The sequence below is a fragment of the Flavobacterium pectinovorum genome (assembly GCF_022802975.1).
Classification (GTDB): Bacteria; Bacteroidota; Bacteroidia; order Flavobacteriales; family Flavobacteriaceae; genus Flavobacterium; species Flavobacterium pectinovorum_B.
In genome coordinates this window covers 115344-173014 of record NZ_JAFEVZ010000002.1, presented here as the reverse complement: position 1 = coordinate 173014, position 57671 = coordinate 115344, and the positions used below count along the sequence as shown (strand labels likewise).

Annotated in this window: 60 protein-coding genes and 1 tRNA gene (2 of these 61 cut by a window edge); 37 read left to right on the top strand and 24 right to left on the bottom strand. The window is 33.4% G+C overall.

Going from position 1 to position 57671, the window contains the following annotated elements:
* Positions 1-638 carry the 5' portion of a tetratricopeptide repeat protein gene (locus FLV_RS03290; protein WP_243230721.1) on the bottom strand. 49 nt of this gene lie to the left of the window's left edge, so 638 of the gene's 687 nt are visible here — the first part of the coding sequence; its start codon is at positions 636-638; its stop codon lies off the left edge, out of view.
* A gap of 129 nt (positions 639-767) precedes the next feature.
* Between FLV_RS03290 and FLV_RS03285 the strand changes: the two genes are divergently transcribed.
* The 4 genes from FLV_RS03285 (at position 768) to FLV_RS03270 (ending at position 9103) form a co-directional block, all read left to right on the top strand.
* Positions 768-7238: an alpha-2-macroglobulin family protein gene (locus tag FLV_RS03285; RefSeq protein WP_243230720.1), complete on the top strand. Its 6471-nt coding sequence runs from the start codon at positions 768-770 to the stop codon at positions 7236-7238.
* Positions 7239-7315: 77 nt separating this feature from the next.
* A complete protein-coding gene (locus tag FLV_RS03280; protein ID WP_243230718.1) occupies positions 7316-8194 on the top strand; it encodes an ATP-binding protein in 879 nt (292 codons plus the stop codon).
* Positions 8195-8223: 29 nt separating this feature from the next.
* Positions 8224-8571: an STAS-like domain-containing protein gene (locus tag FLV_RS03275; RefSeq protein WP_243230717.1), complete on the top strand. Its 348-nt coding sequence runs from the start codon at positions 8224-8226 to the stop codon at positions 8569-8571.
* Positions 8558-9103, top strand: a complete 546-nt coding sequence (locus FLV_RS03270; protein WP_243230715.1) for a type II toxin-antitoxin system VapC family toxin — start codon at positions 8558-8560, stop codon at positions 9101-9103. Before FLV_RS03275 ends, FLV_RS03270 begins: the two co-directional genes overlap by 14 nt.
* A gap of 70 nt (positions 9104-9173) precedes the next feature.
* Here FLV_RS03270 and FLV_RS03265 read toward each other — a convergent pair whose 3' ends face one another.
* From FLV_RS03265 to hpt, 7 genes are all read right to left on the bottom strand, one after another.
* Positions 9174-11318, bottom strand: a complete 2145-nt coding sequence (locus FLV_RS03265) for a S46 family peptidase (protein ID WP_243230713.1) — start codon at positions 11316-11318, stop codon at positions 9174-9176.
* 174 nt (positions 11319-11492) lie between these two features.
* Complete coding sequence (gene obgE / locus FLV_RS03260; RefSeq protein WP_243231381.1) at positions 11493-12494, bottom strand: GTPase ObgE; 1002 nt, start codon at positions 12492-12494, stop codon at positions 11493-11495.
* A gap of 104 nt (positions 12495-12598) precedes the next feature.
* Positions 12599-13873 (bottom strand): hemolysin family protein, encoded by a 1275-nt coding sequence (locus FLV_RS03255; RefSeq protein ID WP_262916395.1) that lies wholly within the window; start codon positions 13871-13873, stop codon positions 12599-12601.
* A gap of 15 nt (positions 13874-13888) precedes the next feature.
* Positions 13889-14287, bottom strand: a complete 399-nt coding sequence (locus FLV_RS03250) for a type II toxin-antitoxin system VapC family toxin (protein WP_243230710.1) — start codon at positions 14285-14287, stop codon at positions 13889-13891.
* Positions 14269-14508 (bottom strand): hypothetical protein, encoded by a 240-nt coding sequence (locus FLV_RS03245; RefSeq protein WP_243230709.1) that lies wholly within the window; start codon positions 14506-14508, stop codon positions 14269-14271. Before FLV_RS03245 ends, FLV_RS03250 begins: the two co-directional genes overlap by 19 nt.
* A 46-nt stretch (positions 14509-14554) precedes the next feature.
* A complete protein-coding gene (locus FLV_RS03240) occupies positions 14555-15127 on the bottom strand; it encodes an adenylate kinase (RefSeq protein ID WP_243230708.1) in 573 nt (190 codons plus the stop codon).
* 73 nt (positions 15128-15200) lie between these two features.
* The gene (hpt, locus tag FLV_RS03235) at positions 15201-15731 is read right to left on the bottom strand and encodes a hypoxanthine phosphoribosyltransferase (RefSeq protein ID WP_243230707.1); all 531 of its coding nucleotides are present in this window, start codon (positions 15729-15731) and stop codon (positions 15201-15203) included.
* 97 nt (positions 15732-15828) lie between these two features.
* Between hpt and FLV_RS03230 the strand changes: the two genes are divergently transcribed.
* The 9 genes from FLV_RS03230 (at position 15829) to FLV_RS03190 (ending at position 22417) form a co-directional block, all read left to right on the top strand.
* Positions 15829-16380 carry a hypothetical protein gene (locus FLV_RS03230; protein WP_243230706.1) on the top strand — a complete coding sequence of 184 codons (552 nt, stop codon included), beginning with the start codon at positions 15829-15831 and terminating at the stop codon, positions 16378-16380.
* Positions 16381-16500: 120 nt separating this feature from the next.
* A complete protein-coding gene (locus tag FLV_RS03225; protein ID WP_243230705.1) occupies positions 16501-16749 on the top strand; it encodes a DUF6364 family protein in 249 nt (82 codons plus the stop codon).
* Entirely contained in the window at positions 16746-17159 is a 414-nt protein-coding gene (locus FLV_RS03220) for a type II toxin-antitoxin system VapC family toxin (protein WP_243230704.1), read from the top strand. Before FLV_RS03225 ends, FLV_RS03220 begins: the two co-directional genes overlap by 4 nt.
* A 5-nt stretch (positions 17160-17164) precedes the next feature.
* Positions 17165-18313, top strand: a complete 1149-nt coding sequence (locus tag FLV_RS03215) for a 5-(carboxyamino)imidazole ribonucleotide synthase (protein ID WP_243230702.1) — start codon at positions 17165-17167, stop codon at positions 18311-18313.
* 94 nt (positions 18314-18407) lie between these two features.
* Positions 18408-18893 (top strand): 5-(carboxyamino)imidazole ribonucleotide mutase, encoded by a 486-nt coding sequence (gene purE / locus FLV_RS03210; RefSeq protein ID WP_243230700.1) that lies wholly within the window; start codon positions 18408-18410, stop codon positions 18891-18893.
* Positions 18894-19057: 164 nt separating this feature from the next.
* Positions 19058-19285, top strand: coding sequence for a hypothetical protein (locus FLV_RS03205; protein WP_243230698.1), 228 nt, complete (start codon positions 19058-19060; stop codon positions 19283-19285).
* Entirely contained in the window at positions 19285-19572 is a 288-nt protein-coding gene (locus FLV_RS03200; protein ID WP_243230697.1) for a type II toxin-antitoxin system RelE/ParE family toxin, read from the top strand. Before FLV_RS03205 ends, FLV_RS03200 begins: the two co-directional genes overlap by 1 nt.
* A gap of 29 nt (positions 19573-19601) precedes the next feature.
* Positions 19602-21629 carry a M3 family metallopeptidase gene (locus FLV_RS03195; protein ID WP_243230696.1) on the top strand — a complete coding sequence of 676 codons (2028 nt, stop codon included), beginning with the start codon at positions 19602-19604 and terminating at the stop codon, positions 21627-21629.
* A 128-nt stretch (positions 21630-21757) separates the two neighbouring features.
* Positions 21758-22417, top strand: a complete 660-nt coding sequence (locus FLV_RS03190; protein ID WP_243230695.1) for a vancomycin high temperature exclusion protein — start codon at positions 21758-21760, stop codon at positions 22415-22417.
* Positions 22418-22511: 94 nt separating this feature from the next.
* Here the strand turns inward: FLV_RS03190 and FLV_RS03185 are convergent, their stop codons facing one another.
* Positions 22512-23774, bottom strand: coding sequence for a cation:proton antiporter (locus FLV_RS03185; RefSeq protein WP_243230693.1), 1263 nt, complete (start codon positions 23772-23774; stop codon positions 22512-22514).
* Positions 23775-23972: 198 nt separating this feature from the next.
* Here FLV_RS03185 and FLV_RS03180 point away from each other — a divergent pair, with 198 nt between their 5' ends.
* The 9 genes from FLV_RS03180 (at position 23973) to FLV_RS19995 (ending at position 29075) form a co-directional block, all read left to right on the top strand.
* Entirely contained in the window at positions 23973-24476 is a 504-nt protein-coding gene (locus FLV_RS03180; protein ID WP_243230692.1) for a GbsR/MarR family transcriptional regulator, read from the top strand.
* A 420-nt stretch (positions 24477-24896) separates the two neighbouring features.
* Entirely contained in the window at positions 24897-25232 is a 336-nt protein-coding gene (locus FLV_RS03175; protein ID WP_243230690.1) for a hypothetical protein, read from the top strand.
* Positions 25229-25972, top strand: a complete 744-nt coding sequence (locus tag FLV_RS03170) for a YqjF family protein (protein WP_243230688.1) — start codon at positions 25229-25231, stop codon at positions 25970-25972. The genes FLV_RS03175 and FLV_RS03170 overlap by 4 nt, the downstream gene beginning before the upstream one ends.
* A 7-nt stretch (positions 25973-25979) precedes the next feature.
* Positions 25980-26327, top strand: coding sequence for a hypothetical protein (locus FLV_RS03165; RefSeq protein ID WP_243230684.1), 348 nt, complete (start codon positions 25980-25982; stop codon positions 26325-26327).
* Between the two features lie 18 nt (positions 26328-26345).
* Positions 26346-26732: a hypothetical protein gene (locus tag FLV_RS03160; protein WP_243230683.1), complete on the top strand. Its 387-nt coding sequence runs from the start codon at positions 26346-26348 to the stop codon at positions 26730-26732.
* Between the two features lie 11 nt (positions 26733-26743).
* The gene (locus FLV_RS03155; RefSeq protein ID WP_243230682.1) at positions 26744-27565 is read left to right on the top strand and encodes a hypothetical protein; all 822 of its coding nucleotides are present in this window, start codon (positions 26744-26746) and stop codon (positions 27563-27565) included.
* A gap of 2 nt (positions 27566-27567) precedes the next feature.
* Positions 27568-28476 carry a TIGR01777 family oxidoreductase gene (locus FLV_RS03150; RefSeq protein ID WP_243230681.1) on the top strand — a complete coding sequence of 303 codons (909 nt, stop codon included), beginning with the start codon at positions 27568-27570 and terminating at the stop codon, positions 28474-28476.
* 147 nt (positions 28477-28623) lie between these two features.
* Entirely contained in the window at positions 28624-28749 is a 126-nt protein-coding gene (locus tag FLV_RS20000) for a hypothetical protein (protein WP_317235664.1), read from the top strand.
* A gap of 89 nt (positions 28750-28838) precedes the next feature.
* A complete protein-coding gene (locus tag FLV_RS19995; RefSeq protein WP_317235663.1) occupies positions 28839-29075 on the top strand; it encodes a hypothetical protein in 237 nt (78 codons plus the stop codon).
* 79 nt (positions 29076-29154) lie between these two features.
* Here FLV_RS19995 and FLV_RS03140 read toward each other — a convergent pair whose 3' ends face one another.
* The 5 genes from FLV_RS03140 to FLV_RS03120 form a co-directional block, all read right to left on the bottom strand.
* Positions 29155-30612, bottom strand: coding sequence for a hypothetical protein (locus FLV_RS03140; protein WP_243230680.1), 1458 nt, complete (start codon positions 30610-30612; stop codon positions 29155-29157).
* Positions 30613-30742: 130 nt separating this feature from the next.
* Positions 30743-31156 carry a DUF1842 domain-containing protein gene (locus tag FLV_RS03135; RefSeq protein WP_243230679.1) on the bottom strand — a complete coding sequence of 138 codons (414 nt, stop codon included), beginning with the start codon at positions 31154-31156 and terminating at the stop codon, positions 30743-30745.
* Between the two features lie 381 nt (positions 31157-31537).
* Entirely contained in the window at positions 31538-32080 is a 543-nt protein-coding gene (locus tag FLV_RS03130) for an AidA/PixA family protein (protein ID WP_243230677.1), read from the bottom strand.
* A gap of 77 nt (positions 32081-32157) precedes the next feature.
* Positions 32158-32709, bottom strand: coding sequence for an inclusion body family protein (locus FLV_RS03125; protein WP_243230674.1), 552 nt, complete (start codon positions 32707-32709; stop codon positions 32158-32160).
* Between the two features lie 384 nt (positions 32710-33093).
* Entirely contained in the window at positions 33094-33906 is an 813-nt protein-coding gene (locus FLV_RS03120) for a hypothetical protein (RefSeq protein ID WP_243230671.1), read from the bottom strand.
* 218 nt (positions 33907-34124) lie between these two features.
* Here FLV_RS03120 and gcvP point away from each other — a divergent pair, with 218 nt between their 5' ends.
* The 6 genes from gcvP (at position 34125) to FLV_RS03090 (ending at position 41712) form a co-directional block, all read left to right on the top strand.
* Positions 34125-36974, top strand: coding sequence for an aminomethyl-transferring glycine dehydrogenase (gene gcvP, locus FLV_RS03115; protein ID WP_243230669.1), 2850 nt, complete (start codon positions 34125-34127; stop codon positions 36972-36974).
* Between the two features lie 322 nt (positions 36975-37296).
* Complete coding sequence (locus FLV_RS03110) at positions 37297-38355, top strand: 3-oxoacyl-ACP synthase III family protein (RefSeq protein WP_243230668.1); 1059 nt, start codon at positions 37297-37299, stop codon at positions 38353-38355.
* A gap of 269 nt (positions 38356-38624) precedes the next feature.
* Positions 38625-39149: a methyltransferase gene (locus FLV_RS03105; RefSeq protein WP_243230667.1), complete on the top strand. Its 525-nt coding sequence runs from the start codon at positions 38625-38627 to the stop codon at positions 39147-39149.
* A 125-nt stretch (positions 39150-39274) separates the two neighbouring features.
* Positions 39275-40123 carry a glycosyltransferase gene (locus FLV_RS03100; protein ID WP_243230666.1) on the top strand — a complete coding sequence of 283 codons (849 nt, stop codon included), beginning with the start codon at positions 39275-39277 and terminating at the stop codon, positions 40121-40123.
* 81 nt (positions 40124-40204) lie between these two features.
* Positions 40205-40951, top strand: a complete 747-nt coding sequence (locus tag FLV_RS03095) for an MlaE family ABC transporter permease (protein ID WP_243230664.1) — start codon at positions 40205-40207, stop codon at positions 40949-40951.
* Positions 40951-41712, top strand: coding sequence for an ABC transporter ATP-binding protein (locus FLV_RS03090; RefSeq protein ID WP_243230663.1), 762 nt, complete (start codon positions 40951-40953; stop codon positions 41710-41712). The genes FLV_RS03095 and FLV_RS03090 overlap by 1 nt, the downstream gene beginning before the upstream one ends.
* 79 nt (positions 41713-41791) lie before the next feature.
* On the opposite strand, the gene FLV_RS03085 is transcribed toward FLV_RS03090, so the two are convergent.
* The 6 genes from FLV_RS03085 to FLV_RS03060 all read right to left on the bottom strand — a co-directional run bounded on the left by FLV_RS03085 (position 41792) and on the right by FLV_RS03060 (position 47461).
* Complete coding sequence (locus FLV_RS03085; RefSeq protein ID WP_243230662.1) at positions 41792-42397, bottom strand: hypothetical protein; 606 nt, start codon at positions 42395-42397, stop codon at positions 41792-41794.
* A 134-nt stretch (positions 42398-42531) separates the two neighbouring features.
* On the bottom strand, positions 42532-43134 hold the full coding sequence (locus FLV_RS03080; protein WP_243230661.1) for a SprT-like domain-containing protein: 603 nt from the start codon (positions 43132-43134) through the stop codon (positions 42532-42534).
* A gap of 40 nt (positions 43135-43174) precedes the next feature.
* Positions 43175-44455 (bottom strand): hypothetical protein, encoded by a 1281-nt coding sequence (locus FLV_RS03075; RefSeq protein WP_243230660.1) that lies wholly within the window; start codon positions 44453-44455, stop codon positions 43175-43177.
* A 41-nt stretch (positions 44456-44496) separates the two neighbouring features.
* Entirely contained in the window at positions 44497-45174 is a 678-nt protein-coding gene (locus FLV_RS03070) for an SDR family NAD(P)-dependent oxidoreductase (protein ID WP_243230659.1), read from the bottom strand.
* A 35-nt stretch (positions 45175-45209) separates the two neighbouring features.
* The gene (locus FLV_RS03065) at positions 45210-46187 is read right to left on the bottom strand and encodes a M20/M25/M40 family metallo-hydrolase (protein WP_243230658.1); all 978 of its coding nucleotides are present in this window, start codon (positions 46185-46187) and stop codon (positions 45210-45212) included.
* A gap of 131 nt (positions 46188-46318) precedes the next feature.
* Positions 46319-47461: an acyl-CoA dehydrogenase gene (locus FLV_RS03060; RefSeq protein WP_243230657.1), complete on the bottom strand. Its 1143-nt coding sequence runs from the start codon at positions 47459-47461 to the stop codon at positions 46319-46321.
* Between the two features lie 447 nt (positions 47462-47908).
* Here FLV_RS03060 and FLV_RS03055 point away from each other — a divergent pair, with 447 nt between their 5' ends.
* From FLV_RS03055 to FLV_RS03045, 3 genes are all read left to right on the top strand, one after another.
* Positions 47909-48481, top strand: a complete 573-nt coding sequence (locus FLV_RS03055; RefSeq protein ID WP_243230656.1) for a chalcone isomerase family protein — start codon at positions 47909-47911, stop codon at positions 48479-48481.
* A gap of 140 nt (positions 48482-48621) precedes the next feature.
* Positions 48622-49848: a Glu/Leu/Phe/Val dehydrogenase dimerization domain-containing protein gene (locus FLV_RS03050; RefSeq protein ID WP_243230655.1), complete on the top strand. Its 1227-nt coding sequence runs from the start codon at positions 48622-48624 to the stop codon at positions 49846-49848.
* Between the two features lie 283 nt (positions 49849-50131).
* Positions 50132-51034: an energy transducer TonB gene (locus FLV_RS03045; protein ID WP_243230653.1), complete on the top strand. Its 903-nt coding sequence runs from the start codon at positions 50132-50134 to the stop codon at positions 51032-51034.
* Between the two features lie 428 nt (positions 51035-51462).
* On the opposite strand, the gene FLV_RS03040 is transcribed toward FLV_RS03045, so the two are convergent.
* Positions 51463-51858 carry an ExbD/TolR family protein gene (locus FLV_RS03040; RefSeq protein WP_243230652.1) on the bottom strand — a complete coding sequence of 132 codons (396 nt, stop codon included), beginning with the start codon at positions 51856-51858 and terminating at the stop codon, positions 51463-51465.
* 3 nt (positions 51859-51861) lie between these two features.
* Positions 51862-52557, bottom strand: coding sequence for a MotA/TolQ/ExbB proton channel family protein (locus tag FLV_RS03035; protein ID WP_243230650.1), 696 nt, complete (start codon positions 52555-52557; stop codon positions 51862-51864).
* Positions 52558-52685: 128 nt separating this feature from the next.
* Here FLV_RS03035 and FLV_RS03030 point away from each other — a divergent pair, with 128 nt between their 5' ends.
* The 6 genes from FLV_RS03030 (at position 52686) to FLV_RS03005 (ending at position 56865) form a co-directional block, all read left to right on the top strand.
* On the top strand, positions 52686-53912 hold the full coding sequence (locus tag FLV_RS03030; RefSeq protein ID WP_243230648.1) for a bifunctional folylpolyglutamate synthase/dihydrofolate synthase: 1227 nt from the start codon (positions 52686-52688) through the stop codon (positions 53910-53912).
* Between the two features lie 179 nt (positions 53913-54091).
* Positions 54092-54169, top strand: a tRNA-Val gene (locus FLV_RS03025).
* A gap of 139 nt (positions 54170-54308) precedes the next feature.
* Complete coding sequence (locus tag FLV_RS03020) at positions 54309-55073, top strand: helix-turn-helix domain-containing protein (protein ID WP_243230646.1); 765 nt, start codon at positions 54309-54311, stop codon at positions 55071-55073.
* Between the two features lie 174 nt (positions 55074-55247).
* Positions 55248-55640 carry a DUF1398 domain-containing protein gene (locus FLV_RS03015; RefSeq protein ID WP_243230645.1) on the top strand — a complete coding sequence of 131 codons (393 nt, stop codon included), beginning with the start codon at positions 55248-55250 and terminating at the stop codon, positions 55638-55640.
* A gap of 401 nt (positions 55641-56041) precedes the next feature.
* Positions 56042-56323, top strand: a complete 282-nt coding sequence (locus FLV_RS03010) for an antibiotic biosynthesis monooxygenase (RefSeq protein WP_243230644.1) — start codon at positions 56042-56044, stop codon at positions 56321-56323.
* Positions 56324-56463: 140 nt separating this feature from the next.
* A complete protein-coding gene (locus tag FLV_RS03005) occupies positions 56464-56865 on the top strand; it encodes a DoxX family protein (RefSeq protein WP_243230643.1) in 402 nt (133 codons plus the stop codon).
* A gap of 118 nt (positions 56866-56983) precedes the next feature.
* On the opposite strand, the gene FLV_RS03000 is transcribed toward FLV_RS03005, so the two are convergent.
* Together FLV_RS03000 and FLV_RS02995 are read right to left on the bottom strand one after the other, a co-directional pair.
* On the bottom strand, positions 56984-57352 hold the full coding sequence (locus FLV_RS03000; RefSeq protein WP_243230642.1) for a hypothetical protein: 369 nt from the start codon (positions 57350-57352) through the stop codon (positions 56984-56986).
* 136 nt (positions 57353-57488) lie between these two features.
* Positions 57489-57671 carry the 3' portion of a hypothetical protein gene (locus FLV_RS02995; RefSeq protein ID WP_243230641.1) on the bottom strand. The gene runs 201 nt beyond the window's last position, so only the last 183 of its 384 coding nucleotides appear in the window; its start codon lies off the right edge, out of view — the gene reads right to left on this strand; it ends in the stop codon at positions 57489-57491.

The window sequence follows — 57671 nt, the reverse complement described above, 5'->3', positions numbered from 1 at the left end:
AATTTGTTCAAATATAAATTATATAATTTTTGAAATGTAACTTTTGATTTGCCAATTTCATTTGCTTTCAAATAATTTTTTTCTGCCAACGCATACCTTTTAAAATATTCGTCTATTCTGCCTTTTGACAAAAAACCATCGACAGGTGAAATCTTTGCTAACTCATTTGAATATGAAATTGCTTTTGATTCGCTGCCGCCAACAATTCCGGGCAATTGCAAATACAATTCTATCAGAGCCCATCGGGCAGGAATATGTTTTTGATTGAGACTAATCGCTTTTTCAAAAGCTTCTCTCATATCATCTACCAGTCCTAAAGCTTTTAACTTATTAACTTCGTTGGCTCTCATTGCCAGACAGCCTCCATATTTATAAAAGTAATCTGCTTCGTTTGGTTTTATTTCTTTGAGTTTCTTATAATATTCTGCCCCTTTTAGCCATGCTTTTTCATAAGCAGCGATTTCTCCCAAATACTCAAGAGTCTTTATATCTAAAGGCCTGACTTTTAAAACTCCTTCAAAAAGAGATTGGGATTCTTCGTACTTTTTAGCATGAAATAACTTTTCGGCTTTTTCAAAATTCGATTGTGACCAAATCAAAATTGGTGTAAGCAAAAAAAGAAGCAGAAGTTTTTTCATAACTCAAAAATAAGGAAATATAAAATGCATATTTACTTTTAGAGATAAATTAGTAATTTGTACGAAAATTATTTAATGCCTTCCCAACCTTTTTTCAAAAACTACTCTCTATACAATAAAACTCTTTTTATGAAAAATATAGTATTTGTTTTCTTATTGCTTTCTTCTACATTGTTAGCGCAACAGAATGATAAAAAGTGGGAAAGAATAATTGCTTTTGAAAATGAAGGCAAAATTAAATCGGCCAGCAAAATCGTAGACCAAATCTACAAGAAAGCCGTTTCAGACAAAGACGAAGTGCAAATGATAAAATGTTTTTTTTATCAGTCTAAATATTTACAAATATTTGAGGAAAATGCACAGACCAAAATTTTGAACAATTTAAAAACAGATATTGACCGGGTTTCACTTCCTTCAAAAGCAATTTTGAATTTAGTTTATGCAAAATGCCTCGATGACTATTACAACATAAATAGTTATAAAATTCAACAAAGAACCAATACAACCTTTCTTGACGAAGATTTTTTGACCTGGACAGATACGCTGTTTAAAAGCAAAATTGAAATTACTTTACAGCATACATTATCTAATGAAAAAAAACTAAAAGCTACTCTATTGTCGCAATACGAACCCATTTTTGATTATTTAAAGCTGGAAAATTTCAAAAATGAAAATCTATTTGATTATTTATTAAATGAAAACATCAAATTTTATGCTCCGAAAATACAACATTGGCAAATTCAAAAAAATAATTTTGAAGCTATTAAAGAGCAACTTTTAGGAAAATCCAAAGATTTTACAAAATTGAATTTCGATTTTGTAACTGACAGCAATCTTAAAAAAACATTACTATTGTTTCAGAAACAGGAAACAGAAAATCCAACACCGGAAAACCAGTTTGAACGCCTTCAATTTTGCCATACTAATTTAACGACACCCGAAGAAGTTGTTTTTCTGAAATCCCTGAACAGACTTCAGGAAAAATCCAATGACATAAACCTGATTCAGAAAATTCAACTGGAGAAAGCACTAACTTTAAAAAAACTAGCTTCAAAACAAACGCATCCTGATTATAACAGTAAAGCAATTGCATTACTTGACAGCGTTATAGCAATTAATAATCGTTCGAATGCCTATAAACTGGCAATCCAAAACAAACAAAATTTAGTTTTTAAATCATTAAACATACAGCTTCAAAAACAAAGCTATTCAGATGAAAATACCCGGGCTTTTGTTCAATATAAAAACATAAACCGGTTCGCTGTTTCATTTTACAAAATCAGTCAGCAAGAGGTTCAGCACTTTAGAAATTCTTCATCCCCAAAAGACAGTCTGGCAGAAGCCATTATTGAAAACAGAAAACCTATAGTTTCTGAAAATTACAATCTTTTGAACAAAAATGATTATTTTGAATATACTACAGAAGTACTTTTACCTCAGCTTAAAACCGGCAATTATTTGGTGTATTCAGAAAGTGATTCAGATTTAAAAACCGGAAAAGCATTCGCCTTTGAAACCATTTCTGTTTCTAACTTAGCTGTTCTGGCAACTCAAAAGAAAGACACACAAATTTTTCTGGTTACGGACAGAAAAACAGGCAAACCTTTAGAAAACATTTCGGTAAACTTACTTAATCAAGCGATTAAAACGGATAAAAATGGTTTGGCTTCCTTTGTAAAAGAAAATAATTATTACTATCAGGAACCTATTACATTATTTGGTGTAAATGATACACTTTCACTAACGAAAAGCTATCTCGGTACAAATAATGATTACTCAGCAAACGAAAAAGAAGAAAACAAAGGTAATATCGAATTTTATTTAGACCGGGCTATTTATCGCCCCGGGCAAACGGTATATTATAAAGGTATTGTTATTCAGAAGAATAAAAACAATGCGAGTGTTGTGAGCAATACCTGGGTAAAAATTACTATTCTGGATGCTAACTACAAATCCTTTAAAGAATTTGAAGTAACGACCAATGAATTTGGCTCTTTTTCGGGAGAATTTATATTGCCAAAAACAGGTTTAACGGGTACATTTACCATAGATGCAAGTGCTCCAAAAGTTTCGCTAAAAATGGCTTCCGATTTTTGGAACACAACTAATTTTGGAAACGCTATCACCAGATTTAAAGTTGAAGAATACAAACGTCCAAAGTTTGAAGTACGCTTTGAACCTAAAAAAGACAGCTACCGCATTAATCAAAATATTGAAGTAAACGGAATCGCAAAAGCATTTGCAGGAAGTAACATTTCAGATGCAAAAGTTAGCTATACCGTTTCAAGATATACCAGCTACCTCAGACATTATTATTATGACGAAAAAAAGGAAACCCTGGCAACTGGAGAAACCCAAACGGATGCTACCGGAAAATTTGTAGTCAATTTTAATGCGCAGCCTTCTAAAAATGCTGTGCAAAAAGAATTCCCTGTTTTTAATTATCAAATAGATGTAACGGTTACCGACATAAATGGAGAAACACACACGGCTGCAACAAATGTAAAAGTTGGTTACCATGATTTAATACTTGGTACAACTATTGAAAATGAAATTGTAACAAAAAACAAAAATGAAATTACACTAACAAGCACTAATTTAAACGGAGAATTTCAAACTGTCAAAGGAGAATTAAAACTATACTTTGTGAGTCCTTTTTCGAATAAATTCAAAACCCGTGTTTTTCCGCAGCCCGAGATTCAACAAATTACTGATTCTGAATTCGAAAATCTGTTTCCTTTCGAGAAGAACATCAGAACAAATTCATCAAAAGCAGATGAAACTTTACTTTTTTCTAAAAAAATTGATACTTCAACTGATAAAAAATTAGCTTTAGATTTTATTGCCAATTACAAATCGGGTAATTATAAAATTGTTTTTTCTGCAAAAGACAGCTTTGACAACCCAATTGAAACGACCGCTAATTTTCGACTGATACAAAGCAAAGACAAATTTAATCCGAGCAAATTATTTACTGCAGAACAAATCAATACTAACCCTAAAAAAGATGGTTTTGTGTTACTAAAACTGGCTTCGGTAATACCTGAACTTTACATTACTGCAACCGGAAATTACAAAAGTCAAATTTTTTTCAGCAATATGTTTCATTTAGAAAACAATGAACTTATCGCAAAAATTCCTTTAGATGAATATTTTGAAGAAAAAATAAATATCAGTTTTGAAAGTATTTTTGAAAATGAAGTCTTTAACGATCAGATACAAATTCTTCTAAAAAAAGAAGAACCCAAATTAGAAATTGAGGTAACCAGTTTCAGAAATAAAATAGAACCTGGCAGCAAAGAGAATTGGTCTTTTCAATTAAAATCAGCCAATACCATAAATGAAGCTGAAATTTTAGCCTCTATGTATGACAGTTCTTTAGACCAGTTTACCATAAAAGATTGGAATGCATTAGCTTTTACAGATTACAATTACAATAGTGCAAATTTTAAAACCCGTTTGGGTTTTGATAAAATTTCAAACTCATTAAGAAACTTAAATCCTGTTTCATACGGAATTAGCCTCAATGATGAAACCTCCAAATTAATCTGGTTTGGATTTAACTTTAACGACTCCTTCAATCAATACCAGCAAAATCTATATTTAAAACAAGTTTATAAAAAACTAAAAAAACCAGATAATACAAAACTTATTTACGGAGTTGTTTCTGAAAAATCTGGTTTGATACTTCCCGGAGTTACTGTAAATATAAAAGGAACACAAAGAGCAACAGTCTCTGATTTTGATGGTTATTATCAAATTGAGGCTACAGAAAATGAAGAAATAATATTCTCCTATATTGGATTTGAAAACCAAACAGTTTTAGTAGGAAACAACAAAATCATTAACATCTCATTGATTGGCGACCCTGATGTTTTAAATGAAGTAGTGGTGGTCGGCTATGGAACAATGAAAAAGAAAGATGTTACCGGAGCAATAACACAGATTAAACATATTGGTTCAGAAACCATACAAGAAGACAATAGTGTTTATAATACCGCCGGAATAAGCGAAGCATTAGCAGGGAGAGCTCCGGGTCTGAAAATTAGAGGTGCTGCTGATAACAACGGAATACCTCCTTTATATGTAGTTGATGGAGAAATTACAACTGATATAAACAACATAAATCCGGCAGATATTTTATCGATGGATATTTTAAAAGATAACAAAGCAACTGCGCTCTACGGAAGCAAAGGAGCAAACGGAGTTATCATACTTACAACTAAAAAAGCCGTAGAAGCCTTAGCAAAAGTAAAAGCCAGAAAAAACCTTTCTGAAACCGCTTTCTTTTTACCAAATTTAAGAACGGATGCAGCCGGAAAAGTGAGTTTCAATTTTACCTCTCCCGAAGCTTTGACGTCCTGGAAACTACGTTTATTGGCACACAATAAAAAGGCTGTTTCCGGTTATTTGGAAAAAAGTGTGATTACACAAAAAGAATTGATGGTTTTACCGAATTTCCCACGTTTCTTCAGAGAAAAAGACACGATTGTTATTAGTGCCAAAATTTCGAATGTTACTGCTGAAGCTAAAAACGGAATCGCAAGCTTACAGTTTTTTGATGCCGCAACCATGCAGCCAATTGATGCGAAAATGCTGAACGCTAAAAACATTAAAAATTTTACAATTCCGGCTTTTGGCAATACAACAGTCAACTGGAAAATTACAATTCCGGAAGGTTTACAAGGCGTTCAATATAGAATTGCAGCAAAATCAGGTAATTTCTCTGATGGGGAAGAAAACATACTTCCGGTTTTAACTAACAATATGCTGGTTACCGAAAGTATTCCGGTTTGGGTTCGTGAAAATTCAACGAAAGAATACACCTTTGAGAATTTAAAAAACAATAATTCAACCACTTTAAGAAACCATCAGTTTACTTTAGAATACACTTCAAACCCGACTTGGCTGGCAATTCAGTCCCTTCCCTATTTGATGGAATACGAACACGAATGTGCCGAACAAACTTTTGCCCGCTTTTATGCAAATGCTTTGGCTTCTGAAATTATTTCGAGTAATCCTAAAATCGCAACTGTTTTTGAAGACTGGAGAAAAAATGGGAAATTGGATTCGAAACTGGAAGAAAATGAAGAATTAAAATCGATAATTCTGGCTGAAACTCCATGGCTGAATGATGCTGCACAAAGCGAAGAAGAAAAGAAAAAAAATCTGGCTCTTTTATTTGATTTGGAGAAAATGAAAACATCACAGGAAGCCACTTTTGAAAAACTAAAAAAGAAACAAAACAACTCCGGAGGATTTTCATGGTTTGACGGCGGTTATGAAAATGAATATATTACCAGACATATTTTAGCAGGTTTAGGGCATTTATCGAAATTGAGTAACGATGAAAACAGCGCTTCAAAAACTAATGAAATTGCCAAAACCGGAATTCCATTTCTGGACAATAAATTTTTAGAATATCATAAAACCAGAACCCATAATTTAAAAAAAGGAGATAAACTATTATGGTTCAATCCTTATTCTGATTTGCATTACCTCTATACCCGAAGTTTTTACTTGGAGAAATACCCTCTTTCTGATACTTTAAAAAAAGCAACGAAATTATATCTGGAAACTGCTAAAAAAGAGTGGTTGAATTATTCCCTTTACGAAAAAGGATTGACTGCTTTGACTTTAAATCGCTTTGGTGAAAAAGATTCTGCCAAAAAAATCATCGAAAGTTTAAAAGAAACGGCATCAAGTAATGAAGATTGGGGAATGTATTGGATTGCCAATAAATCAGGCTGGTATTGGTATCAGGCGCCAATTGAAACTCAGGCATTGTTGATTGAGGCTTTCGCCGAAGTAAATAACGACACAAAATCTGTTGATGCCATGAAAGTCTGGTTATTAAAAAACAAACAAACCAAAAACTGGCCAACGACAAAATCAACTACCGAAGCGATTTATGCTTTATTGATGCAGGGAACCGACTGGCTTTCTGTAAAAGACAATACTGTTATTAAAATTGGTGATGAAAAAATAATAACCAAAAAATTAGTCGAAAACGAAAAAGAAGCGGCGACAGGTTATATCAAAATGAACTGGAAAGCAGACGAAGTTAAAAAAGAAATGGCTTCTATAAAAATTGAAAACAAATCTAAAGTTCCAGGATTTGGTGGCGTTTATTGGCAATATTTTGAAGATTTGGATAAAATCAAAAACAATTTAGGAGCAGTTTTATCAGTTTCTAAAGAATTGTATCTGAAGAAAAATACTTTAAAAGGAAATGAATTAGAAAGAATCACAACTAAAAATCCTTTGAAAATTGGTGATTTAGTAACCGTGAGATTAGTCATTACTGCCAAAGAAGATACCGAATATATTCATTTGAAAGATATGAGAGCTTCTTGTTTTGAACCTGTAAATGTACTTTCAGAATACCAATACAAAGACCAATTAAGCTATTATATGAGTACCAAAGATGCAGCAACTCATTTCTTTTTTGACAGAATTAACAAAGGAACTTATGTTCTTGAATATGATATTCGGGTAAATAACAGTGGTGAATTTTCCAACGGAATTACTACCATCCAAAGTATGTATGCTCCTGAATTTGCAAGTCATACAAAAGGAATTCGGGTTAAAGTGAAATAATAAAAAACTTTTAGCAAATTCACTATATAAACATAAGAATAATCGCTTATTTTTAGCGAATTATAAAAACAATCGTAATGTTTGAAATGAAAATTGATTTTCCTAAAAAAATAACCTCAGAAGTTTCCGGTTACGAAACATTAATACATTTTTATGAAAAAATGTCAACCATTCGTGACAGTAAAATAGAAATAGATTTTAGATATAATAATTGGTTTGAAGCAAACTTATGTGCCATTTTTGGTGCAATGATTGAAGAATTAGAAAATAAAGGAAATGAAATTTCTCTAATAAACATCAAAAACCCTAAAGATATTTTATCTAGGAATGGTTTTTTAACAAAATTTGGAATTCACAAACCGTTCGAAACTTATAATACCGAGCTCGATTATAAGACATTTAGTCATAAACAAGGTAAATCATTTTCATCATACATTGATAATGAAATATTAAAAAAGCAAGGCTTTCCAAAACTTTCAAAACTCTTAAGTAAAAAGATTAATGAAAGTATTTTTGAATTATATGAAAATGCAAGAACACATGGTGAATGCAAAAACATACACACATGTGGTCAATATTTTCCAAGTAAAAAAATGTTAGATATAACTATTGTTGACATGGGACAGACCATTAAAAACAACGTAAATAATTATATGAAAACTAATTGGTCTGGGAGCGAATGCATAGAATGGGCAACACAAGATAAAAACACCACAAAAACAGGTACAATTTCTGGAGGATTAGGATTAGCCATAATTTTTGATTTTATAAAATTAAACAATGGTAAAATTCAGATAATTTCTTCAGATGGCTATTGGGAATTGAGAAAAGGAACAGTATTTAAACAAAATTTAAATTTTACTTTTCATGGTACAATAGCTAATCTAGAATTTAATTTATCAGATACAAATGAATATATTCTTAAAGAAGAGATAGATTTGGATAATATTTTTTAACTTTGCAAACTTTATTTATGGTAATTACAATGGGAAATATAAAAATTAACGAAGTTATCGGTGGAAACTTTGCTGTTACAACTGATGATGGAAATTTAGTTTTTAATCTTTTAGACAAAAACCTTGAGGAACATAAAAAAACTAAACTAGATTTTTCTGAGATTATCGTTTTAACTACTGCTTTTTTAAACGCTGCCATAGGTCAACTATACAGTAAATATAAAAGTGAAGAAATATCTCCATATCTGAAATTAATTAATGTTGCTGATGAGGATAAAATTCTGTTTAAAAAAGTAACAGAAAGAGCCAAAGAATATTTTGCAAACAAAGAAAGTTTTGAAAAAAACTCTAATGATGCTATAAATGGCAACGATTAATATAGAAACTTACAAAATTGGCTATACTGACCAATTTTTTTTTGACACAAATGTTTGGTTATTATTATTTGGAAATCTTGCTAATTTCAAACCAAAAGATCAAAAAGAATATTCAAAATTATTTAAGGAAACTTTACAGCGAGAAATCCCGATTTATATTTCTTCAATGATTTTATCTGAATTTGCAAATGTTCTATTAAGAATAGACTTTAAGCAATGGAAAAGTAAAAACAAGTTCAGTGAAGTCAAAGATTTTAAAAAGGATTTTGGAGCTACAGAAGAATATAAAAAAAGTGTCCAAAACGTAAAAGAATTACTAAAATCAATTTTAGAACTTCCAAACATCCATTTAATTTCAGATTATTTTAATGGTATTAATAAAGAAAACATTTTAAAAGATTTTGATACTGTCGACTTTAATGATGCCTATTTGGCAGAACTAATTCGAAACAACAATTATAAAGTTGTAACAAATGATAAAGACTTTCAAAAATTAGAATCAAAGATTGATATCATCACTAATCAAATTTAATCAAAGTAAAATTAACAAAAAACCCGACAGATTTAAAATCTATCGGGTTTCGTTTTATAATAAATTGAGATTATTTTGCAATCGTCAATTCATCAATAATATTTTTAGCTCCAGCGTATTTGTCAATAATCCAAAGTACATAACGAATATCTACGTTGATGGTTCTTTGCAATTTAGAGTCGAAAATTACGTCCCCGGCCATAGCTTCGATGTTTCCGTCAAAAGCGATTCCGATTAATTCTCCTTTTCCGTTAAGAACCGGTGAACCTGAGTTTCCTCCTGTAATATCATTATCAGTTAAGAAATTTACCGGCATATATCCTGCTTTATCAGCATATTGACCGTAATCTTTTGCTTTGTTTAATTCTAACAATCTTGACGGTAAATCAAATTCCTGATCTCCTGCTTTATACTTTTTTACCATACTTTCCATGGTAGTATAATTGTTGATTTTAGCATCGTTGCGAGGATCTGCAGGCAAAGCACGAACTTTTCCGTAAGACAATCTTAAAGTAGAGTTTGCATCCGGATATTTCACTGCGTTTAATTTTGATTCTCTTAAACCTTCAACTAATACACGGTAAGCAGTTGCAAATCCATCATCAGCTTTTGCCTGATCTGGTGATTTAGCACGGTATTTTGTCAACAAATCGGTAGAAATAATATACAAAGGATCTAGTGGAAGCGCAGCCGGTTTTGGACTTGCTAAGTATTCTAGAATTTTTTCTTTAGATGCAAAAAAACTGGTTTCAGTTGCTTTTGCAATATCAGCAGTAAAGTCACCGTTGTTAGCCGCTTTCATTTTAGCAATTTGTGGAGCTAAACCATATTCAGCAGCTTTTGAAGCGTACAAATTTAATTGTGCCGTTAATACATCTTTTTCTAATGGAGCATAAAATTCGCTGTAAATATCTTCAACCATTGCGTTGATTTTAGGCAGCATTTCTGCTTTTTTAGCGTCATTTTCTTTAGAGTATGCAATTAATGCATTTCCTAAATTGGCAGGTCCTGTTGCAAGAGCTGAAGTACGTAAAAGCTGGATCAAATAATTATCGTGAGTCGCTTTTAAATTCGTTTCTCTGTAATAATCATTAATTGTAGGAATTACATTTTCGTACTTTTCTTTGTTTGCCGGTTTACTTGCCCATTCGTAGAATTTATCTTCCTGAGCCGCTTTTACATCTACTGTTCCCGCTTTTGTTAAGGCATCAATCATACCCTGACGGTTTTTCCAGTAATTGGCAGTCGAAGCATATTTTGAAGCATACTGCAAACGAACAGTAGCATCCTGATCCATATACTTTTTCATTTGATCCATTCCGGTTTTGGCACCTTCAACCCATGCAGGATAAGCATATTTAATATTTTGCTCAATTCCGCCAGCCGGCATCCAGCGGTTTGTTCTTCCCGGATACCCTAAAATCATGGCAAAATCATTTTCTTTTACTCCTTTAATACTTACAGGTAAATAATGTTTTGGCTGTAATGGCACATTGTTTTTAGAATATTCTGCAGGATTTCCGTCTTTATCAGCATATACTCTGAACATTGAAAAATCTCCTGTTTGACGAGGCCACTCCCAGTTGTCTGTGTCTCCACCAAATTTACCAACACTCTCCGGAGGTGTTCCAACTAAACGAACATCAGTATAATCCTGATAAACAAAATAATAATATTCATTTCCTTGAAAGAAAGGACGAACAGAAACCGTATATTTTCCGCCTTCGTTGTTTTCTTTTTCAATCAAAGCAATTTCCTGCTGAATGATTTTGTTTCTTTCCGTTTCTGTCATTGTATTATTTACTTTTGACAAAATTCTTTTTGAAACATCGTCCATACGTACAAAGAAACGAACGTATAACGATTTTGGCTTCATCTCGGCACTTTTTTCTTTTGCCCAAAAACCATCTTTCAAATAGTTTTGCTCAGCAGTTGAAAGTTCTGCAATAGCATCGTACCCACAGTGATGATTGGTTAAAACCAAACCACTTTTAGAAACGATTTCTGCTGTACACCCTCCGTTAAACTGTACAATAGCATCTTTTAAACTGTGATGATTAATACTGTAAATTTCTTCGGCTGTCAATTGCAAGCCCATTTTCTGCATGTCTCTATGGTTCAGTCTTTCAATAAACATTAAGAACCACATTCCTTCATCAGCTCTTACGGGAAAAGCCATAAGACACATCGTCAAGAATAAAATTATTTTTTTCATGTTATTTTGTTTAAGTCATGCGAATATAACTCATTTTCACAATCATAACACTTAATTCACATTGAAAATTAAATTTGAAAGCCATTTTTTATTATTTTTTTACGAATTTAACATTCTTAAAAACAAAAAAGGTGTTCTGAAAACAGAACACCTTTTAAAAAATTAGCTTTTTTTTTATTCGTTAAGCATTTTCCAAAGTTTATCTTTTAAGTCGGTCAGACCTTGCTGTGCAACAGATGAAATAAACATATAAGGAACATCCTTGAAAGTTACGTCTAATTCGGCTTTCAATTCGACTTTAAGTTCATCATCCAGCATATCACATTTTGAGATTACCAAAAGACGTTCTTTATCCAGCATTTCAGGATTGTATTTGGTCAATTCGTTAACCAGAATATCATATTCTGCTCTAATATCCGGCGTATCAACCGGAACTAAAAACAATAAAGTTGAGTTACGTTCAATATGACGCAGGAAATAATGTCCAAGACCTTTTCCTTCGGCAGCACCTTCAATAATTCCGGGAATATCGGCAATCACAAAAGACTGAAAATCTCTGTAAGCGACAATCCCAAGATTTGGTTTTAAAGTCGTAAAAGGATAATCGGCTATTTTAGGTTTTGCCGACGTCAATACAGAAAGCAAAGTTGATTTTCCGGCATTAGGAAAACCTACCAATCCAACATCTGCCAAAACTTTAAGCTCCAGAATAACATCCATTTCTACACCCGGTAAACCTGGCTGTGCATAACGTGGTGTTTGATTTGTTGAACTTCTAAAGTGCCAGTTTCCTAAACCTCCTTTTCCTCCTTTTGAGAGAATTCTTTTTTCACCGTCTTCAGTAATTTCAAATAAGGTTTCACCTGTTTCTTTGTCTTTTACAACAGTTCCTAAAGGTACTTCGATAAATTTATCGTCTCCATCAGCTCCGGTACTACGATCTCCTCCTCCGTCTCCTCCGTGACCCGCTTTAATGTGACGTGCAAACTTTAAATGAAATAACGTCCACAAACCTTTATTTCCTACTAAATACACATGTCCACCACGGCCACCGTCACCTCCGTCCGGGCCTCCTTTTTCAATAAATTTCTCCCTATGCAAATGCGTAGAACCTTTTCCTCCTTTTCCTGAAGAAACGTATATCTTAACGTAATCTACAAAATTTCCTTCTGTCATTTTTTCTTGTTTATCTGTAGTTTCACGCTTCATGTTCCAAGTTTCAAGTATGCAGTACGCTAACCTTAAACTTGAATCATTTTAAACTTGAAACAAAATTCTCTCTACTCTTTTAAAGCTTTTACCAACACTTTATCAATCTTAACACCGTCCATATCCACAACTTCTAAGACGAATTTTTGCCAAATTAATTTTTCACCTTCTTTTGGAATATGTGAAAGCTCCGTCATGATCATACCGCTTACCGTGTTTACTTCGTAATCGTTTGTGAGTTCATCTAATTCGAAATACGTCAAGAAATCGTGTAAGGAATAATGTCCGTCAACCAGCCAGGACCCGTCTTCTCTTTCTACAAGCTTGAATTCATCTTTATAAAACTCAGATGCATCACCGACCAAAGCTTCAAGGATATCGTTCAGGGTAATCAGTCCCTGAAAAACGCCATATTCGTCTGAAACTAACGCATAATGAACTCCGGTTTTTTTGAAATTTTCCAACGCCTTGTAAGCAGTCGTCTGTTCCATTAAATAGGGTGCATCGGTCATTATCAAAGCCAGATCAAAATTATCTTTTTCTATATTGGCAAAAATATTTTTTAAAGTTACAACCCCAACAATATCATCATAATTATCATTGTAAACCGGATAAACCGCATGTAAATCCTGAACTACCAGTTCTTTAATTTTGGCTTTATCAGTATGCAGCGGCAGCATGTCTACTGATTTTCGGTGCGTCATAAGAGAGCTTACTTTCCTGTCTCCAATATGAAAAACACGCTCCACAATATCCTGCTCAATTTCCTGAACTTCACCTACTTCGGTTCCTTCTTTGATGATGGCTTTAATTTCTTCTTCGGTAACTTTTCCGTCAGCAGTTGGTTTTATTTGAAGGATATTCAATAAAAAATCGGTTGATGATGTAAGCAGCCAGATAAATGGCGCCGTGATAATCGAAATCACTTTCATTGGCATCGCTACCATTTTGGCAATAGCTTCGGGATAATTCAATCCAATTCGTTTTGGCAATAACTCACCTAAAACTAATGAAAAGAAAGTTAAAACGACCACCACAATTCCAACAGCAACAGAATGTGCATAAGGTTTTAAAACGGCAAATCCGCTCACAAAAATTTCAACATCCATTGTGATTTTATCCCCCGAATATATACCCGTCAAAATTCCGATTAAGGTGATTCCGATTTGTACCGTTGATAAAAATTTGTTTGGAGAATTAGCTAAGTCGAGTGCTGTTTTAGCGCTTTTATTTCCTTTTTTTGCAGCAGTTTCAAGTCTGTTTTTTCTAGCCGAAATCAATGCAATTTCTGACATCGAGAAAACTCCGTTTAATAGTATTAGAAAAAATATTATTAGTATTTCCAATTTATAATTTTGATTTTAGTTTTTAATGATTATTTCCAAACCACCAATTCTTTCGAAATGTTTTTTATTAAGTGTTGCTAATTTTAATTGATTTGCCTGAGCTGTTGCAGCAATAAGAATATCCGGAATTTCAATTAGTTTGCTGTCTTTTTTTAATTGTTTAAAAATTTTAACTGCATTTAAACTAGATTCTTTATCAAAAGACAAGACTGTTATCTTTTCAAAAAAATCATTCCAGAATACATCCGTCTCAGTATTACTTCCTATTATAATTTCATATTCAGTAATAATTGAAACTGCAAACAATGAGTAAGATTTTGTCAATTCATAAAAGAAAGATTTTGTTTTATCTTTCTTTCTAAAAAAATCAATTAAAACAGAAGTATCTAAACAAATTATTTCTTCGTTCTCCATTGTTTAAATTTCTTTCTGTTTTCTTCAAATTCCTTCAACTGCTCATCATTCATAACAGGAGCTTGTAAAAGAAAATCTTGAAATGATGAAATCTCTTCCTTTGCTTTTTTAGAAATAAATTCCTGATTAACTGAATCCTGCAATTGTTTTATTTTACTTGCAGGCAACTGTTTAACCAATTGTACTATTTCATCAAATCCTATTTTTACAGTTAAATTCATAATTAAAAAATTATAGTATTAAACAAAAAAAACCAACTTTCAAAAACTACAAATTATCTATAACTGATGTTAATCTTTCTGTAATTTCTTCAATTGTTCCGATACCGTTTACGGCATGAAATTTATTTTGCTCTTTATAATATCCAATTAGCGGAGCTGTTTTTTCGTTGTATTCCTGATATCTCACGCGAATTTTATCTTCGTCCTGATCGTCAACTCTTCCGCTTGTTTTTCCTCTTTCAAGCAAACGTGCTACCAAAATTTCATCATCAGCTTCTAAAGCGATTGTAGCCGTAACTTTTGAACCAATTGTTGGTAAAAATTTATCTAAAGCCTCAGCCTGATTGATTGTTCTTGGATATCCATCAAATAAAAATCCGGCAGTATCAGGATGTTTTTTTACCTCATCAATTAACATTTCGGTAGTTAATTCGCAAGGAACCAATTCTCCATTGTCCATAAAAACTCTTGCTTTTTTACCTAGTTCAGTATCATTTTTTAAATTGAAACGAAAAATATCTCCTGTTGAAAGGTGTGTTAAATTGTATTTTTCTTTTAAAAATTCTGCCTGAGTTCCTTTTCCTGCTCCCGGCTTTCCAAATAAAACGATGTTAATCATAATGAATGTAATTGTTGTGACTCCTTTATTTTTAAGAAGTTTAAAATGAATATATAGTTGTGTTTGTTTAAAATTATTCTGCTAACTTATAGATTTCGGGTAAATTTCTCCCTAAACCATCGTAGTCCAGACCGTAACCTACAATGAATTTGTTTGGAATTCTGATTCCGATGTAATCTATTTTGATGTCTTTTTTATAAGCATCGGGTTTAAAGAACAAAGTTGCAATTTTAAAATGCTTTACATTTTGCTCCTTAAACTTCTGTTTTAATTCTTCGATTGTGTTTCCTGTATCAATAATATCTTCAATTATGACCACAGTTCTTCCCGAAAGATCCTGATTGATTCCGATTAATTCTTTAACCGAATTGGTACTTTCTGTTCCTTCATACGACGCCATTTTGATGAATGAAACTTCGCAGGGACTTTTATATTTTTTCAGAAAATCAGCAACAACCATAAATGCACCATTCAAAACACCAACAAAAATCGGAGTATCATCTCCAAAATCATCTTCTACCTGTGCCACTATTTTGGATAAAGCAAAATCAATTTCTTTAGCCGAAATAAACGGAACAAATTGTTTATCGTGAAGTTGTATCATTATTTTGAGTTTAAAACAATGTGCAAAGATACAGATTTCGAATTTGAGAATCGAAAATTGGGACTAAATTTGTATTTTTAAATCAAATTCAAAAAAAATGTCTTCGGAACTGCAACAAAAACTCGATTATGTGACCGCTCACAGGGAAAACCGTTTAAAATGCTCGCAAGAAATCCTCGATCATCCTTATTTGTTTAATGAATTAATCTCTATATGTTTTTCACCCGAAGACAAAAACAACCATAAAGCCTGCTGGATTTTAGAATTTGTATCTTATGAAGAATTAATCTGGCTGCAGCCTCATTTGGATTTTTTCTGTTCAAATTTGAAGGTTTTGAAAGATGAAAGTTCACTTCGTCCCATTGCAAAAGTGACACAACTTCTTGTAAAATCACATTACAGGAAAAGCGAAAACAACATTAACCTTTCTGAAGAAAACCTGCAGGATTGTATAGAAGCGAGTTTTGACTGGCTGATAAATGATGTAAAAGTTGCTACAAAAGCCTATTCCATTAGAACATTATATCTTTTGGGGAAATATTACGACTGGATTCATCCTGAACTTAAAATAATTGTCGACAAGGATTACGGGAATCATTCAGCTGCGTATCAGGCTGTCGCACGTGAAGTTTTGAAGAAAATTAAATAACATTTTCTTCAATCAAGTCCTTTGTAAGCATCTTTACTAAAAGTATAATTTCAGTCGAATATTTTACCTTAAATTTTATACAATAATTATTTTACGTATCTTTGCAAAAACTATACGTATATGAATACTAAACTCACTTTATCGTTAGAAAAAGAAGTTATTGAGCAGGCAAAATCGTATGCAAAAAAAACAGGCAGAAGTTTATCTGAACTGGTAGAAAGCTATTTCAAAAATCTGATTGAGAAAGAACAAACATACGATGACATTCCTCCAAAAGTAAAAAAACTGATTGGAATTGTTACTTTACCAGATGATTTTGACGAAGAAAAGGTACGAGAAGAACATTATAGAGAAAAATACGGTCTATGAAAAACGTATTTATTGACACTAATATTCTGATGGACATTTTTGCAAATCGACAACCTTTTGTGCATAATTCTTTAAAAATATACACTTTAGGAGTTGATAAAAAAATCAAACTTTTTTCTACTTCCAATACAGTTATTACGCTTCATTATTTATTAAAAAGATTAATTGCTGAGGACAAAATAAGAATGGCTTTGGATGAAATTATACAAAATATAGAAATAATTCCTATTGATGTGAACATTATCAAAAAAAGCTTAAAATCAAATCATAAAGATTTTGAAGATGCTATACAAATTACCGCTGCACAATCTATTCACAACATGGATTGCATTGTAACCCGGGATTTGAAAGATTTTAAATTTTCAGAAATCAATGTATTCACACCAGATGAATTCTTAAATACACTATAAAAACAATGAATTATTTTTCTTCTGATTTTAAATTAGGAATATTAGGCGGCGGACAATTGGGTAAAATGCTTTTGTTCGACACCAGAAAATTTGACATACAAACGTATGTTTTAGATCCGAGTGATGAAGCGCCGAGCAAAATTGCCTGCAACAAATTCTTTCAGGGCGATTTAATGGACTATGATACGGTTTACAACTTTGGGAAACAAGTTGATGTTCTGACTTTTGAAATCGAATTGGTCAATCTGGAAGCTTTAACGCAATTGGAAAACGAAGGTCTAAAAGTATATCCGTCTCCAAAAACTTTAAAAGGAATTCAGAATAAAGGAATCCAAAAACAATTTTACGCAGCTAATAATATTCCAACCGCACCATTTGAAAGATTCGAAAATTTAGATAAGTTAAAATCTAAAATCAACGATCTGAAATTGCCTTTTGTATGGAAATGTACTGAATTTGGTTATGATGGAAATGGTGTAAAAATAGTTCGCCAGGTGTCTGATTTAGATACATTGCCAAATGTTGAATGTATTGCAGAAACTATGGTTCCGTTCAAAAACGAATTGGCAGTAATTGTGGTAAGAAATCCATCAGGAGAAATGAAAACCTATCCGGTTGTGGAAATGGAATTTCACCCGGAAGCCAACCAAGTAGAATACGTAATCTGTCCGGCAAGAATCGATGAAAAGGTAGCAGAAAAAGCAAGAGCCATTGCTTTGAATGTTTCTGAAAAATTCAATCACGTTGGTCTTTTGGCTGTTGAAATGTTTCAAACGAACGAAGATGAAATTTTGGTAAACGAAGTTGCTCCACGCCCACATAATTCAGGACATTATTCAATCGAAGCAAGTTATACTTCACAATTCGAAAATCATTTACGCGCTATTTTAGATCTTCCGTTAGGAAACACAGACAGTAAAGCTGCCGGAATTATGGTAAATTTAGTCGGTGCTGAAGGCTTTTCAGGAAATGTAGTGTATGAAAACATCGAAACCATTTTAGGATGGAATGGCGTTACACCTCATATTTACGGTAAAAAACAAACTCGTCCGTTTAGAAAAATGGGACACGTAACAATCGTAAATGAGGATATGACTGAGGCAAGAAGAATTGCGCAGGAAGTTAAGAATACTATTAGAGTTATTAGTGCTTAGTAATTAGTTACAGTCGCAGTCTAAACAAACAGTTTTCAGTTTCCAACAACATGAAACTTTAAACCTGAAATAAAAACACAACAAAAATAAAAACATGAGCAAAGTAGCCATTATAATGGGAAGCATCTCAGACATGCCAGTGATGCAGGATGCCATCGACATATTAAAACAATTTAATGTAGAAGTTGAAGTAGATATCGTTTCGGCACACAGAACGCCGGAGAAATTATTCGATTTCAGCAAGAATGCACACACTCGCGGAATCTCGGTAATTATTGCCGGTGCGGGCGGTGCGGCACATTTACCGGGAATGGTGGCTTCAATGTCTCCGCTTCCTGTAATTGGTGTTCCGGTAAAATCAAGCAATTCAATTGATGGGTGGGATTCTGTACTTTCTATTCTGCAAATGCCGGGCGGAGTTCCGGTTGCCACTGTAGCTTTAAACGGAGCAAAAAATGCGGGAATTTTAGCGGCACAAATCATCGGAAGCCACGACAAAAAAGTTTTGGATACGATTATTGCTTATAAAGAAGAATTAAAAGCGGCTGTTAATAAAGCGGCTGAAGGTCTTAATAAATAAGTTAATTCCACAGAGATTTACAAAGAAGACACAGAGCTACACAAATTTTTTGTGAATCTCTGTGTTTTTTCTTTGAGATTCTTTGCGGAATAGACCTTTAAAATTATTAACGATTCATTATAAAAATTTCTAAAAGAAAAACTTAACTTTGAGAAAAAAGCAAAATGAACATTCAAACTTCTAAAATAGAGCTGGCTAAAATTGTTTTAGACATTGATAATCCTGATTTAATTCAGGAGATTGTTGAGCTCATTCAATCTAAAGAAAGTCTTTCTGAAGAGCAAAAAAATAATATAAACGAGGCCATTTATTCTTTAGATAATAATGAAGGAATCTCACATGATGTCGTTATGGAAGAAACCAAAAATCGTTATTCAAAATATTTTAAATAATGAATGTAATTTGGGCTCCACAAGCAAAAAAAGACTTTTGGAACAACATCGATTATTTGGAAGCAGAATGGTTTGAAAAAGTAGCTTTGAATTTCATCGAAAAAGTAAATACCTCCATATCACTTTTAAAAAATGACAATGTTTTATTTATAAAAACGAACTACAAAAACGTTTATAAAATTGTCATTACAAAACACATTTCACTTTATTATCGTATCGAAAATACTAATTTAGAACTACTTCGTTTTTGGAATACTTTTCAGGATACGAAGAAATTCAAATTATGATTTTATATTTTTAAACAACATAAATAAACATGAGCATATTAACACAATATTTTAACACCAAACATAACACCGCACCTTTTTCGCAAATTAAAATCGAAGATTATGTTCCTGCTTTTCAGGAAGGAATTACTTTGGCAAAATCCGAAATTGATGCAATCGTAAATAATCCTGAAACGCCTACTTTTGAAAACACTATTCTGGCAATGGAATATTCAGGTGAGATTCTGGACCGTCTTTCGAGTATTTTCTTTAATCTGAATTCGGCTGAAACGAATGACGAAATGCAGAAAATTGCTCAGGAAGTTTCGCCTTTATTAGCAGAATTTGGAAATGACATTACACTAAATGCTGAATTGTTTGCCAAAATAAAAGCGGTTTACAATCAAAAAGAGAGTTTAGGTTTAAATCCGGAACAAACTACTTTATTAGACAAAAAATACAAAAGTTTCTCCAGAAACGGAGCTAATCTTGCTGAAGACAAAAAAGACCGCTTACGAGAAATCGACAAAGAATTATCTAAGTTAAAGTTACAATTTGAACAAAATATTTTGGCAGAAACCAATGCTTTCGAATTGCATTTAACCAACGAAAGTGATTTAGCAGGATTACCAGAAGGAACAATCGAAGCTGCAAGATTATTAGCCAAAAGTCAGGAAAAAGAAGGCTGGATTTTTACTCTGGATCATCCAAGTTATCTTCCGTTTTTGACGTATGCTGACAATCGCGAACTGCGTAAAAAAATGGCAATCGCTTTTGGTGCCAGATCGTTTCAAAATAACGAATTCGACAATCAGGAAAATGTTTTAAAGATTGCTAAACTGCGTTTTGAAAGAGCTAATTTATTAGGTTATAAAACACACGCACATTTTGTTTTGGAAGAAAGAATGGCCGAAAGTCCTGAGAAAGTTTTCTCTTTTTTAAATGATTTATTGGCTAAAGCAAAACCAGCAGCGCAAAAAGAATTTGCTGAGTTAACGACTTTCGCTACAACTTTAGACGGAATCGAGCAATTAGAAAAATGGGACGGTGCATATTATTCTGAAAAATTAAAACAACAACTTTTTAATTTGGATGATGAAAAACTAAAACCTTATTTTCAGTTAGAAAAAGTTCTAGACGGTGCATTTACAGTAGCAAACAAATTATTCGGATTAACTTTTACAGAAGTTTTTGATATCGATAAATACCATGAAGAGGTTACGACTTACGAAGTAAGAGATGCTGAAAATAATTTGGTTTCGATTTTCTACGCTGATTTCTTCCCAAGAAAAGGAAAAAGAAACGGTGCGTGGATGACTTCATTCAAATCTCAATATGTAAAAGACGGCGTAAACGAAAGACCACATATTTCGAATGTATGTAATTTTACAAAACCAACTGAAACAAAACCTTCATTATTAACTTTTAATGAGGCAACCACTTTATTCCACGAATTTGGTCACGGTTTACACGGAATGCTGGCGAACACAACGTATCCGAGTTTATCCGGAACTTCTGTTTACTGGGATTTCGTAGAATTGCCAAGTCAGATTATGGAAAATTGGTGTTACGAACCGGAAGCTTTGGCTTTATTTGCGAATCATTACGAAACAGGAGAAATTATTCCGATTGAATACGTTCAGAAAATTAAAGAAAGTGCCAGTTTCCAGGAAGGTTTGGCAACGTTACGTCAGTTAAGTTTCGGATTATTGGATATGGCCTGGCACGGACAAGATCCGACAAACATTACCGATTTGAAAGCTTTTGAAACCGAACAATTTGCGAATACACAATTGTATCCCGATGTAAAAGAAAATGCTATGAGTACAGCATTCTCTCATATTTTCCAAGGAGGATATTCTTCTGGATATTATAGCTATAAATGGGCAGAAGTTCTGGATGCAGATGCTTTTGAATTTTTCCAGGAAAAAGGTATTTTCAACGAAGAAGTAGCGAAAAAATTCAAAGATAATGTCCTTTCAAAAGGTGGTACAGAACACCCAATGATTTTGTACAAACGTTTCAGAGGTCAGGAACCAAAACCGGAAGCTTTGTTGAAAAGGGCGGGATTGTTATAGAGTTTCTTAGATACTAAGTTTCTTAGAGCATTAAATTTGAAACCGAAGTAAAAACACTTCGGTTTTTTTATTTGATTTTACTTTGACTATCTTCGTATTTTTAAATCTTAATCTTACAAATACAAGCCTTGAAAAAATATTTTAAAATAGCGCTTTATCTCGCCATTATTGGGCTGATTGCAATTGTTTCTGTTAACTATTACGTAAAAAATTCGACTAAGAAGTACATTCATTATTCAATTAAAAAATTTCCGAAGAATGATGTCGGAATTATTTTTGGTGCAGGAATTAACGGAAATCAGCCAAGCAAATATTTAAAAGACCGACTTGATGCTGGAATTATGCTTTGGAAAGCAAAACGTATTAATAAAATTTTGCTTTCGGGAGATAATGGCCGTGAAGAATATGACGAATTAGCAGTTATGAAAAATTACTGTTTTAATCACGGAGTTGACACAACCAAAATCTTTATAGATTATGCCGGTTTCGATACGTATTCAACCATGTATCGTGCGAAACATATTTTCAAAATTAAAAGAGCTACTTTAATTTCACAGAAATATCATTTAAACAGGGCAATTTATATTGGACAAAAACTCGGGATTAAATCTGCTGGGTATTCTGCAAATAAAGGAGAATATCGAGGCTATATCTATGTTTGTTTCAGAGAATACCTATCTACTTTAAAATCCTTTTTTGATGTTTTACGAAATCGTGAGCCTCATTTTTTAGGAGGAGAAATTAATATTAACGGAGAATCTAATTATTCTAAAGAAGATAAACGATAAAAACAAAACCCTGCAAGAATTACTTGCAGGGTTTTCAGTATATAATTATTGGCAAAGAAGAAATCTTCCCTCTTTTTTCTATTCTCTATATTCTCTACTCTTTCTCCAAAACTCGTTTCGCTAATTTCCCAACAGTCAGTCCCTGAACTACAATTGAAAATAAAACCACAATATAAGTTACTTCAAGCAATAAATTTTTATATTCTCCCTCAGGCATTGAAAGTACTAACGCAATAGAAACTCCACCGCGAATTCCTCCCCAGACCAAAACCATCAGGGAACCTTTATTGTAAGCCGATTTGATTCCGAAAAATTTAAATATATCGAAAAATTTCCACGGCAAAACGATTGAAAAAATTCTGGCAAACAGCACTATAAAAATCGCAACGAAACCTGTCAGCAATTGTTTATTCAAATCTGGCAGTAATAACAATTCAAAGCCAATAAATAAAAACAAAACAGCATTTAAGATCTCATCGATAAGTTCCCAAAATTTTCCCAGATAATCTTTGGTAACTTCACTCATGGCTACTTTTTTACCGTAATTACCAATAATTAATCCGGCAACTACCATTGCCAACGGACTTGAAACGTGCAAACTTTGGGCTACCAGAAATCCTCCCGTAACAATAGAAAGCGTGATTAAAACTGACACTTTATAATCGTCAATTTTCTTCATCACATTTGATGCCGTAAATCCTAAAACAGCCCCTAATAAAAGCCCGCCAATTCCTTCTTTTGCAAATAGCCAGGCGATAGAACCAAAACTTACATCAAATGTAGGATCTGTTGCCATTTTTAGAACAACAGCAAACATTACTACTGCAACTCCATCATTAAACAATGATTCTCCCACAATTTTGGTTTCGATTCTTTTAGGAACTTTCGCCTCTTTTAAAACTCCCAAAACTACAATTGGATCTGTTGGAGAAATTAAAGTCCCAAAAACCAGACAAAATATATACGGAATATGAATTCCTAAAAGTGGTGCGATATAATAAAGTAACATGGAAATAATCAATGCCGACAGTACAACACTAACTGTGGAATATATCATAATCGGAACTTTTTGTTCTTTAAGATCAGCCATATTTACATGAAGAGCACCTGCGAACAGAAGAAAGTTCAACATAGCCCCCATTAGGATTTCGTTGAAATCAAATTGTTTTATCAACTCAAAAAAATGTTTAGTAGTGGCAGGGAAATAAGAATCTCCTAAAAGACGAATTCCAACCGAAACCAACATGGCAATAATCATTATTCCGATCGTTCCCGGAAGTTTTAAAAATCTTAGGTTTAAATAGGCGAAGAAAGAAGCCAGTACAATCAGTACTGAAAAGGTGTAGTATAATTCCATAAAAAGTGATTTTTACAAAAATATCCTTCTCATTATGTAATCTAAAATTTCGAGCGTCGAATTAACACAACTTTATAATTCACTAAATAGGTTTCAATTATTTTTGAAAGTTTAAAAACTTTTGTTTACATTTGTCTCATGACAATGAGCATTTATGCGATTTGCATTTGACCGTTTGAAAAACAATAAAATTGACAAATGAAATTCAAAGAAGCAAAAAATAAGTTTGTACAAACCTGGGGAGCATTAGGCTCTCAATGGGGCATTAATAAAACCATGGCACAAATTCATGCTTTATTAATGGTCTCGAACGAAGCTGTTTCTATGGAAGATATTATGGAGGAATTACAAATTTCCAGAGGAAACGCCAGTATGAACTTAAGAGCTTTGATGGATTGGGGAATTGTGTATAAAGAATATAAAGCCGGAGAAAGAAAAGAGTTTTTTACAGCCGAAAAAGATTTAGATGAATTGGCTGTGAAAATTTCGAGAGAGAGAAGTAAAAGAGAAATCAAACCTGCTCTTAAAATTTTAAAAGAAGTTTCGACAATCGAAGCCAAAGATTCAGCAGAAGAAAAACACTTTGTAGATCAAACCACAAAATTGTATGATTTTGTTCTAAAAGCAGATAACATGCTGGACAAAATGACTGAATTTAATGATAACTGGTTAGGGAAATTGGTCATGAAAATCATGAAATAATTCTAAAACTAAAAAAATTTAATCCAAACTTTCATTTTTTTCTGAAAGTTTAAAACAATCAATAATTATGATAAGCTTCAAACAATTTAATCTTTTTGCAAGCGTAATTTGTTTTCTACTTTATTTGACTTGTTACTTCCGATTTATCGGACAGTCATTCCTGACCGTAACGAATGTGATTTCAGCAATATTTCTGACAATTAAAATATTTTCAAAACCAAATAATGATGACATTAAAAAAGAAATTAAAAGATATTGGCTTATTACCATTTTGAATTTCTCTATACTATTTTCATTTTTCCAAATTATCATGTGGAATGACTTTTTACAAGTTGTCTTTGTAACCATAATACCAAATGCCACTGCTTTTTATTTTATTAGAATATTAATTAAACAAGAAAACATAAACAATCAACAGCCATGAAAGCAATTAACTATCTAAATTATTTTTTTGTGGGATTACCAATATTCTTTTGTTTAATCGCAGTATCTGACGCCGGATTTTTATCCTACGCTATGCTCTCGCTATTTCTTACTGGAATATTCCAAATTACTATTGGCTTAAAAATGTTAGCTGAAGAACCTCATGACAAAAACCTTCAAATATATGCCACAAGCGTTCTTTTGTTCTTTATTTCCCTTATTGTCATTTGCAAAATGGAATTATATAATTTTTTAAGCTATGTACTTTTTGGTGTTCCTTCAGTAATTGCAATTTTCCTTTCAATAATAATTTATCAAAAAGCCAAACTATGAACTTCTTAAAAGCAGAATGGAAAAACTTAGCACTTTTCAATTACGAGGTTGATGCTAAAATCTTAGAAAAATATCTTCCTAATGGTACTGAAATAGATTTCTGGAACAACAAATGTTATGTCAGCTTAGTTGGTTTTATGTTCAAAAACACCAAAGTTTTAGGTTTGAAAGTTCCGTTTCATATCAATTTTGAAGAAGTGAATTTGAGATTCTATGTAAAACGTTTTGAGAATGGGGAATGGAAACGAGGAGTTGTTTTTATCAAGGAAATTGTTCCGAAAAAAGCGATTGCTTTTATTGCCAATACGTTGTATCAGGAACATTATGAAACTCAAGAAATGAGACATGAAGTTGTAAAAAATGTGGAAACAAAAACTTTTATATATCAATGGAAAAATGATAAAAACTGGAATACAATTCATTTAGAAACTAGAAAAGATTTTAAAGAAATTCAGGTTGATTCTGAAGCTGAGTTTATTACAGAACATTATTTCGGATATACAAAAATCAATGAGAAAACCACATTTGAATATGAGGTAACACATCCGAGATGGGAACAGCTTGAAGTTTTAAAATACCATGTTGATATTGATTTTGAAAATACATACGGAACCGATTTTGGGCTTCTTCAGGCTCAAAAACCAGCTTCTGTATTCCTTGCTAAAGGTTCAAAAATCACAGTAAAGAATAAACGAAAACTGGAATTTTTAAATGTATTAGAACACGAAATGTTAATCTGAAACAATTATGAACCTCAACATCATCGGGTATTTTATTTACCTCAGCATTACAATTTTTATTATTCTGAAAGTTGGAAAAATCTGCTATAAAAACGGAAACATTTATGTCGCAGAACTAATTCCAAATCATGCTGATATCTGTCAAAAAATCAATCAGGTTTTGCTTTTGGGCTATTACCTTTTAAATATTGGTTATTGTGCAATGACATTGATTTCCTGGCAAAAAATAATATCGCTCACACAATTAACCGAAATTATTTGCTTCAAAACAGCTGTCATTATTTTTATTATATCAGTATTGCATTACCTCAACATTATAATTATTTCAAAATACATTCACAAACTCATTAAATAACAACTAAAATCAACTATTATGGAAACTACAAAAATCTTAATCGGTTACAGTATTTATTTACCAATTGCATTATTCCTTACTTATTATGTTTCTAAAACACTTTTCAAAAACGGCAAAATCTTTATGCTGGATATTTTTAAAGGCCGTGAAGATATAGCCGATGCAACGAACAGACTTTTTGAAACCGGTTTTTACCTTTTAAATATTGGTTTTGCCCTTATGATTCTTCAAATGAACATCAGCGAAAATAGTTATCAGGAATTGATTGAAAGATTAAGCTATAAAATTGGAGGATTTTCTATTTATCTGGGAATTATGTTGTTCTTTAATTTGTATTTCTTTTTTAGAGGAAAAAGAAAAGCAAAAGAAGCTCAGGAAGAAGAAAAACTGGTTTATAAAGCTTAAACATTTATCTCATGAAAACGCTCGAAAACCAAACCTTACTTTATGACGAAGATTGCCCGCTTTGCAATTTGTACACAACCGGGTTTGTAAAAAGCGGAATGTTGGATCAAAACGGAAGAAAATCTTATTGTCAATTATCTGAAGAGGAGCAAAATTTTGTAGACTTAAAACGTGCTCCAAACGAAATTGCTTTGATTGACAATAAAGCACAAACAGTAGTTTATGGAGTTGACAGTTTAATTAAAGTTGTTGGTTTTTCTTTCCCTTTAATTGAAAAAATTGCAACCCGAAAACCTATTCATTTCATTCTTAAAAAACTGTATTCTTTTGTTTCTTACAACCGGAAAGTAATTATTCCGGGAAAGATAAAAGAAGAAAACAAACTGCAATGCATCCCTGATTTCAATTATAAATACAGATTTCTGTTTATCGGATTTGCATTAACAGCAACAACTTTTATATTATTTGGATATTCTAATTTGATTTTGAATTTTCCGAAAAGCACCATTACAAGAGAATTGATTTTGGCATTTGGACAAATTGTTTTCCAAAGTTGGTTTCTTTTCAAATTTGACAGGAAAACGATTCTCAATTATGCGGGGAATTTAATGACGGTTTCTTTGTTGGGATCTTTAATTTTAAGTCCGGTTTTAATTTTGAGTCTATTTATTCAACTTCCGCAAATGATAATTTCAGGATGGTTTGGAGTAACGGTATTCATTATGTTTTTGGAACATTTTAGAAGAATTAAAATTTTAAAACTTCCATTTTATCTATCTTACACCTGGGTTCTCTATAGAATTATTGCCCTGTTTTTAATTTTAAATTTCTAATGATGAAAAAACTCATTATCGCAGCCGGAACCGGTTTTTTAGGACAGGTTTTGGTAAATCATTTTAAAGATCAATTTGAAGAAATCGTAATTCTGACCAGAGGAAACTCCAAAACAATTGACGGAATTAAATATGTAAACTGGAATGCCAGAACTTTCTCCGGCTGGGAAAAAGAACTTGAAAACGCTGCTGTCTTAATCAATATGGCGGGTAAATCTGTCGATTGCCGCTATACAGAAAAGAATAAAAAAGAGATTTTATTATCCCGTATTCAAAGTACCAAAATCCTGAACAAGGCAGTTTTAAATTGCCAAAACCCACCGAAACACTGGCTGAATTCTTCAACCGCAACCATTTATCGTTTTTCATTAGACAAACAAATGGATGAAACTGATGGCGAGATCGGAAACGATTTTTCTATTAATGTGGCACTTTCATGGGAAAAAGCATTCTTTAAAACTGAAACGCCAAATACATTAAAAACCGCTTTGCGAACTTCTATCGTTTTAGGGAAAAACGGAGGTGCTTTTATTCCGCTAAAAACTTTGGCGAAAATTGGTTTTGGAGGAAAACAGGGAATTGGTAATCAGTTTGTGAGCTGGATTCACGAAGAGGATTTTGTAAATGCAGTTGATTTAATCATTCAAAAAGAACTCACAGGCGTTATCAATATCGTTGCTCCCAAACCCATTCGAAATGCAGATTTTATGCAGAAACTTAGAAAAGCAGTTGATTTTCCTTTTGGTATTCCGATGAGTAAATTTTTACTGAAAATTGGGTCTTTCTTTATTCGAACAGAAGCAGAACTGGTTTTAAAAAGTAGAAATGTGATTCCCAAAAGGCTTTTGGAAAATGGGTTTCAATTTAAGTTTGGAGATATTGATGAAGCTTTTAAAAATTTATTGCAGTAAAGAACTTCTTACTCCCCCAATTCACACAATATTGTCATTCCGAGGAACGAGGAATCTCCGCAATCAAAATCCTCAATCTTTGTAGAGCTTCTAACGGAGATTCCTCGTTCCTCGGAATGACAAGTTTGCGCAAAAAAACATAAATTAATGACAACCATTCATCTCATCACAAAAATAAACGCTCCATTAAAAACTGTTTTTGATGTATCACGAAATATAGATATTCACCAGCAATCTGCAGCCCTTCAAAAGAAAAAGCAATTGACGGTGTAACTTCAGGTTTAATCAGTTTAAACGAAACCGTAACCTGGCGCGGTAAACATTTCGGATTTTATCTAACTCATAAAAGCCGAATCACTGCAATGAATTTCTACGATTATTTTGTGGATGAAATGGAAGAAGGAAAATTCAAATCTTTCAGACATGAGCATTTTTTTGAAGAAAAAAACGGAGTTACCATAATGACAGATCAACTGCAATATGAAACTCCGTTTGGCATTATCGGAAAATTATTCGATACCTTGTTTTTAAAAAATCACCTGACTAACTTTCTTTCTATGAGAAATGAAATTCTGAAAAAAATAAGCGAAAACAGATAATTACATTTTTAAACAACAACCTTAATCCCCTCAAAACGAATTAACTTTCCCCCAAAAAAGCATAATCTGTTAGCGGTTATTATTGTTTAGCACGAACAAACTCTTCAAACTGTTTTAATTTCAAAGCTCTTGTTTCTTCAATACGTCTCAGCTTAGTATCGCCAGCATTTTTAGCACTTGGCTTCGGCTTGGTCGTGTACAGGTAAGACTCAAAAACATGACTCAAGTACAAAGGAGATTTCCCTCCCGCTGTTTTATCAAAATTACTGGATTGATGACAGGTAAAACAGCTTACTAAATTGGTGTTTTTGATGTCGTGTATATCTTTGGTAAACGTTTGTGTATAAGTTTCCATTGTGATATTAGCGAGATTAACAGAGCCTCTTGCCAGCGAATCAGGCAATGCACTGGATATATTTCTGGTCACGATTGCCTTGGCCTGATTTTCAGAAGACATTCCATCAAAATTTAGCCAGATAGAACCGTTATAAAAATAATTCTTAAAAACATCTTTCAGATTAGATGCCACACATGTATTAATGTTGGTAATATTATTAAAATTAGCCGGTTCAGCCTGACTTGTCGCCATATAAGAACCGGAGTCCAGATCTTTTGGAATTCCGTATTCGTAAAGAATAAAAGCTTTGTTTGGAACTAAAGGCTGGCCATTTTTCCATTTAATACTTTGTATCCCGGAGGTTGTACCTTTTTCATAAAACAGCATTTCATTTGCAGAAGTAACCGAATTATTTTTCAGGTCGTAAACCGGAGCCAGTTCTTTATGTTCAAAAGTTGCCCAGATAAATTCAGGATGATTTTTTACAACCCCCACAACGTGCATCCCTAACAAGGCCATAGTTTTTGCCACATATTGTCCTTTTTTGTTCTGAACTGCCGCTTTCGTCGTAAAATAATCGGCCTGTTTTTCCTTCTGAATTGCATTTATATCGATCCATGAAACTTTTAATTCCAGTGCACCAACCGGAAATGTTTCTAGATTTGAATACGGTAATTTGCCGGTATGAATCAGATTAGCCATTTCGACAGCTTTATCCTTAAATAAATTATTGATGTGAATGGAATAATATACCGTATCAGCAACATTGTTATACTTAGGATTAGAAACCAAAATTCCTTCAGGTCCTGCCTGTTTAATAGAACTCAGGGCTAATTTTAATCCCAGCTGCGGAGCAACATTTTCCATCTCAGGAGAAACGATGTTCAGGGAATCTAAAAACAATGGATTTCCGTTTGGTAAAGGTTTGGTAAGCCATAAAAACTTTTGCCAAGACCATTGATGAAAATCACAATTTGTCGTGCTCTCACTATCAAAAGGGCTTCCGTCACCTTCTTTCGGAGCAGGTGTCTGATCATGCGGAAACCAGCTGGTTTCGCAATTACATGTATCTGATGAAATACTAGTGTATTTAGCGGTGCTTCCATTTTCTTCAGCTCCTTCATTTTGGTTATAAAAATAGTAAGCCCCAGCACCTGTTATTGCAGATAATAACCCAATAATTAAATATTTTTTTTTCATTTTTTTTGAATTATAAAAATAAGATCTAAATAAAAAGATCGCCAAAAGCAGGCGATCTTTAAAGTAAAATTCAATTGGTCAACAATTTTATTCTTCCTACCCTTAAATAAAATATTATTCGGAAAGCAAATTATACTAACTGTTCTTGTAAATTTTTCGCCGCTGCAACCGGTACATTTTCAATTTGATGTTGGTAGTAAGAGAAACCTCCTATCCCGTTCCATGCATTATCGATCGCCAAATGAGCATTAAAATCTGCTAAAAAAGCACCAATTGCCGGTGGCGGAAAAGATTGTACATATTGTCCCTGAAGACTCACAACCTGAGTGTAATTTCCAAATCCTGTAGAATATATTCTTCCTTTTACCTGAACAACAATATGACTATCAGGACCATTTACCGCCTGAGTAATTACTACTGTTCCTGTTACAGAATGCTGAGATGGTACTACTACTAAACTAAATGTTGCAACTGGCGCACCTGGTGTACCTACATTTCCAATTGTGCCTTTTGCTAAATAAGCACCTGCTAATAAATCTGCCATAACTTTTAAATTTACATTTCTTCTTACTCATAAGGCTTTTCAGAACCGCCTCGTTTTTTTCAGTGGGATCTGCTCCACTTTTTATTTCTATTCCTAAGATTTTCAAAGAAGTAGCTCTTATTATTCTATCCCAAAACTATATTAGATTTATAGAACTTAGTAAAGAAATGTCACGAGAAAGAAATTGTTAGTCACGAAAGAGATGAAAATTGACATGGAGTTATTTTTTACATTAATTCATTTTAATTCCTGCATCAATTTTGATTAAAAGTGTCCTGTCAAACAAATGTATTTTGTGCATGACATCCATTAATTAAAAAGTTATCTAACATTGTCCAATTCAAAAAAGAGGTTTTAATTATTGATGCTAATTTTAAAATATCAATAAAGCTTAATCTCTAAAGGAAACCAAAAGTGACCATATAAATCTTGTTGGTTGCCATCTGAACTTAAATAGTATAGAGAGAAGTATATTTTAACCTTAATTTTTCCCGGATGAAAAATTACAGACTCAAACCAGATGAAATTTTGTTCAACATTCGTTAAAAACAACTCACCTTCATCATTTACAGTATTTGAAACCACATTTTCGGACACACAAATTGGTTCAAATGAAAGAATGTTTTTTTTTGAATTGTAGTTTTTAATTTGATTTAGAATAATAGCATCCGAGGAGCCTCCATCAATAGAAATTCCAAAAATCATGATGTTGTTATTTTTTTTGGAATCAATAGAAACCGAATGCAAAGAGTCTGTAACTGTATGGATATTTGTCTTTTGATAAATTAGAAACCACTCTGCCTTTTTTATTTTGATTGGTTTCTCACCATCAATATCATAATTTTTACTTTTAATTGCTGCAGTATCAACAACAATCAAAATTTGACATGATTTTTTTTGAATAACAGGAGTAGAAGTAGCCATTTTTAATTGTTTTTAGAATTAAAAAAACACGAACTGAATTAGGGTTCGTGTTTTTTGAAAGCTTATTTAATTAATAATTAAGATGGGACAACAACTTGTGGATCCCAATAGTAATATCCATATAATTCTTGTGTTTGTCCATCATCGGCAAGAGTATAAACAGCGATATATACATAAAAATTCTCTGTTCCTCCTCTTGCTATTCTAGAATCATAGCTGGTGAAATTTTGAACTGTTGCAACTGGCGGAATACCATTTGGCTGATCTGGATTTGGCTGTACAGCTCTGTTTCGCGTAACGATGTCAGTTATAAATGTATTAAAGACTTTGTCTCCGCTCCAGTATTTAATTCCGTAAAGAATTACAGAATCATCCGAATTTTGCTGAATTGATGTTCCTCTAAAAGAAACATAATCTCCTGTGTTTGCTCTAAAACTTAAATCTGCTGTACCCTGACCAGAAACAATCCCTCTTGGGCTGTAAGCTATCATGTATTGACTGTTATGGTCTATTCCTACCGGATTATTAGGATCTGAATTTTTAGAAAAAGTATTCTTAATATACTCTGTGTCTATTACAACAAGAATATCGATCTGTGCCGCTGAGGCTGCTGAAGAAGCTTGACTCATGATTTGATTTATTTATTTCCCTACTCGTAAGGCTTTTCAGGATTTGCCTTCGCTTTTTACTGTGCGAAACAGTTCGTTTTTTTTAAGTGGGTTCTGCTCCACTTTTTTATTTTGCTGTTTCAACTAAATTTTCAGGAAGTAGACCTACAAACACACTGAAAATCAATACGAAAGAATTAAAAATAAATATTGCTAGCTTTTTATTTCTGATTCAAAATTATATCAGACAATAAAAAAACATGAGAAAAATGATACAAGAAGGAAATTCTTAGTTATGAGAGAGAAAAAAAAGGCTGTATTGGAGATTAACCCGTTTTAGAAAGACTAAAAAATTAGGTATTATTGGACAATATCTACAAAATGATACTGCAAAATAAATATGTATTACAAAAACACAATCATCAGCCACCAAAGAATCGGCACACTTTCGACCCAGAAAGAAGTATAATATTTAGAACGATTGGGATTAGCAAATGCAATAAACAACATTAACATAACAACCATTATAAGATTAATGACAGCATCATGATAATTGAATGTGGAGATCAAAACTTCTAAACTCCAAAAAGGAACCAGCAATAAAAAACCTAAATATTTAGTACGTTTTACACCTATAGTTTGCGGAACGGTCTGCAAATGCGGGTCGTCATTGGCTAAATCAATGATTTCAAAAACCAAAATCAATACAAAAACCAAAACAAATCGCTGTAAACATTTAATAAAAAAATCAAGAGTAGAAGGAAGTTCTGCATTTATTAAAGGTAAAACCAGCGTAGCCCCTACCCAGCAAAGCGCCACAATATAGATTTTTACACCTGCCCAGTTTCTGGCGTTCTTTCTGTTTGGAAAAAATGGAAGTGTATAAAGTGCCGTAATGGCAAATATTCCCACCGAAACAATTTGAGTAATCCGCTTTAAATGGAAGAAATAATAACCCACCAAAATCAACGAAACAAAACTTAAAACAGCAATAATTTTCAGCTGAATACCAATTGGATTTTTCTTAACCCGAACCAGTGCATCATATTTTACGAAATTATATCCTACAATTGTTCCGAAAAACACAAACAATGCCATGGGTTCATCATACTGTATATGAAACACATGAAACGTAATCCGTACCAAAGCATAACAGGATAAAGCCACGTGAATACTGCTGTTTAAGTAAAAATCAAATATCTGTTTTAATAGTTTCATTCCTCAAATCTAATCAATTGGTAACAAATCAACTCTTTAGTTGTAAATTTCATAAAAATTGAAGTTAAAAATACCCATTAAATTATTAATAATACTTAATTTTGCGCCACAAAAAAACAACACATTTACTATAAAATGTAATAAACCTGTATAAAATAAGATTAAATCCGAAATATACCTGCAAATTACATTCTCATTAAAAAATTAGATCGTTACAAATGAAAACAGATGCTTTTGCTTTAAGACACATTGGAACAGGAGAAAATGACCTTGAACACATGTTCAAAACAATTGGTGTTACAGACATGGACCAGTTACTTTATGAAACATTTCCAGATGGAATTCGTTTAAAAAATGATTTAGTCCTTGATCCGGCAATGACCGAATATGAGTATGCTGCTCATATCATGGAATTAGGCAAAAAAAATAAAGTTTTCAAATCATATATAGGTTTAGGATACCACCCAACCATTGTACCTGCTCCAATTCAAAGAAATATCTTTGAAAATCCGGGCTGGTACACTGCTTACACACCTTATCAGGCAGAAATTGCTCAGGGACGTTTAGAAGCAATCTTAAACTTCCAGACTACGGTTATCGAATTGACTGGAATGGAAATTGCAAATGCATCTCTTCTTGACGAAGGAACGGCTGCTGCCGAAGCAATGGCGTTATTGTTTGACGTTCGTACCCGCGATCAAAAGAAAAACAACGTAAACAAATTCTTCGTTTCAGAAGAAATCTTACCGCAAACATTATCAGTATTACAAACCCGTTCAACTCCGGTTGGAATTGAATTGGTTGTTGGAAACCATGAAACATTTGATTTCTCTAACGAATTCTTCGGTGCAATTCTTCAATACCCTGGAAAATACGGACAAGTAAACGATTACACTGCCTTTATCGCTAAAGCTGCAGCAAACGAAATAAAAGTTGCTGTTGCTGCAGATATCTTATCCTTAGCTACTTTAACTTCTCCGGGAGAAATGGGAGCTGCTGTTGTGGTAGGAACTACTCAGCGTTTTGGTGTACCAATGGGATATGGCGGACCTCACGCAGCATTTTTTGCAACTAAAGATGAATACAAAAGATCTATGCCGGGTCGTATCATTGGAGTTTCTGTTGATACAAATGGAAATCGCGCTTTACGTATGGCGCTAGGAACTCGTGAACAGCACATCAAACGTGAAAAAGCGACTTCAAATATTTGTACAGCTCAGGTTTTATTAGCTGTTATGGCTGGTATGTACGCCGTTTACCACGGACCAAAAGGTTTAAAATACATTGCAAACAAAGTTCACGCCTCTGCGGTTACTACTGCTGAAGCTTTAAATAAATTAGGAGTTTACCAAACGAACACCGCTTACTTTGATACTATTTTAGTAAAAGCAGATGCTCAAAAAGTAAAAGCTGTTGCTGAGAAAAACGAAGTAAACTTCTTCTATGTTGATGCTGATACGATTTCAATTTCATTAAACGAAACAACTTCAATTAGCGATATCAATCAAATCATTGCAATTTTTGCTGAGGCTTTAGGAAAAGAAACTTTAACAGTATCTGAATTAACTGAGGCAAATCAATTACCAGCTTCATTAGAAAGAACATCTTCTTTCTTAACACATGATGTTTTCAACAATCATCATTCAGAAAGTCAGTTGATGCGTTACATCAAAAAATTAGAGCGTAAGGATTTGTCATTGAATCACTCCATGATTTCATTAGGTTCTTGTACGATGAAATTAAACGCAGCTTCTGAAATGTTGCCTTTATCAATGCCAAACTGGAACAGCATTCACCCTTTTGCACCAGTTGAACAAGCAGAAGGTTACATCACAATGCTTAAAAAATTAGAGGAGCAATTAAATGTAATTACCGGATTTGCCGGAACAACTTTGCAGCCAAACTCCGGAGCTCAGGGAGAATATGCCGGTTTAATGGCTATTCGTGCGTATCATATTTCCCGTGGCGAAGGTCACCGTAATGTATGTTTGATTCCTTCATCTGCACACGGAACCAACCCGGCTTCTGCAGCTATGGCCGGAATGAAAATTATCGTTACCAAAACTACTCCTGAAGGAAACATCGACGTTGAAGATTTAAGAGAAAAAGCGATTGAACACAAAGACGATTTGTCTTGTTTAATGGTAACGTATCCTTCTACTCACGGAGTTTACGAGTCTACTATCATCGATATTACAAAATTAATCCACGAAAACGGTGGATTGGTTTACATGGACGGTGCCAACATGAATGCTCAGGTAGGTTTAACAAATCCTGCTACTATTGGTGCTGACGTTTGTCACTTAAACTTACACAAAACTTTCGCTATTCCTCACGGTGGCGGTGGACCAGGTGTTGGGCCAATTTGTGTGAACGAAAAATTAGTTCCTTTCTTGCCAACAAACCCAATCCTAAATGTAGGCGGTGAACAAGCCATTACAGCTATTTCATCTGCACCTTACGGATCAGCTTTAGTATGTTTAATCTCTTACGGCTACATTACCATGATGGGTGCTGAAGGATTAAAAAGCGCTACAGAACATGCTATTTTGAATGCTAACTATATGAAATCCCGTTTCGAAGGACACTATCCAATTCTTTATACCGGAGAATGCGGAAGAGCAGCTCACGAAATGATTTTAGATTGTCGTTCATTCAAAGAAAACGGAATCGAAGTTGGTGATATCGCAAAACGTTTAATGGATTACGGTTTCCACGCACCGACAGTTTCTTTCCCTGTTGCTGGAACACTTATGATTGAACCAACTGAATCTGAAGATTTGGCTGAATTAGACCGCTTCTGTGATGCACTTATTGCAATCAGAAAAGAAATTGAAACTGCTACGGCTGACGATAAAAACAACGTATTGAAAAATGCTCCGCATACTTTAGCAATGTTAACTGCCGATAGTTGGGATTTTCCATACACCAGAGAAAAAGCAGCTTATCCGTTAGAGTATATTGCTGAAAATAAATTCTGGCCATCCGTTCGTCGTGTTGACGATGCATACGGTGACAGAAACTTAGTTTGCAGCTGTGCTCCTATTGAAGCTTATATGGAAAACTAAAATTAGTTTCTCACAATATATACGAACCCGACACGTTGAAAATACTGTCGGGTTTGTTTTTTTTAAAATTGGTTTCAGGTTTCAAGTTATCCTTCACAACGTGAAACCTGAAACCTGAAACTTGAAACATATTTTTTTTTAAACTCCAGCATTTATTTCAATCGTTTGAAATCTCTGTCAAATTAAAAAATCATTAAAAAATAATCATTTTATCACTTAAAAAATCACTATTTCATAATTATATGCATGCATACTAATTTTTATCCTCGTGATAATATATTTATTTATAAATTAGCCCTGAATTTACAGGAAAAAGGATCCAATGAAAATAAAGATTATAGGTATCGGAAGTTACATTCCGCAAAAAGAAGTTAAGAATACCGATTTTGACAAACATATTTTTTTAAATGAAGACGGAACTCCTTTTGGGTATCCTAACGAAACAGTAATAAAAAAATTTAAAGGCATTACCGGAATACAAAACCGCCGCTATGCCGAAGACCAGCATATCACTTCAGATTTAGCCTTTTTTGCAGCCGAAAAAGCAATTGCAAATGCTAACATCGACAAAGAAACATTAGATTATATCATTTTTGCGCACAACTTTGGCGATGTAAAATCCGGAACAATTCAGTCAGATATGATTCCGAGTCTGGCAACCCGTGTTAAAAACAAACTGGATATCAAAAATCCAAAATGTGTTGCTTACGATATCCTTTTTGGGTGTCCGGGCTGGATTGAAGGCGTATTGCAGGCCAATGCGTTTATCAAATCCGGAATGGCAAAAAGGGTTTTGGTTATTGGCGCAGAAACCCTTTCAAGAGTTGTTGATGATCACGACCGTGATTCGATGATTTATTCTGATGGTGCGGGAGCATCCATTTTAGAAGCCTCCACTGACGAAGCCGGCTTATTATCTTATGAAAGTGCTACTTTTGCAAATGATGAAGCAAACTTCCTTTTCTTCGGAAAATCATACAATCCTGATTTAGATCCAGACGTAAAATACATCAAAATGTATGGGCGTAAAATTTACGAATTTGCATTGAGCAATGTACCGAATGCCATGAAAGACTGTCTGGATAAAAGCGGCATTGCCATCGATGAGGTTAAAAAAATCCTTATTCATCAGGCAAACGAAAAAATGGACGAAGCTATTATCGACCGTTTCTATAAATTATACGGAAAAACTCCGCCAAAAGACATCATGCCCATGAGCATTCATGATTTGGGTAACAGCAGTGTGGCAACCGTACCCACTTTATACGACCTGTTAATTCAGGGAAAAATTGAAAATCACGAAATCAACAAAGGCGATGTTGTTATCTTTGCTTCGGTTGGTGCCGGAATGAATGTTAATGCTTTTGTATATAGATATTAAAATAAATTAAGTTTTATTTTAAAAGCCAGTAAAATAATCTCGCAACGCTACAAAGTTTATTAAACCATATAAGTATATAAGTCCAATTAAGTAAAAAACTTAAACCATCTTATATACTTATATGGTTATTTTTTGATCAAAACTTTGCGCCTTCGGGTCTCTTTGCGAGAGATACATTCATATTTTATAAAACAACTTACTTCAAATTAAAAAACATAAAGAAGAAGATAACTTTGTATATTTGCCCCTTTGCTGATAAAAAATAAAAAATGTACGAAAAAACGTTTCCGAATAAAAGATTCAAACTTACTTTAGAATTTTTACAAAAACACGTTAGCACATCAGAAACTATTTTTGATTTTGGTGTATCAAATCCGTTTTCTAAAATAATGGAGGAGAATGGCTATACTGTAAAAAACACAAAAGGAGAAGATTTAGACAACGATCAAACTGCCTTACAAACAGAAGACTATACTGTTTTTACTGCATTTGAAATTTTCGAACATTTGCTAAATCCTTATACGATTTTAGAAAACGTAAAATGCGATAAATTACTAATTTCAATTCCGTTACGTCTATGGTTTTCTCCGGCTTATCGTTCTAAAACGGATATGTGGGACAGACATTATCACGAATTTGAAGACTGGCAGCTTGACTGGCTTTTAGAAAAAACGGGATGGAAAATAACAGATCGTCTGCAATTTACACATCCTGTAAAAAAGTTTGGATTAAGACCTTTATTGAGATATTTCACTCCAAGATATTATATTGTTGTTGCAGAGAAAATTAAATAAAAATTCCAATATTTAAATTCCAAATTCCAATTGAACTAGCTTTAATTGGAATTTGGAATTTAAAAAAAATTGGGATTCATTCTCAAAGAATTGGAATTTGGAATTTAAAAAAATTGGAATTTAATATGAAATACTACATCGTCATTCCCGCACACAACGAACAAGATTTAATTGGTTTGACCTTACAATCTTTAATTTCACAAACTGTTTTACCTTCAAAAGTAGTTGTGGTGAATGACAATTCTACAGATAAAACAGAAGAAGTTGTGTTGGTTTTTGCAAAAGAGCATCCGTTTATTTCGGTTGTAAACAAAACTTCTGATGCGATTCATTTACCGGGTAGTAAAGTGATTCAGGCATTTCAGAAAGGCTTTGAAACGCTGGATTCTGATTATGATATTATTGTAAAAATAGACGGAGATTTAATTTTCCCTCCCAATTATTTTGAAACCATCATCAAGCATTTCGAATCTGATTCAAGAATCGGAATGGTGGGCGGATTTTGCTATATTGAAAAAAACGGAGAATGGGTTTTAGAAAACCTAACCGATAAAGATCATATTCGAGGAGCCTTAAAAGCATATCGTGCAGCAACCTACAAACAAATTGGCGGTTTAAAACCAGCTATGGGCTGGGATACTGTAGACGAATTATTGTGTAAATATTATGACTGGAAAATTGTCACAGATAAATCATTACACGTAAAACATTTAAAACCAACAGGCGCAAACTACAACAAAACGGCCCGCTATAAACAAGGAGAAGCATTTTATACTTTAGGTTACGGCTTCTGGATTACTGCAATTGCTTCGGCAAAACTGGCTATGATGAAGAAAAAACCTTTTCTCTTTCTTGATTATATAAGAGGGTTCTGGAAAGCAAAAAAAGCAAATACTCCTTTATTGGTTACCGATGAACAGGCTAAATTCATAAGAAAATACCGTTTTCAAAAAATGAAACAAAAGTTAATCTGATTGCCAAAAAAAACCGAAAATCAGGAACTCATACCCCAAAACTCATAACTTCTTTTTACCTTAGCCAATATTTGTAAAACCATGATGTTAATTCGTTATTTATCCCAGATAGGGAAATATTTTTTAATGCTGAAAGAAATTTTCAACAAACAGACTAAATGGTCTGTCATGAAAAAATTAATTTTCAAGGAAATCGACGATTTAATCATTGATTCTCTGGGAATCGTTTGTTTTATCTCTTTCTTTATTGGCGGGGTTGTAGCAATTCAGACTGCTCTGAATTTAACGAATCCCTTAATTCCAAAATATTTAATTGGTTTTGCCACGCGTCAATCTGTAATTCTGGAGTTTGCCCCTACTTTTATATCCGTTATTATGGCCGGTAAAATGGGATCATATATCACATCAAGTATCGGAACAATGCGTGTTACCGAACAAATTGATGCATTAGAAGTTATGGGAGTTAATTCACTAAACTATCTCGTTTTTCCGAAAATTGTAGCTTTGCTAATGTATCCTTTTGTAATTGGAATTAGTATGTTTTTAGGCATTTTCGGAGGGTGGCTTGCGAGTGCTTATGGCGGATTTTCTACAAGTCAGGATTTTATTGCAGGAGCCCAAATGGAATTTATTCCTTTTCATATTACATACGCTTTTATTAAAACTTTAATTTTTGCCATGTTATTGGCTACAATTCCATCTTTTCACGGTTATTATATGAAAGGCGGCGCATTAGAAGTTGGTAAAGCTAGTACAGTATCGTTTGTATGGACATCTGTTTGTATCATTCTTTTTAATTATATATTAACTCAATTATTATTAGGGTAATGATAGAAGTAAAAAATATTGAAAAATCATTTGGTGACAGCAAAGTTTTAAAAGGCGTTTCGACCGTTTTTGAAACGGGTAAAACCAACTTAATTATTGGACAAAGTGGATCCGGGAAAACCGTTTTGTTAAAAACATTATTAGGAATTCACACCCCTGACACAGGAACAATTGAGTTTGATGGAAGAGTTTATTCTGATTTAGACAAGGATGAAAAACGTGAATTGAGAACTGAAATCGGAATGGTATTTCAGGGAAGCGCATTATTTGATTCGATGACTGTGGAAGAAAATGTTGCGTTTCCGTTAAGAATGTTTACGAACGACAACAAAGCAAAAATTAAAGAACGTGTTGATTTTGTTTTAGAAAGAGTAAACTTAGTTGAGGCTCACAAAAAACTGCCATCTGAGATTTCAGGAGGTATGCAGAAACGTGTGGCAATTGCACGTGCTATCGTAAATAATCCAAAATACTTATTTTGTGATGAACCAAACTCTGGTCTGGATCCTAACACCTCTACATTGATTGATAATCTAATTCAGGAAATTACTAAAGAATACAATATTACAACGGTAATCAATACCCACGATATGAACTCGGTAATGGAAATTGGAGAAAATATTGTTTTCCTGAAGAAAGGTCTTAAAGCCTGGCAGGGAACTAAAGAAGAAATTTTTAGAACAGACAACAAAGACATCGTAAAATTTGTTTATTCTTCGAATTTATTCAAAAAGGTAAGAGAAGCATATTTGAAAGGCTAGAAGCTTTTAAAATTCCAATATAAAAAAATCCCAAATTCCAAATCTTTAAAATGGAATTTGGGATTTTTTTATTTTACAATTAATACTTTTTATTAAGACCTATACCGAAGGTACCTCCCAATCCTATAAAACTCCGTTCAGATATATTACCAAATAGCTTAACCCCTCCACTAGGTATCAATACATTCCATATCATTTTAGAACGTTTTTTTAAAGAAAACCACTTCATATTTGCCTCAAAAGGGAATCCAACATAACTTTCAGATCTTAGATAGAAATTACCCTCATTATCTTTAAGTGTTTTTGTTAAATAATTGTGGCTGATTCCTGCTGAAATACTAAAAGAAGTTTTTTGTTTTACATTTCTTATACCGTACAACAAAGCATATTCTTTGATATTTTCTGAGGCAAAATAATAAGGTATAATAAGTAATCTTTTTTCCTTATCCTCTTTAATGCTTTTTACATCTGAATATCTAAAACTAAAAAGACTTTTTTTGTATTGGTAATTCAATTCAAAACCACCTGTATATCCAAAATCCTTTATAACAGAAATCCCGCCAAATAGTTCAAAATAAAGAATTGGAGATCCTGTCTTAACAAATTGAATAGTATCCTTTTCTTGTGCACATAGTGAAACTGAAAAAGTAAGAGCAACAACAATTTGAAGTAGTTTTTTTATCATAATTACTTAGTGATTATTCAATTGGATTTTTACTATAAACATAAGATAAATTATATGTTTTACTAAAGTTTTGATTTTAAGTTTTCAAAAAAAAATCCCAAATTCCAATCTTTAAAATGGAATTTGGGATTTCTTTACTGGATATTTATCAATTCTACCTCAGCATTCGGATTAAAAAGATACAATTTCCCGGAACTGATTTCCAGACATTCAAAACGTTTTGTCCTGACTGCAATCTTCTTGAAAACTTTACCGTTCTTAATTCTGAAAACACTCCCATACGGAATCTCAAATACATAATTCTTATCGTTTTCTTTGTCATATTGCTTAAGAGCTAAAGACAAAGTGGTATCCGTATCACTACTTGCCGAAGGATTCTTAAAATGTCTTGCCAAAAGTGGCAGAATCTGATTTGGAAATATCTCCGGACGAATAAACGGAACCATCAAACGCTGAAATGTAAATTTCCACTCATTTCCGTGAGGTTTTATATTTCGTCCAAACTTCTCAAAAGCCACTAAATGAGAAATTTCATGAATCAGTGTAATCAAAAAACGATATTTATTCAAACTTGCATTTACTGTAATTTCATGTTTACCACTAGGTCCACGTCTGTAATCGCCGTGACGTGTTTGGCGTTCATTGACGATTTTAAGATGCACCTGATTGGCAACAATCAAATCGAAAACAGGCTTTACGGCATGTTCGGGAATATATTTTGCAAGAGTTTCGTTCAAGATATAATCATTTTAATTGATCTCAACAAAGTTATTTATATTAAAGCTTGAAATATTTCAAATACAAATCGTTTACATCTTTTTTTATTTCTCCATTAGCATCAACAAAAATATTATGATTCTTTTGCCTTTCTATCACTTTATCTTCAATATTCTTTACTTGTCTTTCCTGATAATCTAATAATCTTGCTTTCTGTATGTATTCTAAACTGCTTTTGTAATTACCCAAAACAGAAAAACCTGAAGCAATGTTTACATAACAGGCCCATAAAGCAACTTTTTGCCCTTTATCATTTGCATCAAATTGTTTCGTATACTGATTCATTTTTAAGATAAAATCAGTAAGAACTTTTTTATCATCAAGAAAGTTTTTATAATTCAACAAACGAGTTTTATCATGAAAATATCGAGATTGATCTGTGTTGCTTTCCAAATTATTTTTTTGAATAAATTCAGCATTGGCAGAAAGAAAAGCATCATCAAACATTGGTTCTGTTTTTTGACGTGACCATTTTTCTATAGCATCAACATCCTGATTTAATTTTAAGAACAATGGATTTTTATCTTCTTTCGAAATTCTGGAAAAAAAACATCTATCCTGAATGTATTGAACATCTAACCAAAAGTCCAGCGTCGGCCTCAAATATTGTTTAATATCATTCACAACGTCATTAGTAAAACCTTTATCAATATTAGCAATTAAATAATTTACTGCTTCCGGCTTTGTTTTAAATCCGGGTATGTAACCTTCAAAACTGTAAGAAATCATTTTTTTATAAGTAGTATCCTTTTTTTCCATAACGACTTGCTTACTATAGCTATTTATGATTTTAATTACGGTGTCATAACTGTAATATACAGTATATGTAAATGGAGTTTCTAAAGATTTATTTTCACTTATATCAGCACCATATACAACATTCTTATAGGAAACATCTATTATAAAGTGATCTTTCGCTTCAATTGGCTGATTTGTATGTCCAAACTCCAGTATAGTAGGAACAAAACCGATTTTAATCTTTTCTTCATCTTCTGTCCCTACTATAAGACGTATTAATTCTTTTTCAGAAAAAAAATCACCAGCATGATAAGTAAGTGGAGGACGTGATGACTTTTTCTCTCCATCAATTATTACTGAAATTGGATTTTCTGAAAGGTTTATTTTTACTCCATAATTATAATAATCTTTGGGAATATAGCTTGTAGGAAATATATAAGTATTAAAGTTAATGTTCTCTGACTTATAAGCCTGGGCTGAAATCTTTGAACCAAAAAAAAGGCAGTAAAAAACAATTGTAAGAACTAAAAATTTTCTTTTCATAAATTCGTGATGGTTAAATTTGAGGTTAAATTAAAAACAAACTAAGGATTAGTCGAAGAAACTTCTAACACTTTTCCGTTAAAATATTTATTTCCGTTAAGCGTAAAATCATAAATATAAGTTGCCATTCCTTCTGCAGAAATGGGTGCCTGATAACCCGGGAAAGCTTCATTGAGCATTTCAGTCTGAACAGAACCCAAGGCTAAAACATTAAATGAAATGCCTTTTTCTTTATATTCTTCAGCCAATAATTCGGTTAAGGTACTAACTGCTCCTTTACTTGAACTGTAAGCCGCAAGTCCTGCAAACTTAAGACTGCCTCGTACTCCGCCAATTGAACTGATGGTAACCACATGGCTTCCTTTTTCAAGATACGGCAAACAAATTCGGGTAAGATTGGCAACGGCAAAAACATTCACTTTATAAATATTTTCAAAATCTGTCTGGGTAGTTTCTGCAAAAGGTTTCCAAATTAAAGCCCCGGCATTATGTACTACAGCATCCACTTTTTTCCAGCTTGAAGAAAGAAAATCACACACTGTGTCGAGTTGGGATTCATCTGCCAAATCAACCGAAAGGCAGGTTACATTTTGGTGTTCTAAAAGCGCTTTTGGCGTTTTTCTTGAAATGGCTAAAACCTGATGACCTTCATTTGCAAACTGTAATGCCAATTCATAACCAATTCCTCTTGAAGTTCCTGTAATTATAATATTTTTCATAGCGCAAAAATAATCAAATCTTGTAAAAGGAATCTTTATTTTGTCATCGTAATTTCCTGAGCAGGCGATGTTGCAATTTTGGTAACAGCAGGCAAAAACTCCTGCACAAATTTAGTTATATGCGGAATATTCATTACCTGAAATTCATCTGACGGATGATGATAAAATTCGAAATTTTCAAAATCAAAAGTACTTATAGACTGGCAAGGTTTCTTGAAAACATCATAAAAAGGATAATTATCAGATCGGTAAAAAAGCTCATATTCTGCTTCTTTTGGCAGGAAACCAATTGTGTTTTTTCCGGTGTACTGATTAATTCTCTCTGCCATATTTGATTTATCAAAACCAGTAATATAGGCCAGGTAATCTCTTTTCATTGGTACACCAACCATTTCAATATTTAACTGGGCGTATAAATTAAAATCTTTCTTTTTAAGTTTCTGCACTAAACTTTTCGACCCTAATAATCCTTTTTCTTCTCCTGCAAAAAATACAAAAAGAATACTTCTTTTATTCGATTTTGTCTTCGCAAAATATTTAGCCATTTCTGCTACCACAGTCACTCCTGAAGCATCATCGTTTGCACCGTTATTAATCATGTCATCCTGCTTGTCTTTTTGCAGACCAATATGATCGTAATGCGCACTCAAAACCACAAATTCTTTTTTGAGTTCAGGATCGCTTCCTTCCAAATAACCTACAATATTATAAGCCGGCGACTTAAAATTCGTAAGCGTATCACGATACGTACTGAAATAGGGTTTCACATTATTCTTCTTAAAAAAATCTTCCAGAAAAACAGCTGCTTTTTCAATACCCTGCGTTCCTGTTTCTCTTCCTTCCAATTCATCAGAGGAAAGGTATTTTAAAAAATCAGAAACTTCATTTTGTTCAACTGTATAATTAATTTCAGCCTTTTCAGATGTTGACTGTGAAGTTTTTCCGCTCACTGTTGAAATTTCGGATTTACAGCCTAACAAAACAAATGGCAGGATAAAGTATAGTTTTTTCATAAAAAATGATTGTTGAATACTACTCAAATAGATTAAAAAGATAAACTTCGGAAAAGTAAAAAAAATAAACGTAAAAAAACCCTTTCAAAGCTAAAAAAGCCGAAAGGGTTTTGACTATTAAAAAGAGAAAATTATCCTCCGATAACTGCTCTTGAAATTACAATTTTCTGAATCTCAGAAGTTCCTTCATAAATTTGGGTGATTTTGGCGTCACGCATCATACGTTCCACATGATATTCTTTTACATACCCATTTCCTCCGTGAATCTGAACCGCTTCTACTGCTGTATCCATAGCTGTCTGGGAAGCAAATAATTTAGCCATAGCACCGCTTACATCATAATTTTTATGCTGGTCTTTATCCCAGGCGGCTTTCATACACAAATGACGGGCTGCTTCAATATTAACCGCCATATCCGCCAGTTTAAATGCAATGGCCTGATGATTACAGATTTCAGTACCGAAAGCTTTGCGCTCTTTTGAATATTTCAAAGCAAGTTCGTAAGCCCCTGAAGCGATTCCCAGAGCCTGAGAAGCAATTCCAATACGTCCGCCCGCAAGCGTTTTCATAGCAAATTTAAACCCGAAACCATCCTCACCGATTCTGTTTTCTTTGGGAACCTTCACATCACTAAACATTAATGAATGCGTATCTGACCCTCGAATACCCATTTTTTGCTCTTTTGGTCCGATTGAAAATCCGGGCATATCTTTGGTCATAATCAGCACATTTATTCCTTTATGTTTCAGTTCGGCATGCGTTTGTGCAATAACCAAATAAACAGAAGCCGTATTTCCGTTGGTAATCCAGTTTTTTGTACCGTTTACCAAATAATGGTCTCCCATATCAATAGCGGTTGTTTTTTGCGAAGTGGCATCACTTCCCGCTTCAGGCTCACTTAAACAAAAAGCACCGTGAATTTCACCCGAAGCCAGTCCCGGTAAATATTTTTGTTTTTGCTCTTCGGTTCCAAATTCTTGTATTCCCCAGCAAACTAAAGAATTGTTTACAGACATCACTACTGAAGCCGAAGCATCCACTTTAGAAATTTCTTCCATTGCAATTACGTACGAAACTGTATCCAGACCGCTTCCTCCGTATTTAGGATCCACCATCATTCCCATGAAACCTAATTGTCCCATTTTTTTTATTTGTTCCGTCGGAAAAATTTGCTTCTCGTCTCTTTCAATTACACCCGGCAATAATTCATTTTGAGCAAAATCTCTCGCTGCCTGCTGAATCATTAAATGCTCTTCTGTTAGATTAAAATCCATAATAGTGGTTCTTTAGTTGTTAAAATGCATTCCATATTTTCCATAAAGAAGCTTTTCAAAGATAAATTTTAAATATCAAATAACAATGCATGCATAGTATTTTAAGCTTTAATCAAAAAATACGATAACGTTTTCGTTGATCTGTTAAATAAAAAACATCTAAACTTTAATTTCACAACAAATTACTCAGAATTTAAGAATAAAATTATTGATTAGAAAAATTAAAATACACTCATCTGGATATTCTTCAATGATAATCTAATAAGAGAAGACACATGCAGCAAAACACAGTAAAATTACTCTTACTAATTTGATTCTTAATTCAATAGATTTCAAAAACCAAAGACAATATCACAAAAAACTTGGCTTTTAAAAGGTAGAATTTTAGAAATTAACAGTATTTTTGCAAAAAACTAAAACTAAAAAAAACAATTATCAAGAAAGACTATGAAAAAGATTTTACTGTTGCTCACACTCCTTTTAAGCATACAATTCACAGTATCTGCGCAATCTCACATCGATGTAAACGGTGTTACTGTTCCAAGAAAAATAGAAGTTCTAAACAAAACTTTACAACTTAACGGTGCAGGCGGAAGATCAAAAATGTGGTTAGAAGTTTATGTTCAGGCTTTGTATTTATCACAATTAACTCAGGATCCTCAATTCATTATTGACAGCGATACTGAAATGGCCATACGAATTGAAATTACTTCGTCTATGGTTTCTGCTAATAAATTAACCAAAGCCATGAATGTTGGTTTTGAAAAATCTGCAGGAAGTAATCTTGAAGAGTTGAGACCGAGAATTGAGCAGTTAAAAACACTTTTGAGCGACAAAATCACAGAAAAAGACGTATTTATATTGGCTTACAACCCAATGGACCAAACCATTAATGTTATTAAAAACGAAGCTCTGAAAGGAAAAATTCCGGGATTTGATTTCAAAAAAGCATTGTTTGGAATCTGGCTTTCAAACAAACCGGTTGATGAAACCTTAAAGAAAAATTTATTGGGGCAATAATTTCCTGATTAATATAAATCTTAAAGCCGAAAACGATCTGTTTTCGGCTTTCTTTTTTCCAATAATAAAATTGATACCAAATACATTATTCGCATTATTCTATTTCATACTTTTACAAAAACTAAACATACTTTAACAAAATGAAAGATTTATTGCAGCAATTCGAAAATAAAGAACCTGAAATTGTTTTTAACTGGAAAGATTCTGAAACAGAAGCCGAAGGCTGGACCGTAATCAATTCACTTCGCGGAGGAGCAGCCGGCGGAGGTACCAGAATGAGAAAAGGCCTTGACATGAATGAGGTTTTGTCATTGGCAAAAACAATGGAAGTAAAATTCTCAGTTTCAGGCCCTGCAATTGGAGGCGCTAAATCGGGAATCAATTTTGACCCGAACGATCCTCGCAAAAAAGGGGTTTTACAACGTTGGTACAAAGCAGTTTCTCCTTTATTAAAAAGTTATTACGGAACCGGCGGCGATTTGAATGTCGATGAAATTCATGAAGTGATTCCGATGACAGAAGAATGCGGAGTGTGGCATCCACAAGAAGGCGTTTTTAATGGTCATTTTAAACCAACGGAAGCTGACAAAATTAACCGAATTGGTCAATTGCGTCAGGGAGTAATAAAAGTGATAGAAAACCCTAAATTCTCTCCGGATGTAACCAGAAAATATACTGTAGCAGACATGATTACCGGTTTTGGTGTTGCTGAAGCGGTTCGCCATTTTTACACTACCTATGGCGGAGATATAAAAGGTAAAAAAGCAATTGTTCAGGGATTTGGAAACGTAGGATCTGCAGCTGCTTTTTATTTGGCCGAAATGGGCGCTAAAGTCATTGGTATTATTGACCGTGACGGTGGTTTAATCAAAGAAGATGGTTTTTCTTTTGAAGAAATCAGGGCTTTATTTTTAAACAAAGACGGAAATAAATTAGTTGCCGATAATATGATTCCGTTTGAAGAAATCAACTCAAAAATATGGACCATTGGCGCTGAAATTTTCACACCATGCGCAGCTTCAAGATTAGTTACTCAGACTCAAATAGACAGTTTAATCTCAAATGGTCTTGAAGTTATTTCATGCGGAGCAAATGTTCCTTTTGCCGATAAGGAAATTTTCTTTGGATCAATCATGGAGGAAGTAGATCATAAAGTAAGTTTGATTCCCGATTTTATTTCGAATTGCGGAATGGCAAGGGTTTTTGCTTATTTCATGGAGAAAAAAGTTCAAATGACTGATGAGGCTATTTTTAACGATACATCCGAAATTATAAAAAATGCGATTGTAAAAGCGCATGCTTTGAATCCTTCAAAAACAAATATTAGTGCGACTGCTTTTGAGATTGCATTGAAACAGTTAGTGTAATCTCCTTTATAATTCATTTCTAAGCGGGCTAAATTTTAGCTCGCTTTTTTTTCACAGATTATTTGGATTAAAAAAACACTTCTCTTTATTGATATTTCACGCAGATTTAAAATAGATTTTAGCAGATTAGCGCAGATACAATTTTAAAATTAAAAATCTGCTTAAATCTGCGAAATCTGCGTGCAAAAAACCTTAGCGATAAAATTGTCTCAGCCTTTTATTATAAACAATTTTTAGTACTTTTAGGCGTTTTTATTAAATACAATTATAATTCAGAATCAAAATGACCCTGACCGATTCTTCAGATAAAAAGAAATCCTTATTAATCTCTACAGCTATATACGCAGTATTATTGCTGTTGCTTTTTTTTATACGTTTCTGGCCTCCTTATAATCCTGAAAATAACGTTGCACTTGCCGAAGGCGGTGGTGGCGGTGGTGTAACCGTAAATTTTGGAGACAGCGATTTGGGTTCAGGAGCCAATTATAAAAGTGAAGTCCTGGATGTAAAAAATAATGCAAAAGCAGCTCCGGCAAAAGCAGCTCCGGATGAATCTGTCATTACACAGGAAAATTCAGCTACTGATGAAACAGATGTAGTGATTCCGACAAAAGAAAAACCTAAAAAAAATACTCCTGTAGTAAAACCGGAAACAAAACCTGTACCTGAAAAACCAAAAGTTTCTAACTCAACCAATGATGCATTAGCCAGCATCATGAAAGGTTCAAATAAAGGTGGAGACGGCGATGATAAAGTGGCAGGAAATAAAGGAAAAGCAAACGGAAGCCTAAGTTCAAACGGATATTATGGTTCCGGAGGTTCAGGCGGAGGAACCGGAGGCGGTAATGGCACAGGAAATGGTATTGGTACCGGAAGCGGTTACGGAGCCGGAAGCGGAGGAGGTTCAGGCGGTGGATCAGGTTATTCACTTGGAAACCGTAAAGCCTTATCGAAACCGGCACCAAAATACACCTGCAACGAAGAAGGGAAAGTCGTTGTTGAAGTTTCGGTAGATCAAAACGGAAAAACAATTAGTGCTACTCCCGGAATTAAAGGAACAACAAACACTGCAAAATGTTTATTAGACCAGGCAAGAATTGCTGCTATGAATACGAAATGGGAATCTGACAATGATGCTCCTGTAAAGCAAGTTGGGAAGATTATTTATAATTTCAGTTTGAATTAAAACACGAATTTCACGGATTAATTAATTCACATAAAAAAGGCTTTCTGAATAATCAGAAAGCCTTTTTTATGTGAATTGTCATTTCGACCGAAGGGAGAAATCACACCAGCTGATCGCCAAAGATTATCGACATTACTTTGCGGAGTTTCACGTGTGATTTCTCCTTACGTCGAAATGACATACTTTATGGTTACTATTTCTTTAATCTATATTCTTTCCTCTGTGCTCTTTTTTTCTTTACTCATACTCTCTTTTTCTTGCGTGAGGGATTACTTCACTTAATCTTTATGTTCATCGGAGTTCAGTGAACTTCGTTTGCAGCAAACTACCGAAGTATCGCGAATAGCCGACCGCAATAAAAAAATGGGCGTATCAACATCTCGCTGATTAGCCCATTTTTTTATTGTGGTCACGCCCAAATGATTGTTTTACTTCGGACTCGTGGCAATTACGAATTTTAGATTGTTCTTTACTCCTATTTGTAATACATCTACCAGATCCTGAACCTGTAAATTAAACGGAATACGAACTACAACGGTTTGCTCCTTGTTGTCTCCAATTTTAGACATAAGACTGGTTTCTAATTCTTCAAAAGCTACAGGCTGTTTGTCGATGTAGAATTTTTTATCTTCGGTAACTGATAAACTGATGAGCTGTTTATTGGTTTTTTCGTTTGCTTTTGCTTTTGGCAATGTCATTTTGATCACATTCGGATTTGCAAGCGTTGATATAATAAGGAAAAACAACAGCAGGAAAAACATAATATCACTTAACGACGATGTTGCCACCTCAGCATGAAATCTTCTTTTTCTCTTAATAGACATGGCTTATGCTCTTTGAATTATATTGACAAATTCTAATATCTGTTTCTGAATTTTTAAGGCAAAATCGTCAATTTTACCATTCAGAATGTGGTACGCACTGTAGGCAATAATCCCTACAATAAGCCCTGCCCCACTACTGATCATTTTTTCGTATAATCCACCGGAAATGTTTCCGATACTAATATTCTCTGTTACCGAAATACTGTAGAAAATTTTAATTACACCCGAAATAGTCCCAACAAATCCAAGCGTTGGTGCAATACCGGCAATAAGACCAAGATGCCCTAAACGGCTTTCCATTTCGCCAATTTCAATATCGGCAGCACGATCCATATTGGATTCGATTTCTGCAATTGGACGCCCGATAACCAAAACACCTTCCTTTAAAATATTTCCGGCAGACGTATTGCTTCTTTCTACAATTGATCTGGCCAGTTCAATATTTCCTGCATGCAGTTTATCTCCCACATCCTGCATTAAACGGCTGTCTATTTTTGATGCTTTTGTGATATATAAATAACGTTCTATGATAACGTAAATAGTATAAAATAATAAGATTGCGATTGGAATAAGAAATACACCTCCTTTTAAAATAAATCCTAAAACTGAAATTTCGGTACTGGGTGCAATTTTTTCGATAACTACGTTAGATGCAGCGTTTGCGATGGTATCTGTTTGTAATTGAATGAAGCTAAACATATATTAATTCTGGTTTATAATAATTAATTCTAAAAAATATTTGAAATTTGCAATAAAGATAATTTTCACTCTATTATTAAACTAATAAAATCGGAAATTATTTCAATTAACCGCTATTTTATTCAAAAATGAACTATCAGGAAACTACCCATTGGATGTTTAATCAATTGCCCATGTATCAGCTTCAGGGGGCTTCAGCATACAAGGAAGACTTAACCAATATCAGACTGCTGACAGCACATTTGGGCAATCCGCAGAACAGCTTAAAATGTATTCACGTGGCAGGAACCAATGGCAAAGGATCTACTTCGCACATGCTGGCTTCGGTTTTGCAGGAAGCGGGATATAAAGTTGGCTTGTACACTTCGCCGCACCTGAAAGATTTCAGGGAAAGAATCAAAATAAACGGAAAGGAAATTTCGGAAGATTTTGTCATTGAATTTATTGCGAAACACAAAGATTTTTTTGAAGCGAACGACATGAGTTTTTTCGAAATGTCGGTTGGTCTGGCTTTTGATTATTTTGCTACCGAGGAAGTTGATATTGCCATTATCGAAGTTGGACTTGGCGGAAGACTGGATGCTACGAACATCATTACGCCTCTAATTTCAGTAATTACCAATATTGGTTTGGACCACACCCAGTTTTTGGGGAACACGCTGGAAGCTATTGCGGGAGAAAAAGCCGGAATTATAAAACCCAATGTACCAGTCGTTATTGGCGAATATACTCCGGAAACTCAGCCTGTTTTTTTAGCTAAAGCCGAAGAAAACCAAACAGATATTTATTTTGCATCCGATTTGATTGCTGAAGTTTTTCTTTCTGACTTAATTGGTGATTATCAGTTTTACAACAAAAAAACGGTTCAGCAGACGATTCAGATTTTAAATGAAATCACCAATTTTAAAGTTTCAGATGAAAGTCTTAAGAGCGGTTTATTGCATGTTGTAAAAAATACCGGATTACAGGGAAGATGGCAGCAATTGGGCGAAAACCCTAAAATCATCTGCGATACGGCTCATAACAAACACGGGGTGACCGTTGTAATGAATCAGCTTCAAAATGAGAAGTATGAGAAACTGCATATTGTTTTAGGAGTGGTCAATGATAAAGATCTGGATGCTATTCTGCCTTTATTCCCAAAAGAAGCGCAATATTATTTCTGCAGTCCGGATTCTTCGAGAGGTTTACCTGCCGAAACCTTAAAAAATGCTGCGAAACAATTTGATTTAGAAGGAGAAAAATATGATTCGGTTGAAATCGCTTTCGCAGAAGCAAAGAAAAATGCTGCCAAAAATGATTTTATTTACGTTGGAGGAAGCACTTTTGTAGTTGCTGAATTGCCTTTGAATTAAAAACAGTTCTTTTTTGTGCAAAAAGTTTTGAAAAACACTTTTAATAACAAATTCATAAACAAGGAGATAAAAATTATTTTTAAAAAAGTTTTATTTTTTAATTGATTTTCTTTGCAGAACTCAAAAACTAGCGTATATTTGCACTCGCAATCACGAAATGATAGCAACCTAGTAAAATAGGGCGATTAGCTCAGCTGGTTCAGAGCACCTCGTTTACACCGAGGGGGTCGGGGGTTCGAACCCCTCATCGCCCACCAAAAAACTCCTTAAGAAATTAAGGAGTTTTTTTGTTTTAAATAATTCCGGATTTCCGTGGTATTTTCTAAAAAAACGTTCATTTTAATATTGATTTTTTGTGTAGTATTGTAAAACTTTATGGTGCCAACATACAAAACAATGAAATTTGACAAACATTTTCCGACCGAAAGACTAAGGCCCTACATCAAGTATTTTGTAGTGTCGGAAAATGAATTAGAAAATGAATATAAAGTTTTTCCTTCTTCGGGACTTGTGATTGGCTTTCAATACAAAGGAAAACTAGCAAACATAAAAGATAACGCGATAAATGAGTTGTCTTCATCAGGAATAACGGGAATTACTGACGGGTATAAAATCTTTAAAAATTCGGCCGATATAGGAACTATACTCATTTTCTTTACTGAAATTGGTTTTACTCATTTTGCCTCGCATCCTGCAAACGAATTATTTAATTTAAGCCTTTCATTGCATGATATTTTTGACAAAAACAGTGTAAGCGAAGTAGAAGAAAAATTGTCGACCGCTACCTCTGAAAAATCTCGGGTTGGTATTGTGGAAAAATTTCTACTATCACAGCTCAAAGATATTGAAACAGACAAATTGATTGTTGAAGCTGTTAAACTCATCTATCAGACAAATGGAACCATACGCATAAAAGAGCTGAACGAAAAGTTATTTATCAGCCAAAGTCCGTTTGAAAAACGGTTTAGAAAAGTGGTTGGAACAACGGCCAAAAAATTCGCTTCAATTGTGCGTTTCAATACTATACTTGACAATTTGAACAAAACCAAAACGCTGACTGAAATCTGCTACGAAAACAATTTCTTTGATCAGGCTCATTTTATAAAAGACTTCAAACAATTTACAGGAGACACTCCTGAAAACTTCAAACGCTTCTTGTAGAAAAACGATTTTTTACAATTACAGGATTTTTCATAATTACATCTTTGCATTGTAATCTTAATGCAAGGACAAATGATAAAATCATTTCTAAAATCGACAATCATACTATACGGTTTGAGCATTGTGATTGCGTGTAAATCAATAAATCGTTTAACAATTAAAAAACAAGAAAAAATGTTTACAACAGAACAAATCAAAACTGCCCACAGCAAAGTAAAATCAGGCGCAGACTTTCCGTCTTATATTAAAAAAATTAAGACATTAGGCGTTACACACTATGAAACTTACGTAACCGATGGACATGTTGACTATCATGGTGCAAACGATTATACAGCAAAAGTACCTGCAAAGTATGAGCCTTTAGTGATTAGTGATTATCCAAAAAGTGAAGAATTCAAAACCGAGTTAATTGCTCATCAACAAGGCAAAACAGACTTTCTAACTTTCATTAAAATGTGCGCCACTTTCGGCATCGAAAAATGGGAAATTTGTATGGATAAAATGACTTGTACATATTACGACAAAGCAGGAAACGAAATTTTGGCTGAAGAAATTCCACAAGATTAAACTATGAAAGATTTACTTTCATAATAATGGGATGATAATGCTGTCATCATCCCATCCAATAAATAAAGAAGAGTTTCAAAGTCATGGGAATAAACTAATTCAAATTTTAAAACTTCTTCCCAAAGTATTGCATTCATCAATTGTTTGTTTTATTTATTAATCGATTCAATTCTTTCAACAAATCGAATTCCAAAATTATAACCTCTTAATGAGCTTTAAAAACATTAATATAACAGCTCATTCCAAGTTGTTAAATCAGCTTTATTCAGTGCTAATATATCATTGATTTTACTACAAAAATTAATTGCTTTTTTCTTAAATTACACCAATTATTTTAATACCTAAGTTTATACCGCTTGATATACTGTAAAAACAAAAACACTTAAAAAAAACAATACAAAATGAAATACGTATTAATCATTCACGAAGTCGAAGATTACATTGCCTGGAAAAAAATATTTGATAATTCATCTGTAATTAGAAAAGAAGCAGGAGAAATATCATATCAGGTCCTTAAATATGAGAATGAACCAAACAAGATTGTACATTTTTCGGTTTGGTCTTCACTTGAAAAGGCAAAAGATTTCTTTCAATCTCCAAAACTTATCAAAATCAGAGCTGATGCGGGAGTTAAATCACCTGATTTTATTTACTTAGAACAACTTGAAACGGGAATATTATAAATTGCAAAAACCAACTCTTGATTCAAACAGAAAATCCAAAACATTGGAACAACTTGTTTATATGTTCTTATAATCACAATACTATCAATTCAACTATTTCAATATATTTGAGTCTATTAACTTCTAATGATTAACAAATTATGAGAAAAAACAACGATTTAGGTTTATTGATACTGCGTATCACAATTAGCCTTTTAATGCTCCTGCATGGTATTGCCAAATTTAGCGGAGGCTTAGAATTCATTAAAACGATGCTTGCCGAAAAAGGCATTCCGGATTTTATTGCTTATGGTGTATTAGTAGGCGAAATACTCGCCCCAATTGCTATTTTAATTGGTTTCAGAACCAGAATAGCGGCTGCAGTATATGCTTTTAATTGTTTGGTTGCTGTTTTAATGGCGCACAGCTCTGAAATATTTTCTATGGGAGAACACGGAGGATGGGCTATTGAACTGCTTGGCTTGTATTTCTTTGGAGCCCTGACTTTATTCTTTACAGGAGCAGGCAACATTGCAGTCTCAAAAAACAATCAATGGGACTAAGCGATTGCATTAAAAACAAAATCTTATACTAAAACTATATAAATTACAAAACCTCCAAAATCTTTTTATTTTGGAGGTTTTGTAATTTAAAATTTTCATTTCCTGTTTTGGAGCCTGTTTAAATTTTATCCAGTGTTATTTTCATTTCTTTGCTGTCTAATATCAATTTATCTTCTGTTATGATACTTTCACAAGGATAAGGCGTTCCTGTTTCATCTTTAATTACCAGACTTTTTCCTCCCTTCGTTAAAGCATAAGTACCATCGGTTATTTCTCTTTGTAAAAAGCCTGTTACGTGTCCGTCTTTTGTAAAGGTCAACATACCATTAGCTAAAATTGCACTTTTTAAAGAGTCTGAAAGCGGTATTTTTGCTTCAACGGCAGTAATTTTCCATGAATTTACCAATTTGTTACGTCCTTTATGACATGAAACCATTAATACGGCTAATAATATAATCCCACAGATAAATAAGCTAGATTTTTTCATGATTTTTGGTTTATAGGTTAAACAGGAAACAAGTTACAAAAAAAACAAATCCAAAATACTAAAAATCAATTATTTATAAAGCAAAACCTGCGGAAATTAAAAAACAAACATTCCCGCTTTTTAGCTAAAACAGAATTTAATTCAACTTAAAAACATCTTCATATTTCAGATACCCTTTTCTGCTGATTACGTATAAAGGAGTCCCATTTTCATCTTTGATCAGTCCAATGCTTTCATCATCAGATTTAGGGAAATTAATTTGATAACTTCTTCCGTCAGCCAATTGGATTCCGTATGTAGAAACAGAATTTTCAATTTG

Bases quoted from the DNA above. Each gene is read 5' to 3' on its own strand.
- FLV_RS03020 (WP_243230646.1), top strand. From the start codon at position 54,309: ATGAAATTTGACAAACATTTTCCGACCGAAAGACTAAGGCCCTACATC.
- FLV_RS03155 (WP_243230682.1), top strand. From the start codon at position 26,744: ATGAAAACGCTCGAAAACCAAACCTTACTTTATGACGAAGATTGCCCG.
- FLV_RS03015 (WP_243230645.1), top strand. From the start codon at position 55,248: ATGTTTACAACAGAACAAATCAAAACTGCCCACAGCAAAGTAAAATCA.
- FLV_RS03050 (WP_243230655.1), top strand. From the start codon at position 48,622: ATGAAAGATTTATTGCAGCAATTCGAAAATAAAGAACCTGAAATTGTT.
- FLV_RS03040 (WP_243230652.1), bottom strand. From the start codon at position 51,858: ATGTCTATTAAGAGAAAAAGAAGATTTCATGCTGAGGTGGCAACATCG.
- FLV_RS20000 (WP_317235664.1), top strand. From the start codon at position 28,624: ATGACAACCATTCATCTCATCACAAAAATAAACGCTCCATTAAAAACT.
- FLV_RS03275 (WP_243230717.1), top strand. From the start codon at position 8,224: ATGGGAAATATAAAAATTAACGAAGTTATCGGTGGAAACTTTGCTGTT.
- FLV_RS03120 (WP_243230671.1), bottom strand. From the start codon at position 33,906: ATGAAACTATTAAAACAGATATTTGATTTTTACTTAAACAGCAGTATT.
- FLV_RS03265 (WP_243230713.1), bottom strand. From the start codon at position 11,318: ATGAAAAAAATAATTTTATTCTTGACGATGTGTCTTATGGCTTTTCCC.
- FLV_RS03165 (WP_243230684.1), top strand. From the start codon at position 25,980: ATGAACCTCAACATCATCGGGTATTTTATTTACCTCAGCATTACAATT.
- gcvP (WP_243230669.1), top strand. From the start codon at position 34,125: ATGAAAACAGATGCTTTTGCTTTAAGACACATTGGAACAGGAGAAAAT.
- FLV_RS03245 (WP_243230709.1), bottom strand. From the start codon at position 14,508: ATGAATTTAACTGTAAAAATAGGATTTGATGAAATAGTACAATTGGTT.
- FLV_RS03000 (WP_243230642.1), bottom strand. From the start codon at position 57,352: ATGAAAAAATCTAGCTTATTTATCTGTGGGATTATATTATTAGCCGTA.
- FLV_RS03205 (WP_243230698.1), top strand. From the start codon at position 19,058: ATGAACATTCAAACTTCTAAAATAGAGCTGGCTAAAATTGTTTTAGAC.
- obgE (WP_243231381.1), bottom strand. From the start codon at position 12,494: ATGACAGAAGGAAATTTTGTAGATTACGTTAAGATATACGTTTCTTCA.
- FLV_RS03200 (WP_243230697.1), top strand. From the start codon at position 19,285: ATGAATGTAATTTGGGCTCCACAAGCAAAAAAAGACTTTTGGAACAAC.
- FLV_RS03070 (WP_243230659.1), bottom strand. From the start codon at position 45,174: ATGAAAAATATTATAATTACAGGAACTTCAAGAGGAATTGGTTATGAA.
- FLV_RS03010 (WP_243230644.1), top strand. From the start codon at position 56,042: ATGAAATACGTATTAATCATTCACGAAGTCGAAGATTACATTGCCTGG.
- FLV_RS03185 (WP_243230693.1), bottom strand. From the start codon at position 23,774: ATGGAATTATACTACACCTTTTCAGTACTGATTGTACTGGCTTCTTTC.
- FLV_RS03090 (WP_243230663.1), top strand. From the start codon at position 40,951: ATGATAGAAGTAAAAAATATTGAAAAATCATTTGGTGACAGCAAAGTT.
- hpt (WP_243230707.1), bottom strand. From the start codon at position 15,731: ATGATACAACTTCACGATAAACAATTTGTTCCGTTTATTTCGGCTAAA.
- FLV_RS03170 (WP_243230688.1), top strand. From the start codon at position 25,229: ATGAACTTCTTAAAAGCAGAATGGAAAAACTTAGCACTTTTCAATTAC.
- FLV_RS03100 (WP_243230666.1), top strand. From the start codon at position 39,275: ATGAAATACTACATCGTCATTCCCGCACACAACGAACAAGATTTAATT.
- FLV_RS03270 (WP_243230715.1), top strand. From the start codon at position 8,558: ATGGCAACGATTAATATAGAAACTTACAAAATTGGCTATACTGACCAA.
- FLV_RS03130 (WP_243230677.1), bottom strand. From the start codon at position 32,080: ATGGCTACTTCTACTCCTGTTATTCAAAAAAAATCATGTCAAATTTTG.
- FLV_RS03125 (WP_243230674.1), bottom strand. From the start codon at position 32,709: ATGAGTCAAGCTTCTTCAGCAGCCTCAGCGGCACAGATCGATATTCTT.
- FLV_RS03065 (WP_243230658.1), bottom strand. From the start codon at position 46,187: ATGAAAAAACTATACTTTATCCTGCCATTTGTTTTGTTAGGCTGTAAA.
- FLV_RS03175 (WP_243230690.1), top strand. From the start codon at position 24,897: ATGAAAGCAATTAACTATCTAAATTATTTTTTTGTGGGATTACCAATA.
- FLV_RS03215 (WP_243230702.1), top strand. From the start codon at position 17,165: ATGAATTATTTTTCTTCTGATTTTAAATTAGGAATATTAGGCGGCGGA.
- FLV_RS03075 (WP_243230660.1), bottom strand. From the start codon at position 44,455: ATGAAAAGAAAATTTTTAGTTCTTACAATTGTTTTTTACTGCCTTTTT.
- FLV_RS03005 (WP_243230643.1), top strand. From the start codon at position 56,464: ATGAGAAAAAACAACGATTTAGGTTTATTGATACTGCGTATCACAATT.
- FLV_RS03285 (WP_243230720.1), top strand. From the start codon at position 768: ATGAAAAATATAGTATTTGTTTTCTTATTGCTTTCTTCTACATTGTTA.
- FLV_RS19995 (WP_317235663.1), top strand. From the start codon at position 28,839: ATGAATTTCTACGATTATTTTGTGGATGAAATGGAAGAAGGAAAATTC.
- purE (WP_243230700.1), top strand. From the start codon at position 18,408: ATGAGCAAAGTAGCCATTATAATGGGAAGCATCTCAGACATGCCAGTG.
- FLV_RS03035 (WP_243230650.1), bottom strand. From the start codon at position 52,557: ATGTTTAGCTTCATTCAATTACAAACAGATACCATCGCAAACGCTGCA.
- FLV_RS03135 (WP_243230679.1), bottom strand. From the start codon at position 31,156: ATGGCAGATTTATTAGCAGGTGCTTATTTAGCAAAAGGCACAATTGGA.
- FLV_RS03230 (WP_243230706.1), top strand. From the start codon at position 15,829: ATGTCTTCGGAACTGCAACAAAAACTCGATTATGTGACCGCTCACAGG.
- FLV_RS03045 (WP_243230653.1), top strand. From the start codon at position 50,132: ATGACCCTGACCGATTCTTCAGATAAAAAGAAATCCTTATTAATCTCT.
- FLV_RS03055 (WP_243230656.1), top strand. From the start codon at position 47,909: ATGAAAAAGATTTTACTGTTGCTCACACTCCTTTTAAGCATACAATTC.
- FLV_RS03160 (WP_243230683.1), top strand. From the start codon at position 26,346: ATGGAAACTACAAAAATCTTAATCGGTTACAGTATTTATTTACCAATT.
- FLV_RS03150 (WP_243230681.1), top strand. From the start codon at position 27,568: ATGAAAAAACTCATTATCGCAGCCGGAACCGGTTTTTTAGGACAGGTT.
- FLV_RS03105 (WP_243230667.1), top strand. From the start codon at position 38,625: ATGTACGAAAAAACGTTTCCGAATAAAAGATTCAAACTTACTTTAGAA.
- FLV_RS03030 (WP_243230648.1), top strand. From the start codon at position 52,686: ATGAACTATCAGGAAACTACCCATTGGATGTTTAATCAATTGCCCATG.
- FLV_RS03180 (WP_243230692.1), top strand. From the start codon at position 23,973: ATGAAATTCAAAGAAGCAAAAAATAAGTTTGTACAAACCTGGGGAGCA.
- FLV_RS03085 (WP_243230662.1), bottom strand. From the start codon at position 42,397: ATGATAAAAAAACTACTTCAAATTGTTGTTGCTCTTACTTTTTCAGTT.
- FLV_RS03240 (WP_243230708.1), bottom strand. From the start codon at position 15,127: ATGATTAACATCGTTTTATTTGGAAAGCCGGGAGCAGGAAAAGGAACT.
- FLV_RS03220 (WP_243230704.1), top strand. From the start codon at position 16,746: ATGAAAAACGTATTTATTGACACTAATATTCTGATGGACATTTTTGCA.
- FLV_RS03140 (WP_243230680.1), bottom strand. From the start codon at position 30,612: ATGAAAAAAAAATATTTAATTATTGGGTTATTATCTGCAATAACAGGT.
- FLV_RS03280 (WP_243230718.1), top strand. From the start codon at position 7,316: ATGTTTGAAATGAAAATTGATTTTCCTAAAAAAATAACCTCAGAAGTT.
- FLV_RS03110 (WP_243230668.1), top strand. From the start codon at position 37,297: ATGAAAATAAAGATTATAGGTATCGGAAGTTACATTCCGCAAAAAGAA.
- FLV_RS03060 (WP_243230657.1), bottom strand. From the start codon at position 47,461: ATGGATTTTAATCTAACAGAAGAGCATTTAATGATTCAGCAGGCAGCG.
- FLV_RS03095 (WP_243230664.1), top strand. From the start codon at position 40,205: ATGATGTTAATTCGTTATTTATCCCAGATAGGGAAATATTTTTTAATG.
- FLV_RS03225 (WP_243230705.1), top strand. From the start codon at position 16,501: ATGAATACTAAACTCACTTTATCGTTAGAAAAAGAAGTTATTGAGCAG.
- FLV_RS03195 (WP_243230696.1), top strand. From the start codon at position 19,602: ATGAGCATATTAACACAATATTTTAACACCAAACATAACACCGCACCT.
- FLV_RS03250 (WP_243230710.1), bottom strand. From the start codon at position 14,287: ATGGAGAACGAAGAAATAATTTGTTTAGATACTTCTGTTTTAATTGAT.